The 57,671-nt window shown below is 52.3% G+C and carries 45 protein-coding genes and 1 pseudogene (1 of these 46 running past the window's edge); 25 read left to right on the forward strand and 21 right to left on the reverse strand.

All coding sequences use genetic code 11. The annotated features are described in order from the left end of the window. Positions 1-142: integrase core domain-containing protein (locus tag PsAD37_RS27470; protein ID WP_153039653.1), on the forward strand; the 142-nt coding region annotated here is incomplete at its 5' end. A gap of 129 nt (positions 143-271) precedes the next feature. On the opposite strand, the gene PsAD37_RS09695 is transcribed toward PsAD37_RS27470, so the two are convergent. Further along, positions 272-625, reverse strand: coding sequence for a RidA family protein (locus PsAD37_RS09695; RefSeq protein WP_063295977.1), 354 nt, complete (start codon positions 623-625; stop codon positions 272-274). A gap of 15 nt (positions 626-640) precedes the next feature. Beyond that, the gene (locus tag PsAD37_RS09700; protein WP_063295978.1) at positions 641-1,741 is read right to left on the reverse strand and encodes an FAD-binding oxidoreductase; all 1,101 of its coding nucleotides are present in this window, start codon (positions 1,739-1,741) and stop codon (positions 641-643) included. Positions 1,742-2,424: 683 nt separating this feature from the next. Here PsAD37_RS09700 and PsAD37_RS09705 point away from each other — a divergent pair. Continuing rightward, a complete protein-coding gene (locus tag PsAD37_RS09705) occupies positions 2,425-3,408 on the forward strand; it encodes a TRAP transporter substrate-binding protein (RefSeq protein ID WP_063295979.1) in 984 nt (327 codons plus the stop codon). Between the two features lie 78 nt (positions 3,409-3,486). Here the strand turns inward: PsAD37_RS09705 and PsAD37_RS09710 are convergent, their stop codons facing one another. The 3 genes from PsAD37_RS09710 to PsAD37_RS09720 all read right to left on the reverse strand — a co-directional run bounded on the left by PsAD37_RS09710 (position 3,487) and on the right by PsAD37_RS09720 (position 7,297). Further along, positions 3,487-4,275: a pentapeptide repeat-containing protein gene (locus tag PsAD37_RS09710; RefSeq protein ID WP_063295980.1), complete on the reverse strand. Its 789-nt coding sequence runs from the start codon at positions 4,273-4,275 to the stop codon at positions 3,487-3,489. A 482-nt stretch (positions 4,276-4,757) separates the two neighbouring features. After that, positions 4,758-5,903, reverse strand: a complete 1,146-nt coding sequence (locus PsAD37_RS09715; RefSeq protein WP_063295981.1) for a helix-turn-helix transcriptional regulator — start codon at positions 5,901-5,903, stop codon at positions 4,758-4,760. 245 nt (positions 5,904-6,148) lie between these two features. Then, the gene (locus PsAD37_RS09720) at positions 6,149-7,297 is read right to left on the reverse strand and encodes an NnrS family protein (protein WP_208991802.1); all 1,149 of its coding nucleotides are present in this window, start codon (positions 7,295-7,297) and stop codon (positions 6,149-6,151) included. Positions 7,298-7,702: 405 nt separating this feature from the next. On the opposite strand from PsAD37_RS09720, the gene PsAD37_RS09725 reads away from it, so the two are divergent. After that, on the forward strand, positions 7,703-8,413 hold the full coding sequence (locus PsAD37_RS09725) for a DUF930 domain-containing protein (RefSeq protein WP_084407716.1): 711 nt from the start codon (positions 7,703-7,705) through the stop codon (positions 8,411-8,413). On the opposite strand, the gene PsAD37_RS09730 is transcribed toward PsAD37_RS09725, so the two are convergent. Then, a complete protein-coding gene (locus tag PsAD37_RS09730; protein ID WP_063295983.1) occupies positions 8,389-8,940 on the reverse strand; it encodes a recombinase family protein in 552 nt (183 codons plus the stop codon). The two genes, PsAD37_RS09725 and PsAD37_RS09730, sit on opposite strands and share 25 nt — an antisense overlap. A 131-nt stretch (positions 8,941-9,071) precedes the next feature. On the opposite strand from PsAD37_RS09730, the gene PsAD37_RS09735 reads away from it, so the two are divergent. Then, positions 9,072-12,089, forward strand: a complete 3,018-nt coding sequence (locus PsAD37_RS09735; protein WP_063295984.1) for a Tn3 family transposase — start codon at positions 9,072-9,074, stop codon at positions 12,087-12,089. A 307-nt stretch (positions 12,090-12,396) separates the two neighbouring features. Here PsAD37_RS09735 and PsAD37_RS09740 read toward each other — a convergent pair whose 3' ends face one another. Together PsAD37_RS09740 and PsAD37_RS09745 are read right to left on the reverse strand one after the other, a co-directional pair. Beyond that, positions 12,397-13,425, reverse strand: coding sequence for a 2-oxoacid:ferredoxin oxidoreductase subunit beta (locus PsAD37_RS09740; protein WP_063295985.1), 1,029 nt, complete (start codon positions 13,423-13,425; stop codon positions 12,397-12,399). After that, entirely contained in the window at positions 13,422-15,317 is a 1,896-nt protein-coding gene (locus PsAD37_RS09745) for a 2-oxoacid:acceptor oxidoreductase subunit alpha (protein ID WP_063295986.1), read from the reverse strand. Before PsAD37_RS09745 ends, PsAD37_RS09740 begins: the two co-directional genes overlap by 4 nt. Before the next feature lie 405 nt (positions 15,318-15,722). Here PsAD37_RS09745 and PsAD37_RS09750 point away from each other — a divergent pair, with 405 nt between their 5' ends. Further along, positions 15,723-16,535: an SDR family oxidoreductase gene (locus tag PsAD37_RS09750; RefSeq protein WP_063295987.1), complete on the forward strand. Its 813-nt coding sequence runs from the start codon at positions 15,723-15,725 to the stop codon at positions 16,533-16,535. A gap of 201 nt (positions 16,536-16,736) precedes the next feature. Beyond that, entirely contained in the window at positions 16,737-19,640 is a 2,904-nt protein-coding gene (locus PsAD37_RS09755; RefSeq protein WP_063295988.1) for a DUF2339 domain-containing protein, read from the forward strand. A gap of 49 nt (positions 19,641-19,689) precedes the next feature. Here the strand turns inward: PsAD37_RS09755 and PsAD37_RS09760 are convergent, their stop codons facing one another. Next, complete coding sequence (locus PsAD37_RS09760; protein ID WP_063295989.1) at positions 19,690-20,682, reverse strand: threonine dehydratase; 993 nt, start codon at positions 20,680-20,682, stop codon at positions 19,690-19,692. A gap of 178 nt (positions 20,683-20,860) precedes the next feature. Between PsAD37_RS09760 and PsAD37_RS28705 the strand changes: the two genes are divergently transcribed. Both PsAD37_RS28705 and PsAD37_RS28710 read left to right on the forward strand, forming a co-directional pair. Next, a complete protein-coding gene (locus tag PsAD37_RS28705; protein WP_208991803.1) occupies positions 20,861-21,289 on the forward strand; it encodes a hypothetical protein in 429 nt (142 codons plus the stop codon). A gap of 36 nt (positions 21,290-21,325) precedes the next feature. Continuing rightward, positions 21,326-21,676 carry a helix-turn-helix domain-containing protein gene (locus tag PsAD37_RS28710; protein WP_208991804.1) on the forward strand — a complete coding sequence of 117 codons (351 nt, stop codon included), beginning with the start codon at positions 21,326-21,328 and terminating at the stop codon, positions 21,674-21,676. Here PsAD37_RS28710 and PsAD37_RS09770 read toward each other — a convergent pair. The 3 genes from PsAD37_RS09770 to PsAD37_RS09780 form a co-directional block, all read right to left on the reverse strand. Continuing rightward, on the reverse strand, positions 21,630-22,112 hold the full coding sequence (locus PsAD37_RS09770) for a GNAT family N-acetyltransferase (RefSeq protein ID WP_063295990.1): 483 nt from the start codon (positions 22,110-22,112) through the stop codon (positions 21,630-21,632). The two genes, PsAD37_RS28710 and PsAD37_RS09770, sit on opposite strands and share 47 nt — an antisense overlap. Before the next feature lie 21 nt (positions 22,113-22,133). Continuing rightward, entirely contained in the window at positions 22,134-22,910 is a 777-nt protein-coding gene (locus tag PsAD37_RS09775; protein WP_063295991.1) for an SDR family NAD(P)-dependent oxidoreductase, read from the reverse strand. Between the two features lie 180 nt (positions 22,911-23,090). Continuing rightward, entirely contained in the window at positions 23,091-24,431 is a 1,341-nt protein-coding gene (locus tag PsAD37_RS09780; RefSeq protein WP_063295992.1) for a YheC/YheD family protein, read from the reverse strand. Between the two features lie 535 nt (positions 24,432-24,966). On the opposite strand from PsAD37_RS09780, the gene repA reads away from it, so the two are divergent. The 7 genes from repA to PsAD37_RS09815 all read left to right on the forward strand — a co-directional run bounded on the left by repA (position 24,967) and on the right by PsAD37_RS09815 (position 31,909). Then, complete coding sequence (gene repA / locus PsAD37_RS09785) at positions 24,967-26,175, forward strand: plasmid partitioning protein RepA (protein WP_057462928.1); 1,209 nt, start codon at positions 24,967-24,969, stop codon at positions 26,173-26,175. Further along, the gene (gene repB, locus PsAD37_RS09790) at positions 26,172-27,221 is read left to right on the forward strand and encodes a plasmid partitioning protein RepB (RefSeq protein ID WP_063293478.1); all 1,050 of its coding nucleotides are present in this window, start codon (positions 26,172-26,174) and stop codon (positions 27,219-27,221) included. Before repA ends, repB begins: the two co-directional genes overlap by 4 nt. 282 nt (positions 27,222-27,503) lie before the next feature. Further along, a complete protein-coding gene (repC, locus tag PsAD37_RS09795) occupies positions 27,504-28,871 on the forward strand; it encodes a plasmid replication protein RepC (protein ID WP_063295993.1) in 1,368 nt (455 codons plus the stop codon). 50 nt (positions 28,872-28,921) lie between these two features. Further along, positions 28,922-29,449, forward strand: coding sequence for a GNAT family N-acetyltransferase (locus PsAD37_RS09800; RefSeq protein WP_063295994.1), 528 nt, complete (start codon positions 28,922-28,924; stop codon positions 29,447-29,449). A gap of 224 nt (positions 29,450-29,673) precedes the next feature. Further along, a complete protein-coding gene (locus PsAD37_RS09805; protein ID WP_063295995.1) occupies positions 29,674-30,063 on the forward strand; it encodes a cupin domain-containing protein in 390 nt (129 codons plus the stop codon). Between the two features lie 15 nt (positions 30,064-30,078). Continuing rightward, the gene (locus tag PsAD37_RS09810; RefSeq protein ID WP_063295996.1) at positions 30,079-31,158 is read left to right on the forward strand and encodes a bifunctional transcriptional activator/DNA repair enzyme AdaA; all 1,080 of its coding nucleotides are present in this window, start codon (positions 30,079-30,081) and stop codon (positions 31,156-31,158) included. Then, a complete protein-coding gene (locus PsAD37_RS09815; RefSeq protein ID WP_063295997.1) occupies positions 31,145-31,909 on the forward strand; it encodes an isocitrate lyase/phosphoenolpyruvate mutase family protein in 765 nt (254 codons plus the stop codon). Before PsAD37_RS09810 ends, PsAD37_RS09815 begins: the two co-directional genes overlap by 14 nt. Before the next feature lie 49 nt (positions 31,910-31,958). Here the strand turns inward: PsAD37_RS09815 and PsAD37_RS09820 are convergent, their stop codons facing one another. The 7 genes from PsAD37_RS09820 to PsAD37_RS09850 form a co-directional block, all read right to left on the reverse strand. Further along, on the reverse strand, positions 31,959-32,339 hold the full coding sequence (locus PsAD37_RS09820; protein ID WP_057462934.1) for an LTXXQ motif family protein: 381 nt from the start codon (positions 32,337-32,339) through the stop codon (positions 31,959-31,961). Positions 32,340-32,597: 258 nt separating this feature from the next. Further along, complete coding sequence (locus PsAD37_RS09825) at positions 32,598-32,936, reverse strand: hypothetical protein (RefSeq protein ID WP_063295998.1); 339 nt, start codon at positions 32,934-32,936, stop codon at positions 32,598-32,600. A 308-nt stretch (positions 32,937-33,244) separates the two neighbouring features. Then, on the reverse strand, positions 33,245-34,258 hold the full coding sequence (locus PsAD37_RS09830) for a glutathione S-transferase family protein (RefSeq protein WP_063295999.1): 1,014 nt from the start codon (positions 34,256-34,258) through the stop codon (positions 33,245-33,247). A 61-nt stretch (positions 34,259-34,319) separates the two neighbouring features. Next, a complete protein-coding gene (locus tag PsAD37_RS09835; protein WP_063296000.1) occupies positions 34,320-35,234 on the reverse strand; it encodes an alpha/beta fold hydrolase in 915 nt (304 codons plus the stop codon). A gap of 130 nt (positions 35,235-35,364) precedes the next feature. Beyond that, positions 35,365-40,089, reverse strand: coding sequence for an Ig-like domain-containing protein (locus PsAD37_RS09840; protein ID WP_063296001.1), 4,725 nt, complete (start codon positions 40,087-40,089; stop codon positions 35,365-35,367). Further along, a complete protein-coding gene (locus tag PsAD37_RS09845) occupies positions 40,086-40,970 on the reverse strand; it encodes a hypothetical protein (protein WP_063296002.1) in 885 nt (294 codons plus the stop codon). Before PsAD37_RS09845 ends, PsAD37_RS09840 begins: the two co-directional genes overlap by 4 nt. Before the next feature lie 364 nt (positions 40,971-41,334). Further along, the gene (locus PsAD37_RS09850; protein ID WP_063296003.1) at positions 41,335-42,591 is read right to left on the reverse strand and encodes an Hsp70 family protein; all 1,257 of its coding nucleotides are present in this window, start codon (positions 42,589-42,591) and stop codon (positions 41,335-41,337) included. Between the two features lie 321 nt (positions 42,592-42,912). Here PsAD37_RS09850 and gmd point away from each other — a divergent pair, with 321 nt between their 5' ends. The 3 genes from gmd to PsAD37_RS09865 all read left to right on the forward strand — a co-directional run bounded on the left by gmd (position 42,913) and on the right by PsAD37_RS09865 (position 45,426). Next, complete coding sequence (gene gmd, locus PsAD37_RS09855; protein WP_063296027.1) at positions 42,913-43,974, forward strand: GDP-mannose 4,6-dehydratase; 1,062 nt, start codon at positions 42,913-42,915, stop codon at positions 43,972-43,974. Beyond that, positions 43,967-44,935: a GDP-L-fucose synthase gene (locus PsAD37_RS09860; protein ID WP_063296004.1), complete on the forward strand. Its 969-nt coding sequence runs from the start codon at positions 43,967-43,969 to the stop codon at positions 44,933-44,935. Before gmd ends, PsAD37_RS09860 begins: the two co-directional genes overlap by 8 nt. Positions 44,936-45,081: 146 nt before the next feature. Continuing rightward, positions 45,082-45,426: a RidA family protein gene (locus tag PsAD37_RS09865; RefSeq protein WP_063287656.1), complete on the forward strand. Its 345-nt coding sequence runs from the start codon at positions 45,082-45,084 to the stop codon at positions 45,424-45,426. A gap of 776 nt (positions 45,427-46,202) precedes the next feature. Here the strand turns inward: PsAD37_RS09865 and PsAD37_RS09870 are convergent. After that, positions 46,203-47,726, reverse strand: coding sequence for an acyl CoA:acetate/3-ketoacid CoA transferase (locus PsAD37_RS09870; protein WP_063296005.1), 1,524 nt, complete (start codon positions 47,724-47,726; stop codon positions 46,203-46,205). A gap of 210 nt (positions 47,727-47,936) precedes the next feature. Here PsAD37_RS09870 and PsAD37_RS09875 point away from each other — a divergent pair, with 210 nt between their 5' ends. From PsAD37_RS09875 to PsAD37_RS09905, 7 genes and pseudogenes are all read left to right on the forward strand, one after another. Continuing rightward, on the forward strand, positions 47,937-48,617 hold the full coding sequence (locus tag PsAD37_RS09875) for a YrbL family protein (RefSeq protein ID WP_063296028.1): 681 nt from the start codon (positions 47,937-47,939) through the stop codon (positions 48,615-48,617). Between the two features lie 233 nt (positions 48,618-48,850). Further along, entirely contained in the window at positions 48,851-50,140 is a 1,290-nt protein-coding gene (locus PsAD37_RS09880) for an MFS transporter (RefSeq protein ID WP_063296006.1), read from the forward strand. 114 nt (positions 50,141-50,254) lie between these two features. Continuing rightward, positions 50,255-51,412: an iron-containing alcohol dehydrogenase gene (locus PsAD37_RS09885; RefSeq protein WP_063296007.1), complete on the forward strand. Its 1,158-nt coding sequence runs from the start codon at positions 50,255-50,257 to the stop codon at positions 51,410-51,412. 28 nt (positions 51,413-51,440) lie between these two features. After that, positions 51,441-51,899 carry a thioesterase family protein gene (locus PsAD37_RS09890; protein WP_063296008.1) on the forward strand — a complete coding sequence of 153 codons (459 nt, stop codon included), beginning with the start codon at positions 51,441-51,443 and terminating at the stop codon, positions 51,897-51,899. A 228-nt stretch (positions 51,900-52,127) separates the two neighbouring features. Then, positions 52,128-54,524: a methyl-accepting chemotaxis protein gene (locus tag PsAD37_RS09895; RefSeq protein ID WP_208991805.1), complete on the forward strand. Its 2,397-nt coding sequence runs from the start codon at positions 52,128-52,130 to the stop codon at positions 54,522-54,524. 208 nt (positions 54,525-54,732) lie between these two features. After that, positions 54,733-55,419 (forward strand): annotated as a pseudogene (locus PsAD37_RS09900) (ATP-binding cassette domain-containing protein); the annotation flags it as partial. Positions 55,420-55,477: 58 nt separating this feature from the next. After that, complete coding sequence (locus PsAD37_RS09905) at positions 55,478-56,491, forward strand: ABC transporter permease (protein ID WP_063296009.1); 1,014 nt, start codon at positions 55,478-55,480, stop codon at positions 56,489-56,491. A gap of 124 nt (positions 56,492-56,615) precedes the next feature. Here the strand turns inward: PsAD37_RS09905 and PsAD37_RS09910 are convergent, their stop codons facing one another. After that, positions 56,616-57,671 carry the 3' portion of a Gfo/Idh/MocA family protein gene (locus tag PsAD37_RS09910; protein ID WP_063296010.1) on the reverse strand. Its footprint extends 6 nt past the window's final position, so 1,056 of the gene's 1,062 nt are visible here — the last part of the coding sequence; the start codon falls outside the window, past its right edge; the stop codon is at positions 56,616-56,618.

Below are 57,671 nucleotides of genomic sequence, written 5' to 3' on the forward strand. Positions count from 1 at the left end.
TTACTCGTTGCGTGAAGCCCAAATAATCATCGAAAGGTGGAGGATACACTACAATACCAAACGCCCCCATAGTGCGCTGAACTTCCGCCCACCGGCTCCTGAAGTAATCATTCCAGTAGACCAAAGGCCAGTCATGCACTAACTTTCAAACCGGACCACTCAAGTGGGGCTGATCACACTTGGCCTCCGAAGCGGACTGACTTCGAACTACTGACTTTGAGCGAAAAGAGAGGAGAGTTTATTCCCCTCCCCGAGTTCTATGTCACTCTGATCAGGCAGCTACTGCGGCTGTGATGAGGATTTCTACTTTGAGGCTGTCGAGGGCGAGTTTGCATTCGCCGCAAGCGCGGGCTGGTGGGTTTTCAGGGTCGACCCATGCGTCCCAGACGGAGTTCATCTCATCAAAGTCAGCAACATCATTCAGCCAGATGGTGGCTTGCAGGATGCGGGACTTGTTGGAACCGGCGTCTTCCAGCAGTTTCTCAATGTTTGCCAGAATAGCGCGAGTCTGTTCGGCAGCGGTTTTGCCGTTGGTGTCGACCTGACCTGAAAGGTGCACGATGCCGTTGTAAACGACGATCTGGCTCATGCGCAGGCTTTTGCCCAGGCGGGTAATGTCAGACATGGGAATTCCTATGCTTTATGTAAATCGGTTTGGTGAAAGGGCTGCCACAATCTCTTCCGGCAACTCGCTCGGACGGTTGAGGCAGAGATCTGCGGTGAGGCGAGAAAGAGCTGGGCTGGTTTGAATGCCATACCCACCTTGGGCAGCAAGCCAGAAGAAGCCGTCTGCATCTGGAGTAAACCCTACGACGGGGCTGCGATCCTCTACAAAACTGCGAAGGCCTGCCCAGCTGTGCTCCACCCGTGTGACGGGGAAGTTGACGGCGTTTTCAAATCTGTAGAGGCCTTCGGCGAGCACCATGTCATCAACAAAGGCATCGTGCGGCTCTACAGGGTCGGCATCCACAGGAGAGACAAGCAGTTTGCCTGCTTCCGGTTTGGCGTAAAAGGGTTCTGCTGCGCCTTCAAACAAGGGCCAGTTGCTGCTGTCGACACCTTCCGGCAAAGGCAAGATTGCTGCGGTTCTGCGTTTGGGGGTGAGCCCAATTGTTTTAAGGCCTGCAAGTTCGGCAATTTTATCAGCCCAGGCTCCCGCGGCGTTGATCAGAACAGGGGCGCAAAACACGCCTTTGGGTGTGGTGACCTGCCAAAGCCCATCTTGCCGTTCAATCTGAGTGGCAGGTGCTGAGAGGATGATCTCTCCACCACGGGATTTGAAGAGGCGGGCGTAGCCCTGAAACAGGCGGTCCACGTCAATGTCCAATGCGTTGGGCTCGTAAAGCGCGGAGGAGACTTTTTCCGGATCAAGGATTGGAACCATGGCGAGGGCTTCTTCAGCGCTGCGTGTCTCCAATCCTTCTGCGTCTTTCTCGTAGGTTTCCAGCTGGTCTTCCTTGCCCTCTTCCGCCAACATCAAAAGCCCTCGGCGCGTGAGCACGGACCCCTCACAGATGCCTTGCGGGTTCATGAGTGTAGGTTCGGAAGCAGCGTTTAAGGCGCGGATGACGGCATTGCCGTAGTTGCGAATGAAGATTGCGGCAGAGCGGCCTGTGGAGTGGTGGCCGATCACATCTTCCATCTCCAGCACAATGGTTTTTGCGTTCTCTGCCAGTTGAGAGGCCGCACTGATGCCAGCGATGCCGCCGCCGATAATCAGAAAATCGCAGTGCTGTGCCATGTCAAACCTCGCAAATATAAAAATATCTAGCAAAGGGCGCGGCGATGCGAGGAAAAACCGATCTTACGCACTTTTATATTGTTCCCATAACAATGTTTGGAACGTAGATTTTCAGTTGGTTGAGATGGTTTCGGATATTGGTCAGCCAAATTTGAGAAGGCAAAGAACTGCCAAAAAATGCGAATCTCCCTAGACGCAGAGTTAGAGTTGTTCTGAAGTTTTGAATATTTGGTCGACCTATTAGAAGATTTTTGGTCTAAAGGTCGGACATTATCTGCGATCGGCTGTCAATGCGCTGCAATTAGTATACTTGAGTGTAAATTCCCGGCAAATATAGCATTGGATATAGCTTTAAAATAAAGAGAGTGGTTACTGCGAAGGCTGCTCGATATAAGTTGATGCTATTATTATTATTACTCAGAAAGTGCTATTAAATCGCGCTTTTCATAAAGATTATGTGACTTGTATCATCTATGGTTTGCTTTTCGGGGTGCATTCCGTGAGGCGTGACCAATTGTCAGTGCCAACACCTAGAATTGATATTTTGGTTGACCTTTTTGTGAAATTGGTCAGAAGTACTGGTAAGGGATGTCGCCGTAGGGAAGATCGGTCTCATTTCGATAAATCGGGAATTCCGTACCAGGCGCCGTCTGTCTGTGTACTTCAAGGGAGAATTTAGAAGAATGTTCCGCAAGTCTCATTTTATTGGTGCTGTGCTTACATCTGCTCTTATGGTGGGCGCAACCATTGCAGAAGCTAAGACCTTGAAGGTCAGCCATAACCTGCCGACTGACAACCCGGCACATATCTCTCTGGAGTTCATGGCAAAGCGCGTTAAAGAGCTTTCCGGCGGAGATGTCAAAATGCGCATCTTCGCAAATGCACAGCTTGGCACACAGCGTGAATCCATTGAACTGATGCAGAACGGTCTTTTGGACATGGCCCGCTCGAATGCAGCAGAAATGGAAGCTTTTGAACCATCTTACTCTGCGTTGACCCTCCCATACATCTTTGAGAGTGAGGACCATTATTACAAAGTTCTGACCTCAGATGTTGCTGAAGACATCTTCATGTCCTCCAAGGACAAAGGCTTTATTGGTCTGGCTTTCATGGTTGACGGCTCTCGCTCATTTTATGCAAACAAAGCCATCAACAGCCCAGCTGATCTGAAGGGTATGAAGATCCGCGTGCAGCCTTCCCCATCCGCGATCCAGATGGTTGAACTGCTCGGCGGTGCGCCAACCCCGATCTCCTTCGGCGAACTCTACTCCGCTCTGCAGCAGGGCGTGGTTGATGGCGCTGAAAATAACCCGCAGGCACTTGTTGACGTGCGCCACGGTGAAGTTGCAAAAGTCTATTCCCGTGACGAGCACACCATGATCCCAGGCGTTCTGATGATCTCTACCAAAGTGTGGGATGGTTTGGACGCGGATGATCAAAAAGCACTGAAAACAGCAGCTCGTGAAATGATGGATTTCCATCGCGACCTTTACAACAAGCAGACATTGGAAGTGATTGAAACTGCTAAGACACAACTTGGCGTGGAGTTTATCGAAGTTGAGAAAGGTCCATTCATCAGCGCAGTTCTGCCAATGCACGATGCGCTTGCAGAAAAGTCACCTAAGCTTGCTGACTTAATCGCACGCATCAAAGGCCTTGCAAAATAAGCAAAACACTCTCCGGGCATTGACTTTAAACCCCGTCCTCTTTGAGGCGGGGTTTTTGTATGGAGAAGACTGCTGGCTTCAGTCCGGATCAACCTTGATGCCGAGGCCGTGCAACAGAAGGTGTTGCTGACTAGCGGAAACAATCATACCCCGATATCCGCGCAGGCTTGTTAGGAAGAGCGCACCCAGATCAGCACCTCGCAAGTCCGCGTAGGTCAGATCCAGATCTTCCGTTTCCGCATCAGAGAGCGTGCTGCGCTTCAGGTCTGCGTTGGTCAGGTTCGTGTTGGATAGATTGCTGCTGGTCAGGTCGCAGTCGGTGAGAATGCATTCCTCAAGATCCAGATCAGACAGGGTTGCGTAACTCAGCTGACAGTCGGTGAACGTTGCTCGTGTTTTCAACGCGCGTTTGCCCGCAACCTTGCCAAAAACACAACCCGCAAGTGAGGCGCCCGTCAAACGGGAGTTTTGGAAGGTGATGCAGAACATTTGTGAATACGGAAAGATGGTGAGGCGAAGATCGCAGTTGTGAAACTCCACATTGCTCAGGTCTGCATGGCGAAAACACCCGCCTGCCCGTGTGTCGGCATAATAAAAGCTGCAGTTTTCAAACTTTGCCTCACGCAGATCGCAGCTTTTAAAGGTGCAGGCCGGAAACTGGGTGTCTTTCCAGCTGCTTTCACGAAAATCTACTGAATTGAAGTCACCTTCGGGCTCAAAACTGCAATTGAGAAACTGCGCATCCCGTAGGTCTTTGCCCTCAAGCCAGGACGCTTCCAGCTCTGCATCTTCAATTGGTATGCCAGTTTCCAAAAGAATCGAGAATTTTTCATAGGTGAGAGCGGTGGAAGTATCTGAGGAAGTCATGTGAGCACCGTGATGAACGAGGAGATAACCACTGTGCCATGTGCAGTGGGAGCGTTCAATCGGGCAGGTTCAATTAAGCAAGAAAAGACCGGCATCGCCTTTTGAAATATGGAAGGCTAAGCCGGCTAGGCAATAATTTACAACAATACAGGCGGCTCATTTCCCAAGCAAACGAACCACCAAACAGCAAACTTAAGGACCGAATTGCGGTTGAAGGTATGCCTTCTGTGCCAAGACTGCCTCCGAAAACCTGTGCTCCCGACGCCTCTTGTTTGCTGAGTTAAATTTACTCAGAATTTTTCGAGGTGACTTGATGCAATTGCACTAATTTTCTGCAGAAAAAGACAAAACTCTAAAATTAGCTGATAACGCTCTGATATATCTAATAAAAATATCAGATTATTTTCCTCTCCGATATGTCGGGTGCATGAAATTGAGGGGGTGGGTTTAGGCGACTGAGGGAAATCCCTGAAGGGATTGTATTAGGTCTGCCACGGATAACGCGAGAGTGTCGTCATCACCAGTCGCACGATCTCGGTTTGTGAGCCAACATCCAGCCGGCGAGACACGTTGGCGATGTGGTTTCGTGCGGTATTGTAAGAAATACCGAGTTGCTCAGCAGCGTCTCGTGTTGACGCTCCATTGGTCAGCGCCTTCACGACCTCGGTTTCTTTCGGGGTAAGATTCATCAGGTGGCTGATCATTTTGTCTGGCACTTCGGCAAAATCGGTCGGATCAAACACCATCAAAAGGCAGTATTTTGGTCTGGCCAAAAAATGCGAAAGATAGTCTGGAGCGTCCTTTTGAGTCTCAATAGGCTGGATGAAGACCAGTGTGTTCGGACCAAACTCATTACGGATGATAACCGGAGACGGCAGGGTGTGCGTGTAAATGGACTGTCTGACTGCGCTTTCCAATGCGCTGGCCTCATCTACTGCCTTGGCAGAGAGCCGCATGTAACGCCCAAGTTGCAAGTTGGTATGTTTGCTCAGCAGCTTTTCTGCACGCCCGTTCATCACCTGCACGCTGCTGTTTTCATCAACCACCAGAGCGCTGAAGGGCATCTGCTCCAACCAGAACTTGCCTAACGCCTTGGTGGGGGCAACCGCCTCACGCATGCGACGCTGCAAAGCCAGCTGAAAAGCATTGCGGAAATACGGCTGCAAAAACTTCACTTCCTCAAAAAGCTGGTCTTCGTCATTTTCTGAGACGGCATAGGGAAGTGAAATGTTGATGTAGGAGCACAGACCGTTTTGACGATCGATCATTAGTGTAATGGCGCGGTCGATGTTTTGGTTGGGCTCAATGAAATTGCCAACATAATCTGCGTGAATGTCTTCCTTACGGAAATGCCGATGCGGCCGGCAGGGCTCTTCAATATCAACCCGCTTTAAAACGGAGGGCAGTGGATTCAGCTGAGCTACGGGCGCAAAACTGTCATGGAACGCCTGCCCCACATTCAAAACCTTGCGGTAGTCATAGTGACGGTCTGCCAGGCTTTGCACATTGATGGCAAAGGGAAACTCTGAGTACTTTGTCTGCAGTTGCTTCAACGCATTTTCCAACGGCTCTTCATTCATGAAGGTCCGGAAGATGTCGCTGATACTTTGATCAAGGAGCGGTGTCATAATCAATGGTCTGCAATAGGGCTCGAAAGGAGTGGTACAGAGCGGCAATCAAAGATCTCTAATAAAGAAACCGCTTAAGTATTGAGCCGGCAGACGGGTTAAATCAAGTAAGTTGACCGTTTGGTCTAAAAAGAAATTGACGTTGCGATATATCAGCAACAGTGCATAGGTATATATGAGAATATTCTGAATAAAGATGTGTGCTTGAATACAGGAAAGGCCCGGAAAACCGGGCCTTTGTGATGTCAGAAGATTGTATTTGGCCGGGTGACAATGCCCCAGTATCTAATAGTAAAGAGGCCAAATGCACCGACCCAGCACAGGGCTGAAAGCCCCAGAACCATGAAATATCCCTGCGGATATAGAAGAATACCAAACACCCGCACCGCTGCACTCATGACAATGAGATAGTAGATTGCAATCTCAACCCATGTTGGCTGGAGTGGTCTGCCGGAGTGACCCAGCGCACTGCGTGTCATCATGGCCAGCATCATACCGGCGATGGAACCAACGGTGATCGCGTGGATGGCCAGTACCTGATCCCATGGTGCATCCAGCAGGGCCCCTGCCCGCAACAACAATGCAATTGGTAGCCAAGCGTAGGAGATCGGCAGGATCCAGAGGATCGGTTTGCCCCATGTGATCTGAGGACGCCACAGGCCCATCTTCACAATGTGCAGCCCGGCGAGCACCAGCAAGCCCACCGCACGCAGCGTTGCGGCTTCGTAGCTCATGCCAAAATAGATGTCGCTGACCAATAGCAGAACCATGCCAATACCAATTGCATCTTCAAGGCGCTGGTTGCGCACTGCGCGTTTCACGCCGAGGGCATTGTTGGTGAAGAGCGGAATAATACGGCCGCCAATGACGGTTACAAAGATCGCGAAGACATCAACAGCCCAGAGGAACACATCGGCAGAGTCATAATTGATGAGATCCAGCGCAATGGCGTGGAACAGACCGTTTGCCACCGCCAGCACCAGAAGCAAAGCCACCGCGAAGTAGTTGCGTTTGTTTTTCGCCTGATAAAGCGGAATTGCGATGCCAAGAGCGGCAAGAGGCAGGAAGAGAAGATCAAGAATTTGTCCCAGTGACCCAAGTGGTCCGCTGCCCACAAACAAGAGCACGCGTGCCGCTAGCCATAAGGCAAGCAATCCACCCAAAACCATGCCATTCGGAGTGCGTCGGCCCGTCCAGTTTTGAACGGCGGTGTAAAGAAAGCCGATGAGAATGGCGACCGCGAAGCCGAAGATCAGCTCATGAGAGTGCCATAACACGCCTTCGAGCGGGCCGTTGATCTCGACAAACCCGATGATGGAGGCAACCCAAAGCGGAACGCTGATGGCCGCATACGCTGCACCAACAATATAGAACGGACGAAAGCCGAGAGACAAAAATGCTTCCCAGGAGAAAGCTGTGCTCGCGCTGGGAGGCTTCGGCATAGTTTGTGTTTGCTGCATGTGTCAGGTCTCGGTCGGCGAAGGATCAGCCTTCGCTCATTTTCTTATCAAGGCACAGGAAACGCATTCGACCAGAAGTGATGGAGCGATGGTCGAACTTCTCCACTTATCACCCCTTATAAACATGAAGCTAATACTCATATTTGTGCAATGTCAAATAATTCTAAATTAGCCATACAAACCGGCCTGCAAGCAAGACGTAAGGTACTGATTTCAGAGAGAGGGCGGTCGTGTGCAAACAGTTGCGGGTAAGTTGAAATGTGAGAGGTTCTGCCGGATTTTTGCCTTGTTCTGCCACGAGTCTGGCAACTTCCAGGGGCGAGACACAGGATTGATTCATTGCACGTTTTGCAAGCAGACAGAAACAGCTATGTGATAGCGGGGTCAAACAAGACCTATACGCTGGTGTTTGCGTCTTCATTAATGGTGCACCTGTTCGCCTACTGGGTGCTGGCCATCTCTCATTTGCCTCGTAGCTTTCGTGGAAGCCCGGTGAAAAGCATTGGTGTCGAACTCATTGGCACCGCTCTGTTTGAACAACTCATCACGCCGCCAGTTCAACAAGAGCCACCAACGGCATCTCTCTCATCTGCTCCGCCGGAAGATGCAACCCCGCAACCTTTGCCGCCGCCAGTTGTGAGAGAGGAAATCATTCAAACGCCGCAACCTGTCATTGCGCAACACTTTCAGTTGGGCCGTTTACTGGACGCGCCTGAAAACAAAGAACTGAAAGAGTCGCTGGTTCTGTTTGATCCATCCGATCAGCGCGAGCAGCTGTGCAATTTGGAGGTGATGGAGCAAATCGAGTTATGGGATGAGAGCTTCAACCCGGAACGCGTGGTCGCCTTTGCCTACAAAGATCCTGTAGTGTTCGGCAACAGCGTCAGCGCAGATGGTGCAGCTTTCCGCAGCAAGCGTGATTGGTACCACCTCACCTACAAATGCACCTACAACCCCACCACAAACCTCGTCACCGCCTTGGAATTGGGATGTGCGGCTGAGAGGAACGAAAAAGTACCACAAGGCTATTTTTTCTCCAGACAGCGATAAATCGTTGCCGGGTGGACGCCGAAAGTCCGCGCAACAGCACTGATTGATTTGCCCTGATGAACGAGATCACGGGCAATCTCTTTTTGCTCCGGACGCAATTTTTGTGGCCTGCCAAATGCCACGCCGCGGGCCATGGCAGCGTCACGCCCCTCTTGCGTCCGACTTAAAATCAAGGTGCGTTCGAACTCGGCAATACCGGAAAAAACTGTCATGATCATCTTTCCTGCGGGCGTTGTCGTATCCGCCCACGGTTCTTCAAGTGATTGTAATCCTGCTTGCTTTTCATTGATGATCTCGGTAACGCGCAACAGTTCAGAGGTGGAGCGGGCAAGGCGGTCCAGTCGCGTGACAACCAGCACATCGTCTTTCCGCAACTGACTTAGCAGCTTCTCCAGTTCCGGTCGGTTTAGGGCGGCGCCGGAAATTTTTTCTTCAAACAACATCTCACACCCGGCCTGTTCCAGCCGTTGAGCCTGTTGATCCAGGGTTTGTCCCTCTGTAGAAACGCGTGCGTATCCCAGTTTCATGTGACCTCTTTTATGGGTGTGCGAAAGTCATTGCAAAACTGGCTGTTTTCGCACATATTTTTTGCAAAGGATTCTCTTTGATTTTCCTGTGAGCTCCGTGAGCCTCGCAAAACTTGTAAGATTTGCAAAACATGCCCACCCGCCACCTTAACGATGATCTGCGTAACACCTTGGGGCGCTTTACTGCCGATCCGACACCTGAACAGTTGGCCAGATACTTTCATCTCGACCGCAGCGACCTTGATATCATTCGAACGCTTCGTGGTGACCGTAATCGTCTCGGATGCGCAATCCTGCTCTGTAGTGCCAGATTTCTTGGCATTTTTCCCAGAAGCAAAGAGGACGTCCCGCAAGGTGTTATCGTTAGTTTGTGTGGGCAGCTGGATTGTACGCCTGACACAGACCTCTCCAGTTATTTCAACCGCAAAACTCAGACTTTTAAGCGGCATAGTTTTCTGGTGCGGGACAAATTTGGGTTCACCGAGTTTGGAAACAGCGGTTTTGCCTATTTCCGTTTGTGCCGCTGGCTTTATTCTCAGTACTGGAGCGGTGAAGATCAGCCTGGGCTTCTGGTTGAGCGGGCTGTTTCTTGGCTGGTTACAAACAAAATTCTGCTGCCCGGTATCTCCACTCTTGAAAGGCTGGTTGGCCACATCAGGGAACGAGCGCAGACCAGATTGTGGCACCGCCTGATTGCAGGGCTTACTAACGAGCAGCATCAGCGTATTGCAGCTTTGTTTCAAGAGAATGATCCGGCTGCCTTTGTCGCTTTGGATGCTTTGCGTACAGCTCCCAAAAAGCGGGCTTCTACGGAGTTCTTCCGCCATCTTGACAGACTTGATGCAGTCCGTGCCTTTGATATGCGACCAATCCCGCCCAAAGGTGTTCCAGCGGTCAGTCTTGAACGATTGGCTCGTGTTGCTCGTACCAGCAAGCCTTCTGCTATTGCCGCTTTGCAAGAGCCACGGCGCACCGCCACTGTTGCCGCTCTTTTTTACACTCTGGAGGCAACCGCGCAGGACGATGTTACTGAACTTGCCGAAGCCCTGCTGGCGGACCTGGTTCGTGATGCGGAAGCAGCCAACAACCGAACCAGATTGAGAAGTCTGCGTGATCTGGATGATGCAGCTCTTGTTTTGAGCGAAATGGCCCTTTTCGTCATAAGCGAAAATCGTTTGCCGCTGAACGACTGGCAAGAAGTGTTGTTCGAAAATTTGCCTCGCTCTCAGATTGAAGAGGCAATGGGGAAAGTCGCTGCGATTGCTCGACCTACCCCCTCCAGGCCTTATGATGAGTTGCGTTTGCGCTGGCGTCGAACTAGGCGTTTGTTTTTTAATATTACAACCCGCATTGAAACCGGATCTGCACCAGGTGGAAAAGATCTCGCCAAAGCTGTTTCTTATCTTAAATCCAAGCAGGATTGGTCGAGGGCAACCATGCGAGATGCCCCAACCAGAGCTATTCCAAAACCCTGGCGGCAATACGTACTGGATCAGAACGGCCAGGTAATTGACCCAAAGGCGTATGTGTTTGCTACTATTGACGCTTGGCGGAGCGCTCTTAAACGGCGCGATGTTTTTGCGAAGCCGGGTATTAGATATGGCGATCCTCGCCTTGGAATGCTTGAGGGATCCCGCTGGCAAGAAGCCAAAGCAATGGTTTGTCGTAGCCTGGGGCGCTCCTTTGACGCCACAACAGAGCTGAATAAGCTCTCCGACCTGCTTGATAAAGCCTATCGCCGCGTGGCTGATCGCGTCCCCAACAACCCCGATTTGCGCATTGAAAACTTGGAGGGGAAACCAAGGATTATTGTGACACCACTGGATCGATTGGAAGAGCCCGACAGCCTCAAAGAGCTTCGCCGGATGGTTCACGCCCTGGTGCCCAAAGCAGGTATTACCGATATCTTCCTTGAAGTCATGGCCCGTACCGGGTTTGCAAAAGCCTTTACTCACTTGAGCGAGCGTCAGGCCCGGGTAGAGGGTTTCGAAATCAGTCTGTGCGCCGCTTTGATTGCGCAGGGCTGCAATGTTGGTTTCGAACCCCTGATCCGCCCCGATATTCCAGCACTGCGTCGCAGCCGGCTGTCGTGGATCAGCCAGAACTTCATCCGTCCCGAAACCATAAGCGCTGCCAATGCACTTATCATTTCCGCTCACACTCGGTTGCCAATCACAGCGCACTGGGGCTCGGGAGAAGTTGCCTCTGCAGACGGCATGCGCTTTGTCGCCCCATCCAGTGCGATCCATGCTGGACCTAACCCCAAGTACTTCGGTCAGGTGCGGGGAATAACCTGGTACAATATGATCTCGGATCAATTCGGCGGTCTGGGAGCCACCGTAATTCCGGGAACCTTGCGCGACAGCCTTACAGTTCTTGCCCTTCAGCTCGAACAGGACAGTGAGCTGGAGCCACTGGAGGTCATGACAGATAGCGCGGCTTATTCCGATGCAATATTTGGGTTGTTTTGGTTGCTTGGCTACCAGTTCAGCCCGCGGCTGGCGGATATAGGTGGCGCCAAGCTGTGGCGTATCGATAAAAATGCCGATTACGGTCCCTTTGATGAGATTGCAGATGGCACTGTCAACCTTCAGCTTATCAGTGAAAACTGGGGGGATCTGATTAGATTGGCAGGATCGCTTAAGCTTGGTCACCTGAAAGCCGCCAGTGTTATGCGCATGCTGCAGATCAAGGATCGCCCGACCACTCTTGCCAAGGCCCTCTCTCAGCTTGGCCGGATCATCAAGACACTGCACATCCTGCGATATGTAGATGAACGGCCGTTTCGGCGGCGCATTCTGACCCAATTGAACCGTCAGGAACTGCGACATAAGCTTGGCCGTCGGATCCATCACGGTGAACGGGGAGAAATCAGAAAACCCATGCGCCAGGGCCAGGAAGAGCAGCTTGGGGTTTTGGGGCTGGCCCTCAACGCCGTGACCCATTGGAATGCAATCTATATGCAGGAGGCCCTGCAATGCATCAGCAATCAAGGTATGAATGTCGACTCTGTTGATATCGCCCGCCTGTCTCCAATTTTCTGGCGTCACATCAATTTCCTCGGACGATATGAATTCGCCCTGCCGGAAAACGTCCGAAGAGGGGAACTTAGGCCTTTAAATGATCCTAGTTCCGAATACGACTTTTGAAAAGCCCAATCAATCCTTGTGGTACTTTTTCGTTCCTCTCAGCCGCACATCCCTACCACTGAGCGACAGCTGCAAGATCTTTGGCCCTGAAGAAGACCCCGCCAATTCCCGTAACTTTCTCCATAGTAACTCCCCCCAATGATGACAGTGAGACCATACTCCTTAATTGCTTGGGACTTCGCAAGGCATAAGCTTCAAGGGCTGATCAGAGGATGATGGGGTTTGGAATGATCGTTTTAAGATAAACCGGCTCACCAGAACCCGAAGCAAGGCTTGTCAGGTTCTGGCGAGTGAGCAATGGTTGGAATTAAGCAGCGTCTTCGCCCACATCCCATGTTTCTGATGCGCGCAGGGTTGCAGAAAGGCGGCCGAGTTTTTCGTTCATGCTCAGGGGCTTTTCTGGCAGGCCGATGCGGCTGGCGGTGCCGAATTCGGTGGCTTGTTCGCGAAACAGGATGCCGAGGACGGTTGGTTCGCCGTCTTTCTCTCCCAGCTCAGCCAATGCAACGGCCAATGCGTGGTTGGTTTCGTCATGGACCAACAGGTCTGCTTCGGTCAGGCCGTCCTCTTCCAGTGAAACGATATCCAGTCCAAAGCCGCCGGGTTTTACGCGGATGCCTTTGTCTTTGTTGACGCCGAACACCATGGGCTGACCATGTTCCACCACGATAGTGTGGTCTGGCCCTTGCTTCTTATCCTTCAGGTGATCAAACACACCGTCGTTGAAGATCACGCAATTCTGCAGCACTTCCACGAAGGCGGTGCCGTCAAAGTCGCGTGCCTCTTGCAAAATGGGGCCAAGCACTTTGGCCTGTGTGTCAATGCTGCGAGCGATGAACTTGGAGCCTGCCCCAATGGCAAAGCGAGCCGGGTTGAGTGGCATTTCCACTGTACCGCCCGGAGAACTCGGCGTGCGCATGCCCTTTTGCGAGGTTGGCGAGTACTGGCCTTTGGTCAGGCCGTAAATCTGATTGTTAAACAGCACGATCTGCATATCGAGATTTCGGCGCAGAGCGTGGAGCAGATGGTTGCCGCCGATGGACAGGCCGTCACCATCACCCGTGAACACCCACACATCCAGCTCAGGATTAGCAAGCTTTGCACCCGACGCAATGGCAGGTGCGCGGCCATGGATCGTGTGGAAGCCATAGGTTGCCATGTAGTATGGCAGGCGGGAGGAGCAGCCGATGCCGGAAACGCACAGGGTGTCTTCCAGCTTGGCGCCTGTGTCTGCCAGCATCTTGTGCAGGCTTTTCAAAACTGCGTAATCACCGCAGCCCGGGCACCAGCGAACATCGAGAGAACTGGCGAAATCTTTTGGTTTCAGGTCAGTCATGATGAAGCTCCCAGCGCGTCCTCAATGATTTTGGCGATTTCGCGGACGAGGAATGGACGTCCCTTCACGCAGGAAACGCTCTCAACCGGAACATCCATCTGGCTGCGCAGCACTGTTGCCAGTTGGCCGTTGTTCATTTCTGGAATGATCACCCGATCAAACCCCGAGAGCAGCTCCTCCAGATTGGGCGGCAAAGGCCAGAGGTGGCGCAGGTGAATGTGGGAGACGGACTTGCCTTCCAGTTCTGCACGGCGGGCCGCCACGCGGATTGGCCCCCAGCTGGAGCCCCAGCCAAGCAAAGCCAGTTTGCCGGTGGCCTCTCCGGATTCCACATGCTGCGGCGGAATGCTCTTGGCAATTGCCTCCAGCTTCTGCGCCCGGATCTGGGTCATGAGCTGGTGGTTTTCGCCGTCATACGAGATGTTGCCACTGCCTGCCTGCTTCTCCAGTCCGCCAATGCGGTGCATCAGGTCAGCAGTGCCCGGGACAGCCCATGGGCGGGCCATGGTGTCGGGATCGTGATCATAGGGCAGGAAACCCTCTGGATCTGTGGCTTTCTTGACCGGGAATGGAGCATAGGCTGGATCACTGAAGTCCGGCAGTTTCCATGGGGCACTGGCATTGGCTATGTAGCCATCAGAAAGCACCATGAGCGGTGTCATGTGTCTGGTCGCGAGCTTGGCTGCTTCCACGCCCATGTCAAAGCATTCACCCGGATGGGCTGGTGCGATGACAGGCAGCGGTGCATCCCCGTTGCGGCCCCAGATGGCCTGAAACAGATCGGACTGCTCCGTCTTGGTTGGCAGGCCAGTGGAAGGACCGCCGCGCTGGACGTTGACAATTACCAGAGGCAGCTCTGTCATGATAGCAAGGCCGATGGCTTCCGTCTTCAACGCAATGCCGGGACCAGAAGAGCCCGTGACGCCCAGATGTCCGGCGTAGGATGCTCCGATGGCAGCGCAGATGGCGGCAATTTCATCTTCCGCCTGAAACGAAATCGCACCCAGCTCCTTCAACTTTGCCACTGTGTGCAGCAGCGGAGAGGCTGGCGTGATTGGGTAGGAGCCGTAAAACAGCTCAAGATCAGCAAGGGTGGCGCCAGCATAAAGGCCATAGGCCATGCCTTCATTGCCATTGATGGAGCGGTACTCGCCTTCCATCAATGGGGCTGGTTGAATGCGGTAGCGGGACACATCCGGCGGCAGATCGGTGACTTCTCCGTAAAGATGACCTGCCTGCAATGCCATGATGTTGGCTTTGGCCACATCGGGCTTTTTGTGGAACTTCTGCTCGATCCAATGCTCAACATCTGCAGTAGAGCGCTCGAACAGCCACAGGACCAGACCAAGGGTCCACATGTTCTTACTGCGCCGCGCATCCTTGGCGGACAGGCCCGTTTCCTTCAGTGCCTTTTCTGTGTTGCTGGTGATCTCCAGCGGCAGCACGCGGAAGCTGGAGAGCGACCCATCTTCTAGCGGATTGGCGGAAAAACCTGCTTTGGTGATGGCGCGCTCGGTAAAGGCATCCATATCGATGATCAACAGACCGTTCTGCTTCACACCTTCCAGATACTTGCGCAGGGCTGCCGGGTTCAGCGCCACCAACGCGTCGGTTTCATCACCAAACGTGTCCACTTCGGTGTGGCCGATGTTGAGGGAATAGGCTGAGACACCGTAGATCGTACCGCTTGGTGCGCGTATATCCGCCGGAAAATCCGGGAAGGTTGCAATGTCATTGCCAAATCTGGCAGCACTTTCAGCCAGCCGCGTGCCCGTCATCTGAATGCCGTCGCCCGAGTCTCCGGCAAAGCGGACGCGCACATAGTCGACCTCCGGTTGCTGGGAGACAGGAAGCTCACGCGTTGTTGTGCTGTGTTCCAGTCCGTTCTGCATAATCGGCTCCAAAATACTGGCAGCGGCAGTGGCAGAAATCTCGTCTGTTCTTTTGCCCCTCAGGACATTGCCAATCAGCTAAGCCAGAATACCCACTTCTCTGTGGCTTTTTGTAGCCTGTAATAGCAGGAATGGAGTTGCGACCCGTTAACGCAGCCCGCTGGTAATTGGTCGAACAGCCCTCAGCAGTTGTACCGATCTTGGTGGTTCCGGCCTCATGTTTTGCCCTGTATCCCGTCCATTCTCGTTCTGCACCCTGACAGATTTAAGTTTGGCGTCATCTGCGAGTCATTTGGCGCGATTTGGCTTTGAACCGATCCAACCGCATCCCTAGTTTGACAGAGACGAAGAATAACAAGCGAGTTTCCAAGGAAGATATCTCGCGTAAGGTTTCAGGAGTTTCTCATGTCCAACACTATTCTCATCACAGGCGCGTCCTCTGGCATTGGCAAGGTCACCGCACAGTCCTTTCACGACAAAGGCTGGAACGTGATTGCAACCATGCGCCAGCCCGAAAAAGAAGAGGAGCTGACGCAGCTTGATAATACTCTTGTGACCCGTCTGGATGTGACGGATGAAGCTTCCATTGAAACGGCTGTTGCTGAGGGCATCGCGCGCTTTGGCAAAATTGACGTGCTGCTCAACAACGCCGGGTATGGCGCTTATGGCCCGCTGGAGGCCTTTTCCATGGAGAAAGTACGCCGCCAGTTTGAAACCAACGTCATCGGCCTGATTGCCGTGACAAAAGGTGTCCTGCCCCACCTTCGCGCCAACAAATCCGGTACGATTGTGAACATTTCGTCCATCGGCGGCCAGATGACCTTCCCGCTCGGCGCGCTGTATCACGGCACGAAGTTTGCGGTTGAAGGCATTTCAGAGGCGCTTCACTTTGAACTGGAGGCTGCTGACATCAAGATGAAGATTGTTGAACCCGGAATGATCAGCACCGATTTCGCCGGTCGTTCTTTCGACTTCACCAATGACGAGAGCATGACGGAATACCAGGGTGTTGTGCAAGCGCTGTTTGGAGCCATGAACGGAGGCATGCAGCCTTCCGCACCAAGCGTTGTGGCAGACGTCATCTATACCGCTGTCACGGACGGCACCGATACCCTGCGCTATCGTGCGGGCGCGGACGCCGTCCAGTTTCTCGACAACCGCAAAGCATTGGATGATGCAACATTCATCGGCGGACTAAAGGAACAGCTTGGCCTTTAGGGGCTGATTGTACCATTCCCCCAACAGTACAATTTGAAAGCAGAGGATGCGGCGGTGTCCTCTGTTTTTTGTTTGAAGCTTCTGAGGCCAGCTGAGACTGCTGCAGGTCAGGCACAGGAAAAATTGTCGTGGCTCTTAACGGTCAATGCGTGTAGGTTTGCCGCAGTCTTTTTTCTTTAAGTCTTGCTTCCTCAGGTTTTCATGGAACTCATAATTATTGTTGCCGTCGCCCTTTTTCTTGGTGTGGCATTCGCATTTTACAACCGCCTCTCAGATATCGCGCTCAAACTCACGTTTTTGAATGCGCAGATGAAAGAGCTGCACAAGAGCATGGCTGAGTTGCAGGGTCAGCCTCCGAATGCGGCGACTGCTCGAACAGCTCCAACTGGTGCCGAAAAGCCAGCGACGCCTCGTGAATCCACTGTGCCATCTTATGCGAAGAAGCCATGGATGAGACCTGTGGATGCGCAAAATGAAGAGAACAAACCAGCAAAAACGCCTATTACAGACGGACTGACCTCCCAAGAAGAATTCAACGGCGACAGGAAACGGGAGGCAGCAAAACACGCTGCTTTAGCTTATCAGTGGGCTGCTGCCTATGACGAAACGAAGCCTGAAGAGCAGAACAGATCAACTGCCAGTGAAACGCTTGCTCAGAAAAATGCCAAGAAAGGCGCTTCAAATTCTGAGCGGAAGGCAGGCTCGCATCAATCTGCGCCACCTCAGCCAAAGGCTGATCCGATTGAAGCGTGGTTTACCGGGGTTGCCCGCAGTATCATCGACAATGTTCGCAAAAACTGGGTTGTTTGGCTGGGTGCGCTGTCGCTTGCTTTCGGCGGTATCTTCTTTGTTCAATACGGAATTGAGAACGGCGTCCTCTCACCAGCCATGCGCATCAGCTGTGCGCTGGCCTTTGGTGTCCTGCTGATTGCTGGCTCCGAGTTCTTCCGCTTCCGACAGAAAGAGGCGCATGTCGATCCGTTCGGCCCGCTAGTTGCGGCAGCCAGTGGTGGTCTTGCGTCTCTGTTTGGCGCCACAGTGGGTGCTTATTCGCTTTATGGGTTGATTGGCCCAACGACCACCTTCATCGGATTGGCGCTTGTGTCATGGCTCGCGATTGGCGGTGGCCTTCTTTATGGCCCAGTGCTCGCGACCATTGGTATTCTCGGTGCCTATTACTCCCCGCTGCTGGTGGGCGGGTCAGAACCGTCCGCCTTGCTCTATCTCTATTTTGCGATGGTGCTGGCAACAAGTTTTGCGGTTGAACGCTTGCAGCGCTGGATCTGGCTCTCCACACTCAGCGTCCTTTCCGTTTTCGTCTGGGTATTCCTGTTGCAGATCCAGATGCCGGAGCAACAACTGACACCGCTCATGCTGGCCGCAATTCTTGCGCTGACAATTACGGTGCCTGCCTTTGGTTTTCCGCCGAAGTCAGCGATCTCCTGTTGGCCTTTGGACAACGCGTTTTGGAACTACAAGAAGACCTATCCAGCTTTGCTAAGCTACGCCGTGACAGGTCTCGTGCTGCTGACCGGGTTGTTCTTTGCGGGTGAAGACATGGGTCTGGCACGGCCAATGACGCTGATGTTTGCCGGTTTGCTGGTCGCCTATGTGTTCTTTTTGAGTAAAGCGGAAAGCCTTGACCTGATTGGACCAGCACTGCTTGCAGGCTTTGCGTTGATGATGTGGATGCCGAAGGCGCTGGCCTGGCAATCTGTGCCAGACGATCAGCTGTTCTATCTTGCCACTTTGGCTGTTACGATCACAACGGTGACAGGAGGCAGTTTGCTGCGTGGCCAAACCTCCACGCGTGCGTGGTTCTGGAACTGGTCTGCCGTCGCCTTGCCAGGTCTTGGTGCGGGGATCTATTTTATCTACACGGCCCTGCACGCGCCAGAGCTGCTGAGCGCTATCGGAGCCTTTGGCTATCTGTTTGCGCTTGCTCTGCAAGTTTGCGTGGCGGTCTACCTCCGCAAGTCAGCACATAAGTTTGAGTTTGGAACTGAGGGCAGTGCTGCCCTTGCCTTCCTGCTATTCCTACCATTTGCCTACTACTTCTTTGGCGAGATCACGCTTCCGATGGTTCTCATGATCGGAGCCGTTGCGGTTCTTGAAATCTCAGATCTGTTCGGGCTTAGCAGAGCGCGAAAGGCATTCTTTGCTTACCTGAGTGGCATGGTCTTCTTCACCACGCAGCGTTACATCGACGGATTTGGCGAAGCGGGGTACGGAGACATTTCGCTGCTGTTCCTGCCTGTGCTCGCGCTCAGCGCGCTTGGCTGGTGGCGCGGCCAGCAGCGCGGGGATGAGAGCGAAGCAGTTGTGTTTGAAACGACTGTCTGGGCAGCTCTATCCCTGTTCTTCTGCGCCTTGCTTCAGGTGTTCTACCGCGATCAGGGCGACATGCCCATGTATGTGATGCATGGGTCCTATGCCTTTGTTCTGGCAGTTCAAGTTTCCGTTCAGCTGAAGCGGATGAGTTTCTCAAATTCCTTCGCCAAGTTGAGACGAGGGCTATTCCATTGGTACTGGGCCATTGCAGTGTTGAACTGTCTGGTTGCGATTTTGGCCAACCCACTGGCTCGGGACCATGTCTTCGGCTACTTCCCGATTGATAGCCTGTCCATCGCCTATCTGTATCCGGCTCTGGCATTGCTGCTGGCAACTGAGCGCTTCTGGACCCGTGAGGCTTACCTGCAAAACGCGACACGCGGTCTGGCGGGCGTCTTGCTGGTTATGTTTGTCGGGTTGGAAATCCGCGCCTTCTGGCAGGGGCCTGTGTTGACAGCGCCTGGTGTGGTTCTGGAGGAACTCTACAGCTACACCGTCGCGATGCTGATCTTCTCAGTTGGGCTGATCGCCTTTGCCTCAGTGAAGCAACGTAAACGGGTTGGGCAGGCAGGACTGGCGTTCATCATCATCACCTGCCTGAAAGTGTTCTTCATCGACATGTCGGGTCTGTATGGTCTTGCCCGCGCAACATCGTTCATTGGTCTTGGACTAACACTGGTTGGTATTGCCTGGGCAAACAAACGGTTCTTGTCGTTTGACACGCCAGTTGAAGAGGAAGAGCCGGAGCTCAAACCTCAGCAAGATCAGGCTTAACTCATCAAAAAGGCCGGAGAGAACAAACACGTCTCTGCGGCCTTTTTTGTTAGGCTGGTGCAAGTTCACCAGTTGCCTGTAAGTGGGTGTTCATCACACTCAGGAAGGTGGTCAGGTCAATATTGCCACCAGTCAGGATCACGCCTGCCCGTTTGCCCTGCAAATTATGTTTGTTCGCCATTAGGCCTGCTAGTGGTGCTGCCCCTGCCCCTTCTGCCAGATTGTGGGTGTCTTTGTAGTAGGCCGCCATCGCTTCAGCAATCTGCGCCTCGCTTACGCTGACCACATCTTCCGCGCCTTTCAGGATGATCTCAAGCGGCTGTGCCTGCGGATCGCGGCAGGCCATCCCATCTGCGAAGGTGTTGGCTGTATCTGTCTGGATTGCCTTGCCAGCTTTAAAGGACAGTGCAAAGGCAGCGGCGTTTTCAGCGGTCACGCCAATGATCTTGGTTTTCAGGCCGAGCAGATCGCGAACCGTGATGAGGCTGCAAATGCCGGAGCCCATGCCAATCGGGACATAAACCACATCCAGATCAGCAACCGCACGGTACAGCTCCAGCGCATAGGTGGAGACACCTTTGACGATGTTCTCGTGGAACGGAGGCACCATGTGATAGCCGTGCTTTTCCTGCAGTTGCTGTGCAACCACGCGGCTTTCATCAAAGTCCTTGCCTGCAATGATCACATTGGCCCCAAACGCGCGCATAGCAGCGTTCTTTTCCAGTGAGTTGCCTTCGGGCACAACAATATAAGAGGGAACACCATTTCGGCTCGCGCCAAGAGCAACGGATTGACCATGATTGCCACGCGTCGCCGTCACCAGCCCGGTGGGCTTTTGCGCAGACTTCATCAAAGCATCCACATAGGTGAACCCGCCACGAGCCTTGAACGAGCCTGTTGGTGTATGGTTTTCATGCTTCACGAAAACATCAACACCACTACGTTCCTTCAGCAATGGCCATGCATAACACGGGGTTTCAGGGACAAACTGCTTAACCGTGGTGTGGGCAGCTTCCAGATCCTCTAGTGAAAACAGCGGCATTCGATTTCCTTTTGGCAGTTAAAAACACTTTGCCATGAGCTTAAAACCTGACGCTGATGATGGCTTTCAAAATACTGACCTAAACGCCTTTGGCGAATGTCCCCTTGTTTGCCGTGGGTTAGTCGGCCTATAGATAGGGCGTCGGAAATCAGAAGAACCTTTTGAAGTAACTGAGGCTATGAGTTCAGCGCGGGACATTATCAACAAGTGGAAGCTGCAACTGTTGCCAAGCAGTGCCTATGCTGTTGCCTACACGGCGGCTCGGGCCTCAATCGGGTTTGCGTTTGAAAGCCAGCGCGGGGCGCATTCTTTTGACAGCGATCGCCGGGTTGATTTCTGGACCCGGCCCAACAGCCTCGCCTTTGTGCCGAGGGGATGCGATGTCACCTCGGAGAGCGAGCGCGGTGGAGAGTATCTGACTTTTACGGTACCAGCTGAACTCCTGCCTGATCGCGGAGAGCAGATGCGCTTCAACCATGCCATCTCGCCTGATGCGATCAAAGCTGCTTTTCATCTTCGCAAGGCACTTCTTTCAGCAAATCCTAAGGACACCTTAGCGATAGAAGCTCAGCTCTATGCTCTGCTGGATGTGGTGGAGCAAGTTTAGGTAGGCGTCTATGAAGATCCTCCATCCGCAGCGTCTATGACAGACACGCGGCTGAAACGGGTGGAAGAGTTTGTCGAAGATCACCTTGCCCGGCAGATGTCCATGTCTGATCTGGCAGCATGTGTGGACCTGTCAGCGGGCTTTTTCAACCGTGCGTTCAAAGGCGCCACTGGCAAAACGCCCCACGATTATGTGGTGGAGCGACGCGTGGCGCGGGCGCGCAAACTTCTTGGCGCACCACACAGCACTCTCAGCCAGGTTGCTTATGCCTGCGGGTTTTCTTCCCACGCACATATGAGCTCGACCTTCAAAAAACGCCTTGGTGTCACACCCACCCAGTTTATGATGAGGCAGGTTTATCCAGCGCCAGCACGTTCAACTGTTTGACGTGATACTCAAGCACGCGCCAGCCCATTTTCTCATAGAACGGGGTGTTGTCGTCTGAGGCGCACAGATACACACGTGAGTACCCGTTTTCAAACGCCAGTTGGGCCATACGTGCAACAAGGGCTGTGCCAATACCTTCGCGGCGATGAACTTCTTCGGTCCACACGGCGGCGACCCATGGTGTCAGTTGAGGACGGGCGGCAAAGTCGCTTTCAATCAGCAATGCGCTGCCAAGGTATGTTCCGTCGTGGTGGGCAACAAAGGCGGTGGGGACAGCTTCAGGACAAAGAGCTGCGCGGACTTTGACTTCGATCTCGTCTTGCAAAACGCCTTTGTCTCGCCACCAGGTCTGCCAGATGCGATGGGCAATGGTGGGAATGAAATCGGGGGTTTCGCTCATTTCAGAAAGGGTAAAAGTGCGTACTAAACTTTCCATAGGACTGGTGACCTGTAAAATCTAAATCGGTGTACCTCCTCCGGAAACGCTAATGATTTGTCCTGTTATTTTAGCAGAGCCCGGACCGGCGAGGAAGTTGATCGCTTCGGCTACTTCGTCGGGCTTGATGACGCCCAGATGAGCGTTCTGCTCGACTTTTGAGATGAGGCTTGCAGCAAAAGGATCTCTTTGAAGCTTATCATAAAGAGGGGTTCCACGTACAACACTTGGGCTGACACAATTGACACGGATGCAATGCTGTTTGGCTTCTACCGCTAGGGCACGGCAGAACATGGAGATGCCTGCTGTTGCAGACCCGACGGCTGTGCTGCCAAAGGTCGGGATTATGGAAACATCCGAGGTTAAACAAATAATTGAACCGCAGCGTTGCTTCGTCATGACCGGATAAACCGCATGAATTGGGTGCAGAATACTGCTCATGAGCGAGGTGATTGTGGGCATGAGCTCTTGCAGTTTCAGCTCATGCAATGGTCTGGGGATGACCCCTCCACCACCGGTACTAACCAGCACATCGATTCGCCCCATGGCCAGTTCCGCATGGGTAATGGCGGTTTCTGTATGGCCGGGGTCTGAAGCGTCGCATTGGACAAAATGCAGATAGGCACCGGGAAATTCTGCTGCAAGTTTGCTCAGTGCATTGCGGCCCTTGGTGACGTCCCGTGCGCAAATGGTGAGTTTTTGAAGACCGGATTGGAGGAGTGTTTTGGCAGAAGCAAATCCGATGCCGGATGTGCCTCCGACGATGACTGCTGAGGATTCATTTAGTTTCCGCGCCACAGTGACCTCCAGATGCGACTGAACTCTCGTCGTGATCTTGCTCGCGTAGATGCTCAAAGAGTTGTTTTAGTACAGATGCCGTATGTTTTTGCTCAACACGTGAGAGCCTGACAGGCCTAACAGCAATCAAAGTAACCGGAGCGCTAAGACCTTCCTGACATCTATATGTTTTGCCGCTTGTCACTCAGGCTCGTCGCCAAAGCCGGAAAGAAACGCACCATAATCGATGCTGGCCTCCAGCGTTGTCACTCTTGCTTCTGCGTGGCGCGGATCGAGAAAGATCATGCGTCCGGGCTTGGCGTTGATCTCGAGAAGCTTCGGACAACCTGTTTTGTCGACACCTATATCCAGTCCCAGTTCCCCGATTGGAGAGGTGTGATAGTCGTCCATACGATGGGCAATGGCAAAACCGCACTCCTCAACAGCCGCTTTTACCGCCTCGGCCTTCTTGCCAAACGCGTTGGTGAAGTAATCATCCGGATCAATCACATCCGCGCCCTGGCTGAAGTGAGAGGAGATACAACCGTGCGCGCAGACCCTTGGGCCGATCATTAAGCAGCGCCATGTGCCGCTCATGTCCTTTTGCATCTGAACGCGACAATCGACAGACCGGCCATCGAACGAAGAAAAGTCGAGACTTTGCTGCACCAGATACTGGTCCAGTGACGTATGACTGAAGGCGAACTCAAACGCGTCTTCCAGCTGCATGAAATCCGCATGCGGGCAGGATAGGTCGGTCAACCATTGCAAGCGGTAGCCTTTATCGCGCCTGGACAAGCGCATCAGCAGTTTGCCCCCTCGCCCGTCGACGGGTTTGAGATAAGCGGAGTGATGGCGGTCCAGGATCTTCTTTAAAAGCGGTGGTGCCGGTGCTCGGTGGGTTTCGGGCAGATACTTGCGCAGCTTTTGCCCGTACATCAGGTGCTCATGCACCTCCCATTTATCAAAGAAGCCGGGATTGTAGATGTGAGAGCCCAGTGCGCGCATCCGGTTCTTCACCGCTTCCACACGTAGTTTGTGCTCTTCGTCGCGGGTGTGAATGCGATTATAAATGGCGGTGGGCAGGGGCAGACCGGGCTGCCGGTGGCCAGGCATGGTCTCCCCGGTGATTGTGTTTGTCGCCCAGTTGTAATCTTCAGGCGAAAACAGAAAGGCGATGTAGCCGCAGGTTTGCGCGTATGTCAGCATGTCCTGCTGGTGGCGGCGCTCAGGATCAAACTTGCCTGCTCCCATGATGCCAATGGTCGGGCCGATGTGGATGGTGTCCCCGTCCCGCTTAACGTGAAGGCCGTCAATAAGTGCAAGGCCGAGTTCGTCAAACACATCTGCTGGCAGGCCAAGGGCTGACCTGCGCTCGGTGTTGATTGCCGTTTTGGCAGAAAATCGGTGACAGGCACCTATCTTGAAGGACAGGTGTTCACCGGCTGTGGCACCGATTTTTTGAAGGGCACCTTTGGAGAAGACCACTTCATTGCTTGAACTGGACACACGATAAAGATGAAGTTTGACAGCGGAAACCACAGGCCCCCCAAGATCAGTTGGAAGTCAGGACAAAACAGGACGAAACCGATTGGGCCGGACCATACAAGACAGGTTCTCGCCAAAGCCTTGCGGAAGTTGGGAAAGCTCTAATGGTTTAGGTTTTTGCGTGTACTTGGGTGCTTTACGACTCAGTGCGAATCTATGACTGATTCACGTGTACACTGCCGGTTGAGAGGAAGGTTCGAACTGTCAAATCGGTATTTCATCGATTTTTGCACATAAACCGTCATGTCCTGGTTTTTTTTGTTGGCTTGGCGAAAGTGACGTTTCTTAATAAGATTGTTCTGTCTTATTATGGAAATGTTGCTGTAAAATCGGTGGTTTACGCAATATCTGGTAATTCTCCGGTTTCACAGTACAAGCAAAGCGGAAAGAACCTTAACGATCTCTTAATATTGGTTAATACTCGTTAACTATAAAGATATTGACGCGCGTTTTGAAACGGAGAAGGATGCGCTGTGACGGATTATTTTCGCTCTGAACTTCAAAACCGTCATAGAGGTTAAGAGGCAATATGCTGCTCGCTGCTGAACATGATGAAACTTCTGCTGAGAAGATTGCACGCCATTCTGACTTGTTGTCACGGCAACTGCAATCCTTAAGGGAGAAGATGTATCCGCCTGAAGCTATGAAGAAGCTGAAGACGTTTTCTTCGCGCGAGGTTGCAGGCCTGCTCGGCGTTGCCGAATCCAGTTTGCGCCAGCTTTCACTCAACGGCGAAGCAGTTATCCCCGAAAGGCTGGATAACGGCAGACGCATTTATACCCTTCCTCAGATCAACGAATTACGTCGTTATCTGGCTGAAAAACGCCCTGCAGATGCCCTGCGTCTGGACCCGCGCCGCCGTCATGGCGAGAAGATGCAGGTTCTGGCCGTCGCCAACTTCAAAGGCGGCTCTGCAAAGACCACCACAACCGTCCATTTAGCGCACTATCTTGCGCTTCAGGGCCTGCGTGTGCTCGCCATCGACCTTGATCCGCAGGCCTCCTTGTCTGCCATGTTCGGGTATCAGCCAGAGTTCGATGTTGACGAGAACCAGACGCTTTATGCCGCGATCCGTTATGACGACGAGGAGCGCGTTCCACTCAGCCATGTTATCCGCAAAACTTACTTTGATGGGCTCGATCTTGTCCCCGGTAACCTGGAACTGATGGAATATGAGCACGAAACCCCGCAGGCAATTGCTCAGGGGCTTTCGCGCGGCGATGGCATGTTCTTCCGCCGCATGGCGACCGTCCTGAAGGAGGTGGAAGATGATTATGATGTTGTGCTTATCGATGCGCCGCCACAGCTGGGGTATCTCACCCTTGGCGCGCTCTATGCAGCAACCGGAATTGTCATCACCGTGCATCCGGCCATGCTGGACGTGTCATCCATGAACCAGTTCCTCTCCATGACCTCAGAACTGCTGGCGGTGATTGAAGAGGCTGGCGGCACCCTGAGCCACGATTTCGTGCGTTACCTGCTAACACGCCATACACCTCATGATGTGCCGCAGGTGAACGTTGCAGCGCTTCTGCGAGGTCTTTTTGGTGAGGATGTGTTGGCGGCGTCCATTGTGGAGACTACAGCGATTGCCAATGCGGGACTGGAAAAAAAGAGCCTTTACGAGGTTGAGCGCGGAAACATGACCCGCGATACCCTCAATCGTGCTCTTGAATCGGTCGATGCAGCCAATACGGAAGTGTTCCAACTGATCAAACAGGTATGGGGTCGTCCATGAACAAGGCAACTGATCGTTCCAAGAAGATGCGTGCCATGTTTGGCGGTGTTGATCCGGCTGAGTTGGCGAAATCGCCCGGCCCTGCCCCGTCCATGACGGCGACAACGAAGCAACGCGTCTCTCCGGGGGCGATCAAGTCTATGCGCAACACCTTCTCCAACGTGGAGAAGGAAAACGAAAAGCTGCGCCAGATGATCGAGGACGGCAGTGTCGCGCATGAGCTGAACACGGAAGACCTTGACCCATCCTTTGTGTCTGACCGTATGGTCGTGGCCAATGATGAGGATTTTGAGAAGCTCAAGGCCTCCATCTCTGCCAGCGGCCAGCAGGTGCCTATTCTGGTGCGCCCGCATCCGGACCTGCCGGATCGTTATCAGATCGCATTTGGTCACCGTCGTTGGCGCGCCTGTAAAGACCTTGGCATCTCGGTTCGCGGGATCATCAAAGAGCTTTCCGATGAAGCCCTTCTGATTGCTCAGGGTCAGGAAAACCATGAGCGGAAGAACCTGTCTTTCATCGAGACAGCGTTGTTTGCCTCTCGTCTGGCAAAGACATTCCCGCAGACGGTCATTTCCAAGGCGATTGGTAAGGACGCGACCACCGTATCCAAGCTGCTCAAGCTGATGAATGCGCTGCCAGAAGAATTTGTCCGCGAGATTGGCCCTGCGCCAAAGATCGGGCGTCCAAGATGGGAAGAGCTTGCTGGTCATTTCAATCACGGCCAGTTGCCTGATCCGTTCAAGGCCCGCGTTGATGCCGTGATGATCAGCGCCGATTTTGAGCTTTCTGCAAGTGACGAGCGCTTCAGCGCGATCCTGTCTGCCTGCAAGTCTGCCGAGACAACGGCAGCAATCACAACTGGTTCTATCGCCACAGCCGCTAAAAGCTGGATTGGCGACAAGCAGATCCTGATGAAGGATGGTCCGAATGCGCTGAGCTTTCAGGTGGATGCGAAAAAGCAGCCTGAACTTGCCGCGTTTTTGAAGCGCCGCCTGCCGGATCTGATGGATGAGTTTGAAGAAGAAATTCTGAAGGAGGATGCATGACGGTCTAGTTACGTCTCTTCCAAAGAAAAACGGTCCTGCTGACGGCAATCAACAAGACCGAAATTCCTTGGGTACAAACAAACGATAGCGCTCGATGTAACCCTTTTTTGCATCTTCAAATTACTTCGAGACGCGGTACGAATCAACCCTTCACCAAGGTGTTGAAGCGTCTTTCTGCATGCTAATCGCTAGTTTGTCCCGTTTATCCTCAGTTTGGGGAGGATGTTTTGCGTCCTGACCCATGAGAACACCTACTAAGTCTAGTAGGTGAACGGTGTAGCTATGCAATCTGTTGGTTCAGTGGCGTCGTTCAGAAAACTGACGCCGGCAATGGTTGCCAGTCAAAAACTGGCGATGGCCAATGACATTGTGAAGACGACAAAATCAGAGGTCGCAATGGCTTTGAAGAAGGCCGCGCCTGCTTTGGGAATTGATGGGACCACCTATCATATTCTCGATATTCTGATTGGCCTGACGGCTGCAGAGGACTGGTCGCAGGACCGCCGTCCGCTTGTCGCAATTTCCAATGAAAAACTCGCTGAGTATGTCAGCCGCTCCTCTCGTACTGTCGTGCGCTCGTTACGCAGGCTGGTGGAAGCTGGTGTTCTTGCTTACAAAGATAGCCCAACGGGACGTCGTTATATCTACCGCGCGGGTGAAGATCGTCAGATTGAGCGTGGCTATGGGCTGGATTTCTCTCCGGCACGTCAACGTCTGACTGAACTGAAGCAGATTGGTGCTGAGTTTGCAGCCCGTCTTGCCCAGGAAAAGGAAGCCAAGCGTACAATAAGCCGGCTTTCAAGAGCTATGGCAGACCTGTTCCGTCTTGCCAGCCTTGAGGAACTGGAAGTCTCAGAGATCGCATCCTCATTCAATGAGTTGATGGACCAGCCAATGGGTGTTGTTGACCGCGCTGAGGCACTGACCATGCTTCATGAACTTTTAGTGGCTCGCTTTGAAATGAACGAAACACCAACGGAAAAGGGTGATGCTGATGTTGCTGATCATGATGTTTTTTTTGATAGAAACTCAAAAATGTCATGCGCAGAAGACAACCATGTCACCCCATATAATAATACAACCTCTCAAGACTCTTGGATAAAAAGTAAGCAACAACGGAACGCGTCTAACGACGCATCCATAAATACAAGCAAATCAGGTTACACCCGATTTGAAATGGCTCCTGAAAAGGAACCAAAAAGCGAAACCCGTGCCACAAGCCAAAAGCTGAGCAAAGCTGAAAGTCTGAACTGGTCAGAACATGTTGATCCTCATGAAAGCGATCAGTTCTCCCCTCTCCTGTCTGAGGTTTCCTTTGGGTTGATCAGTTCAGCAACTGCAGAAACTCAAGCTGCAATTGGGCTCGATCTTTCCAGCTGGAGCAGTTTGATTGATGCGTCCGATGACATGCGTTTGCTGATTGGCCTCTCTCAAAAAGGCTGGTTTGATGCAAGAAAACGAGTTGGCGATTATACGGCTTCTGCGGTTTTGATCACCACGGTTGAGAAAGCCCTGCGCGATCCGGAAAGCATTGCGCGACCAGCTGGATATTTCCGCGCTTGTGTTGACCGGGCAATTGATGGAAAGCTGGCCTTGCACCGCACGTTGTTTGGTCTGGCCGCCTCCGGGTCCTCTGTTGCAGATAACTAGCGCTGGGTTGGGTGGTTTGCCCTTAGCAATTAGAATTGGATGTGAAACTCATGGCTCATGGATCAGCTACAACGCAAATGCCTCTGATCACGTTGTTTCAGGAGGACGACAAACAGGAGCTGCGTGATTTTCTGGCGGCAGCCTGGACACAGGCCCATGAGGATGAGTTGGGCACTGAGCTGACCAAGCAATTGGTTGCAAGACTGGAAAGCGAAGATCTGGGCGGCGTTGTTCCTGGAGAATACGGGTATCTATACCTTGCCAAGAGCGAGCAGAAGATCGTCGGGTCTTTGGCCTGTGCCCTTCGCGGCGAAGTGGTCTTTATCTGGGCGTGTTATCTGGCCAGCGACTTTCAGCGCAAAGGGTTGGGCCGGGCGCTGATGAAACAAGCTGTCTCTGAGTTCCCCCAGGATAAAGTCGCCGGAATCTATGTGCTTAAAGGGAATGAGGAAGCCAAGCAGTTTTACCAAAAGCTCGGCTTCATTGATTGCGGCGAGACCGAGTTTGAGGTGATCGCCGACACCTACACCCCAGCCCGCGTTATGCAAGTTCGCATTGCAAACCTGAATTTGGGTTGATCGAGAGCCCGACTGGTACTGCATAATTTCTGCATTCGGCGCTTTGCTCTATCCTGCTATTGATTAGCTTTGGTCAGGTGCTGAGGTAACATGAAAGCAGATGTCCTTAATAGACGCCCGAAAACCGTGCGCCTCTGTGATCGTTTTCAGCTATATATTTAATTGAGCGCTTAGCGTTGCTATAAATTTGAGAGAAGCATGATTTACGGGAGACAAACAATACTATGAGTAAAAGTAAAACGGAATTTTACGATACAGATACATCCGGAGTGCCAAAGCATTTAAGGCGAAATGATTGGGCCACAAAGGATTCATTTTGGTACGGGCGAGTAGAAGGTAATGACCTTGGTACACCACTAACAATACTGTTTTTTTCAACTGACAAGATTGGTGGTGGCCCGCCACTTCACGTTCATAAGTACGATGAAGTTTTTATAATTCGATCAGGCCGGGCACAGTTCACTGTTGGAGATGAAAAGTTCATTGCGGAGAAAGGGGATGTTGTTTTTGGACCTGCAAATATTCCGCATAAATTTGAGAATTTAGGACCCGGCATGCTTGAAACAACAGACCTCCATATGAGCGACCATTTTGAGCAAGTTAACCTCGAATAGGGTCCAGCAATTATTATGCTTTTTGAACTTCCAGATAACAAAGTGCTTTATCAGGCACTGATTGACCGAGATCCGGACTTTGATGGCCGGGCTTATGTTGGTGTGCGCTCAACTGGAGTGTTTTGTCGCCTCACCTGCCCTGCCCGCAAGCCAAAGTTTGAGAATTGTTGTTTCTTTGAGACCATTTCCGAATGCTTTGAAGCTGGGTTCCGCCCTTGCAAACGGTGCCATCCGGTGGGTACGTCCGCCGACAATGATGAAGTGGTGACGCGTCTGCTCTGTGAGTTTGAGGCCAAACCGCACCATAAATGGTCCGAGGCAGATATTGCGCAGCTTGGGTTGGATCCTTCGACCGTTCGTCGCAGCTTTAAGCGTCAGTTTGGGATTACGTTTTTGGAAATGGCGCGGCTTTCTCGGTTGCGGGATGGATTTGAGACGCTTTCCGACGGGGGCAAGGTGGTTGATGCGCAGCTGGCCTCAGGGTTTTCGTCTCCGGATGCTTTCCGGCAGGCATTTGCCCGTTTGCTGGGATGTAAACCGGCGGAACTGAAAGGCGATGGTCTCCTTAAGGCGGATTGGTTCGATACACCGCTTGGTACAATGATTGGCGTGAGTGATGATCGCGCACTACATCTGCTGGAGTTTGCGGACCGCAAAGCACTGCCTGCAGAACTTGCCCGTTTGCGTAAGCAAGTTAAGGGTGATCTGGGTCTTGGCCGGACTGCACCAACCGACCAGATCGCCTCAGAACTGCGAGAGTTCTTTGAGGGCAAACGACTGGATTTTGACGTGCCGCTGGTTATGCACGGAACCGAGTTTACAAAGGATGTCTGGCGCGAATTGCGCCGTATTCCGATCGGCGCAACCAAAAGCTACAGCCAGCTGGCCAAACAGATTGGGAAACCCAGTTCTACCCGCGCTGTTGCCCGTGCAAATGGAGCAAACCAGATTGCCATTGTCATTCCATGCCATCGTGTTGTTGGGATGGATGGTGGCCTTACCGGATATGGTGGCGGGCTTTGGCGCAAGCAGAAATTGATTGATGTTGAATTGAAAATAGCAAGATCGAAAGGCCTTATTGATGTCTCAGGCTGATAAAGCAAAACAGTTCGCCGCTTTGCATAAAAAAGGTGAACCAATCGTCCTTTACAACATTTGGGATGCGGGCACGGCTCAGGCCGCCACGAAGGCAGGTGCCAAGGCCGTTGCAACGGGAAGTGCATCCGTCGCTGCGGCTCATGGATATGGTGATGGCGAAGAGATCCCGCTTTCGCTGGTTGAGATCATCGCAAGCCGCATTGCGGAAAGCGTGGATGTCCCCTTCTCTCTCGATTTTGAAGGCGCCTATGCAGATAGTCCTGCGGATGTGAAGGAAAATGCAGCTCGGATTATAAAAACGGGTGCTGTTGGCGTCAATTTTGAGGATCAAAAGGTCCAGGGCTCCGGCCTTTACTCGGTCGATGAGCAATGTGCGCGGATTGCAGCCTTTCGGGACGCTGCAGATGAAGCAGGCATTCCGTTTTTCGTCAATGCGAGAACTGATCTGTTTTTGCAGGAACCAGATGCCAGCAAACATGCTGCCTTGGTGGAAGAAGTTGTGCTGCGTGGACAGCGCTATGCCGAGGCTGGTGCCAGTGGGTTCTTCATTCCGGGCTTAACTGATCCTGACCTGATCGCTCAGATTTGCGAGGCCGTGCCACTGCCTGTGAATGCTTACATGATGAAGGGCATGCCTGAAATCGCTAAGCTTGGAACGCTTGGCGTTTCGCGGGTGAGCTTTGGACCAGGGCCTTATCGGGAAGCAATGGTTGATCTGAAGCGGAAAGTTGAAACCATACTTGGTTGATATGAGAGGGGAGCATATGCTCCCCTTCCCTTTTTGTCGGCACGCTGTCTTATTTGCCTTCTTTGAATTTCTTTCTCATTTTATCGCGCATTTCCTGCTGCATCGCGCTGAACTTTTCCATCTGCTCTGCGCTGAGAACCTGAGCCATCTGCTCATTCATCTTTTCTCTGGACGCTTGCATTGGACCACGAACTTCGCGCAGTTGTGAGAGGGTTGGCTTCTTGCCACGCTCAATGCCAGCATCTTTCAGGATCGCGCGGCGCTCTTCCATGGATTGCTTCATGATTGGGCGGACTTTTTCTTTCTGCTCATCCGTCAGCTGCAGCTTTTCAGCCATCATTTCCAAACGTTGACCCTTGCCAGGATCCGCCTGTGCGATGAGAGGTGTTGCAAAGAGGAGAGACAGGGAGAGAGCGATTGCCTTGAACATGGGGGCTCCTTTTTTTTGTAAGTCGATAGCTCATGAAGACAGTGCGTGGACGCTGCGTTAAGTGCAAACCAATTAGTGTAAGAGAACGTCTCCGTTCTGATCCTTGTGACAGGTCGTTACACTTTCACTAACCCATTAAAATTATTGGGAAATATTCTATTCAGGTTATCTCGCATTTTCATAAAGATATGCCCGCCTCGGGTAGGAGGCGGGCACCGTTGCCAGCATTGGGATTTAAGGCAACTTTAAAGGTGAAGCTTAGTCAAAAAGATCCTGACGAGCTTCGGTTCTGCGAATGACGCGGCGCGCGGTTGCTCTGTCCTGACGGCGGTCCCATGCTTTGGGGGCGTCAGCGACCGGGGCCGGAGTGATAACTGTTGTGGTTGGGGCTGGTACAACAACTGCAGCAGGCGCCGCATTCATTCGGCAGATCTGGAGTGGATTGCGTCCGGAGTCATAAATGGCAACGCATCCGGTTAATGAGTTTGTCTGAATAATCGTCTTGGTGCCGTTGCTGTCGTAAAAAGTCAAAGCATCGGCGAAAGCTGCGCCAGAAAGAGTAACGAGAGCGGCGCTTGCAATAGCAATTCTTTTCATTCTGATCTCCGGTGGTTCGGTCGTCCAACATGTCTGTTTGGGGTAAAGACACTGTTTGATTGCGTTGAAGGGACTATCGGGGATCAGTTGAAAGAGAGCAATTTGAGTTTTGTAATCGGCTGTCGCTCATCTTGAACTCTGACAAACTCGGTTACAATTTGGGCAGATAAGCGTCGTTGATGGATACATTTTGATGCACACCATCGCAGTTTTCTGCCGATTTTGGGGAAAAGTAACGCACAAGCAGGTGAGTTTGGCAGGGCGTAGATGACTTGGCAGCTGCCAACAATTGCTGCCAAGTCAGATTTTTAAGAGGCGGGCTGCACCAGTGAGACGTCGAGGATCTCTGTCCCTCCAATGAGAAACTCGCTCAGTGTTTCACGATGCTCAGGCGTCAGCTTTGCCCACTCATCCCGCAGGCGGTCGAGGCATTTCTTCTGGTATTTGAAGATGTCTTGCGTAAAGAAACCTTCTGGCAGATCTGCAGTGAAGGACGCCTCCCCTTTGTCGATGGCTTTGGAGTTCGCTAACAGGAACGGTAGATAAGTATCGCCTGCCATCTTAAGAAGCTCTTTGACTGCAGGAGTAAGTTCGGTGATCCAATCACCTTCAAAGCCGGAGGCGTCATCTATGTGGTCGAGCCAGCGGAAGACGAAAGGGAACTCCTTTCGCAACATGGCAGACGGGGTTGGGTCGTCTTTGAGTTGGTAGAGCTGGCCGAAGAGAGCCACATCTGCCAATGAGGCCATATCGCCAAATAAGAAATGCTGCTTGGACAAAACCGCTTGTTCTAAAATAGAGAGCATACGCTTGGTGGATGCTTCAATGATAGGCGCTGTTTCCGGAGTGCATCCAACCTTTGGCATGCGGCTGATCTGACGCGCGCCAAACTGCTGGCCCATTGCCTTGATGGTTTTTTCATCCAGACCAAGACAAGCGTCGTAAAGCAACCAGTTCGGCACGATCTTTCGGTCTTCCTCATAAAACCACCGATAATGGAACATGGCTTTCACAAGCCACTCGTCTGCCATGTCCTCAATCAGGTAACACGCGAACCGTATCAGTGGATCGTTGGGAACAAGCGACCTCCCCTCCCCTTTTGCCTCGAGGTCCAGAAGCAGCGGAGTGGAATCGTTCACCCACGTCTCATCCGGATACTTGACGACAGGGATGACTGGAATCTTCACATGCTTGGTTGGGCTGTTTGGCCCCATAGGTGCGCAGAGCTTCCATGCGTGTGGAATGCGTTTCGCTCGGAACGCTGCACGCACCTTCATTGAGTATGGTGAGCCCAACGCGCCGTGTATTTCAAAATTCCCCATATTCCCCTCCCCTGACTTGGCAGGTTCCGATTTTCCTCAGGTCCGCTGCCAAACTTGGTGTTTACATGTCGTTCAAGATCGCTCCATCACCCTGCCACTGAATTTGCTCTCCCCTTTCCATTTGAACCATCATGTTCAAAATGGCGGCTGGATTTTCCATTGGCAAGAAGTGAGTGTGATCGGGAACGTAAATATCTTTTGCATTGGGCATGTTCTCTGCCAGTAGCTCCCAGGAGGGCGATGGTGAGAAATCATGCAAGGGTTCATCCGGTTGCCGACGACGTGCGCGTACAATTGTTGTTGGCACAGTCACAGCATCCAGAAGCGGATAAATGTGGTCTCCGTAACAAGTGCGATAAACCTCGGCTTCAGCATCTGGTGGACAAGCGAGTTGGTATCCTTCGCCCTGCTCTGAAGCGATTAATCCGTGATCGCAGTAATCCTGCAAAATTTCAGGCAACCAGCTGTTGTATGGTTTGCGGGTTTTGAACCGCTCGTACATTTCACTTACATCGGCCCATTGGTTTCGGCGCCGGGCAACCGGATGGTCCTGATCTGCGATTTGCTTGAAGAACGGAAGCAGCGGTTTTGGAAACACGACTGGATCCAACAGAAGAATGTTTTTGTAGAGTTCAGGAAACTTGGCAGCTGCCAAGATAGACAAATGACCTCCACAGGAATGGCCGACACCGAATACTTGATTGAGCCCGAGTTGCTCGACCACTGCGAATAAATCATCTCCCAGATCAGTCCAGAGTTTCGGTAAGGCGGCGTTGTCGCTTTGGCCATGACTGCGCATATCCCATGCTATGACATGGCGACCGGGAAAATGCTTGATGATGTAATCCCAGACGCGTCCATGAAATCCTGTGGCATGGAGAAGCAAGAATGTAGGACCTTCGCCCGCCCATTCATGAAGACAGATCTTATGATCTCCCGTATGGACGAACTTCTGAATGGGGGTATCTGAACGCATGGAATTTCCTCTGCAGCAATGTCAGAAGAAGTGTAGTCATACCGTATGGGAGAACAAGCTCTACCAGAGCAGAATAGTGATTATATTTCAAAATTCTCGACTTGGCAGCTGCCAAGTTTGGTAAGATTGCCTAGGTCATTGGGAATGCATTTTCGATTGGGAGCTCGATCTCCGGCATAAAGCCTTTCACTTCGACACTCATTGTTGCTCCATTTGTCGTTGTGTCTTGGACATGCACTGTGGTGACAGTTTCCCAATCTTCGTTATGATCTTTTCCATCCAAGTCGACTTGCACTGCGTATTGTCCTGCTTGATTTTCTATTATGCGAATGAACTGGTCGGGAAAGTGATAATGTTGATCCCATGATTTATCACTATAATCTTCGAGCAATTTGGATAGATCTATAACGTCTCGGTCTCTGCCTGCGGAGCTCTTCAACTGGAAGTCTGTGATGTGATCTGCTGCTCCGTTGAGTTGCTCAAAGAAGAAGATGTCAGAGCCTTCACCACCTGTAAGTTCGTCTGATCCGGCTCCGGCAGTCAGGTGGTCGTTGCCTTCAAAACCATTGATAACATCATCTTCATCGGTGCTTTTCAGAATGTCGTCGCCGGCTGTCCCGTCAATCTGGTTCCTTGGATCGGTTGACCCATCATCTGGATTGAGGTGAACTTGAATACTGGTAATGGACGGGTTGGAGTTCCCATCCTCGGAGTGAACAACGACTGAGAGGCTACGCGCCTGCAAGCTTTCAGATGTGGTTGTAAAGGTGATTGAGTTCAGCAAATTCTGATAGGTGGAAGCATCGGTTATTCCAGAGAACGTGAGTGTCATAACTCCGCTGCCGTTGTCTTCCAACTGGCTGTGGACGCCGTCGACATCCAAGAAATTGAGATGATCACCATTCTGCGCATTGAAGAGTTTGAGTGTCAGGCCCGAAATCTCATCCTGCACTCCGTCGATCTTGGCAGACTTGGCAATTGCCAAGTCGTCATCTCCAAGCTGAAAGGATGCCTCAAAGTGTTGCTGTTCCAGTGGCTCTGGCTGGACTATCGAAACCGTCAGATCCTCAATTCTCAATGTGTCTGCAGCGGTGAGATCCGCTGGTGCAACCAAACGGATCGTTGTCGCAGATGAGATGTAATCGCTTAGATCAAGGTTGATCGACTGGGACTGATTGTGACTGATCAGACTGGAAATCTCGCCAATCTGGTGGACGGACCCATCAGCCAACAGGGCTTCAATGTAGAATGACTTCGCCGGACCGTTCGTTGCGAACTCTGCTGCGTATGTGAGTTGGATCGCGGCACTTTGCGCGCCTGTCAGGTCAAACGTTTTGCTGATGCAGGCAAGATTGTCGTCTCCCTCTGAAGACGAACCGGATCGATCTGAGAGAACCAATTCGCCAGTATCGGCGTCAATGTAGATATCTGAGGAACCATCGCTGGCGGCTTTAGCTTCTCCGTCATCTCCACTTTCTACCCAAGGCGTGGATTGAATGTGGCCCATTAGCTCAGAAGAATACAAGGTTTCATCGAAAGTCCAGCTGACTTGGTAACTGCCAGGTTTTCGGGTGTGAAGGAAAATGGTGGGCGGTGCAGCGGGCGGACTCGTGCCTTCGGTGACTTCAATGCGGAACTGTTGCGCAGCCTCCGCGCCAGAACTATCTTTCGCGACTACAGTGATCTCATAGATGTTATCACCGTCCAGATCCATGGGCGCTTCGAAGGATACAGCTTCTTTCCAGCTTACCTGGCCGGTTTGCTCGTCAATGTTGAAACGGGCCTTGTCAGACCCTTCGAGAAAAAAATGGAGAGGGCCTCCATCTGCATCTGAAGCATTTGCCGTGAACACAGTATCGGGACCGTCATCTTCCACGTTCATGTGAAGCGGCGTGTCTTGGTCTACACCTGAAAAGATGGGTGCGTCGTTTTCCGGTGACAGCTCTATAGAGACGGTGACGGTATCGCTGCGCTCTCCATCCGCATCCTCAATGTAATAACTAAAGCTGTCCGAGCCATTGGCGTTGGGGTGACCCGTGTAGCTAAACGTATTGTCCAGGTTCTGAGAGAGGTGGCCCTTGGCAGGTGCCAAGACGATGTGAACAGTGAAGCCTTCACTGCTGAGAGCATCATTGCCTAACAGATCCAACACAAGCGGTGTATCTTCCGTACCAGAAAACTGATCAGGGGACGCCGATGACTTTCCGTCCAAGATGCTGAAGGTGAAGTCCAGAGGGATCGTGTCTCCGTCACCGTCAGAAGCCACTGCTGAAAACGACAATGAAACCTCGCTTGCAGATGTATGGTCAATCGGTGTGAAGAACTCGACCTCGTAGTTTCCTGATCCGGTGGGATCCAGTTTGATCGTGAAAACGAGCGTGCCATCCTGCGTCTTCGCGCTGAGTTGATTGCCAGTACCTTCAATGGAGTAATAGACCTGAGCGCCGTTGACAGTGAAGGGAGCAAGACTGCCGCTCATGCTGGAAGAGAAGGTGAGCGTCGTTGCAGACTGTGTGTCGGCGCCCCAATGAACGTTCAAATCACCACTTTGAACGATCGAGGCTTCATCGTTCATACGCGCTTCGAAGACAGCATTTCCTGAAAGGCTAAGTGCTTCAGGCGCGGAACTGAGGACGGGCGTGCTGTCTGCAATCGTGATTTGAAGCTGACCATTAACGGTGTCGCCATCTGCATCACTTGCAACATAATGCAGTTGAAACTGCTCAATACCCCGAGCGTGGTTCAACGGCGCATGCTGACCGACAGAATACACGCCACTGCTGGAATTCAGCGTCGCGGTGAAAATTGCCGTCGTGTTTTGGAAAAGCGTCAGTTTTTCGCCAGTCAAATCCCAACTGAAGCCAGAAGGGAGAGCGGACTGTGTCCATGAAACCTGCCCTCCATCTACACCAGTTGAGATGGGGAGTACACCGGTTAAGTCATGAGTATCCTCAGCAAGTGCATGTGCTGACCCTGTTGAAGCGAATGCGTCGTCACTTAAACGGAGGTGGACCGGTTCTCCGACTTCCGGATTGTCGTCTTTAATCGACACCTGAAAGTGACCCGCGGCGGTATCGCCATCTCCATCCGTAATCACATAGGGAAGACTGATTGTTTGCTGGTCTACGCCATTTTGGTGTTGCAAGGGATTGTGCTGTTGAACGGCGTAAGCGCCTTTGCTCTCTGTAAACTGAGCGCTGAGAATGAGCGTATCGCCTTGCAGAACGCTGAGCTGTTGCCCCTCAATAATGTAGATCAGCCCTTCGGGATCATCAGGTAATTGCCAGCTGATCGCGGCAGTGTCTGCTCCTGCTGAATGAGGCAGGTACTCAGAGGAATAGCTCAGTTCGGTTTGGGTACTCAACTGGCTTTCGTCAAAGCTGATCTGGTTGAGCGGAAATGCTTTTGGCGCATCATCCAGCGAAGAGACCAGAAGCTTGCCTTCTGTCGTCTGGCCTTGCGTGTTGGTTGCACTGAAACTGAGATTGAAGACGGCGTCTGCATCAGCTCCATGATTGATCGCGCTGTGTTGCGTGACGCTATAGGTGCCCGTTGTTGAGTTGAGCGTGACTGACAAAACAACTTTGTTGCCTTGCAAGATCAGGAGCGTTTGTCCTTCCTGATGAAAGCTGAATCCTTCCACCGGAGATGCTGTGTTCCAGGATAAGAAGACAGGGCCTTGCGATGCATTGATCGGCAAGTCTCCTGAGGCTGTGGCTTCAGCGGGATCGCCTTCTGACACTGTAGCCGTCAGATTCCATTCGGCCGGCATCGGATCATCTTCAACGCGGATGTCCAGATGAGAAACAAGAGTGTCACCATCTGCATCTTTTGCAATGAAACGGAAGCTCATTAAAAGGTCCGTCGCACTGCCCGTGTGATCCAACGGCGCAAACTGCTCATAGCTGTAGGCGCCGTTTTGTGTATTCGGGTCCAGCGTGACCTTTAAAACAAGTGTTCCATCACCTTTCAAACCCTTCAAAATGTGTTGGCCTTGCGGTCCAAACTCAGATTGAAAAAGAACCCGCGCACCGCCACAGGTAATATCGAGCGGATCACCTGAGCGGCCGAGTGGGCGTCCGGTTGCATCAAGTGTAAAGAGCAGTGCGCGGGAGTTGGTTCCATCCACGCCGAAATCAAGAGCGAGGCTATCGCTGACTGAAATACTGGTGGATGTGCGAAAGGATGCTTCCTGAACAGAATGGACAGGAAGATTACTTGCCCGGGTAACTGTGCTGTTTGGTTGAACGTATAGATCAGAGATAGACAACTGCGGAACGACGATGTTCTCTGATTGTGTGTTAAGAGCGCTTACAAGTGGAACAGCCTGATAGTTATCCTGCGTGTTTTCAGAGAGCTGATCAGACTGCGTAAGACTGTTCAGCTTTTCAAGCGCTGGTTCGTGGTGAACTGGCTGCAAACTTGTTTTGGATATGGGCTGCCAATTGGTTTCTTCTGAGGACTTGTCAGCATCCTCCGTTTCTTTCTGGGCAGGGGAGGGGAGGTCAACTTGAAAGCTGCCAAGTCTTGGGGCCGTTTCGACTTCAACGGCCTTCAGAAACTGGCTCTGTGTTGTGAGCGGACCAGATGGCATCAAAATGAAGAATTCATTGGCAGGTCCACCAAAGAACTGTTCAATGACAACAATCTGCCCATTCCCATCCAAAATATGAAGCTCGTCTCCATCACGGATAAGTTTTGCTGTGCCGATGGTTTTGGAGAGGTCAACAAGCTGGCCTTGCTCCCGCACCATCAAGATTGGTGTTCGGGAGGGCGCAAGCGGCTCGGCAAGCAGAATTGGTGGTGGTGCGGACTGAGAAGGCGCAGTCGCGGGCGTTGCGGTCAGGTTCGTCATGGCTGCGTCTCCTCTTTCTTCCGGTGTACTCTGTGCTTATTTGACGTGCTGCGTGCCAGATACTTCCTGCGGGCGAGCTTCTTCTTTTCAAGCAGCCGGGGGGAAAGCCCCAGATGCAGCAGTATGTCTGACTGTCTGGTTCTCGCCTGAAAATGCAGGCGTACGAGGTCAGCTTCAGAGACCGCCAGTTCCAGGTCTGCTTTTTGCAGATCATTGAGGGCACTCAGAAACTCCGCAAACAATGCCGGATCAACCAGATTGGCCGCGCGGGCCTGATGATAGGCACGTGCCCTCCGAGCTGCATGAAATTGCAGCTGTTTGTGCTGGTCAACGGCACGCTGAAAACGCTTCTCAGTTCTGCGATTGTCTCTGGTGAGCGTGGACCCGCTGAAGAGAGACGGACCGAGGGAGGACTGCAGATTTGATGCTCCTTCTCCAGTCAGCTCAACGTACTTTGCACGCGCAGTAATGAGTTGGCTTTTCGCTGAAATGCTCAATTTATTCAGTGTGTTAAGGGTGTACTCGGATGCTTTCCCTACAAGCTCAAGGGTCTCAGGAGAGTGGACGCCTTTTGTGTCTGTTAGCGTTGCGACAAATGCCTTCAACTCACTCTCAGATTTGTTGTAAATCTCAAGAGTTCGGGTGTTCAGGTGAAGGGCCAGATAGGCCTCAAGAACACTCAGGCACAGGTCGTTCTTCTCTTGCTCTGATGCCTTGATCCAACTCCCGCCAGTTTCAGCTGAGGTGAAGAGGAAGCTATCTTCTACTGCATCGCGAAGCGTGGTTGCACCGCTGGATGTGACCATGAAGGACGCAACCATCATGCTGGCAAATTGGTAAAACCAACCTTGTTTGAAACACCAATTTTGCCACTGTTTCATGATGCCCCCCTCAAGGCGCCCAATCCACCCTCCGGCAGCACCTCTCCTCTTAAGAATTCATTAACATTTGCACCTAGGGAACCTGAATTGGTTGAAAGTGACAATTCCGAAATCAGGGTAGAGAGAAAATATAGATTTAAATATGGGGTGTTGTTTTTGAGGGGGAACACCTTTTGCAAGGCAAAGGATTTTGTTCTTACGCCGCAGTGGGGGAGGGGCTATTCGTTCATGCTGAGACGAGGCAAGAAAAAAGAGGCCCGGTGGCCTCTTGGTGCATTTTGGGAAGGAGTACGCACGTTCGTCAGCAGCTAAAACAATCTGAGCAAAGCGCAGGCCTACTCAGCATGGTTCTGGTTCGATAACCCTATGCAAACTTGCGGCGGGCATCTGCTGCAAGGCCAAGGCCAACAGCGCCGAAGACGTTGCCTTCAACCACAGACGCGTTTGGCATCAAGGACTTGAAGTGTTCGCGCAGCATCGGGATGCGGGTTGTACCGCCAGTGAGGAACATGCTGTTGATCTGATCTGCGGTTACGCCAGCCTTGTTCAACGCTTCCTGAATGGTGGCTTCGATTTTGCCAACGGATGGGCCAATGGCGGCATGGAAATCAGCGTTGGTTGCATCAACCAGAACGTCTTCTTCCTCCAGCTCAATCTTCAGGCTCGCAATCTCTGCAGAGGACAGGTCGATCTTGGTCTGCTCCACGCGGGTGGCCAGCATGTGGCCGTCTTTTGCGCGGATCACTTCGCGCAGACGTTCCACCAGATCAGGCTGCGCTGCTTCGCGGCGCACTTCCCCCAATTCTCGCAGGATATTGGGCGAGTAAAGCTGGTTGATGAACTGCCAGGTTGCCAGATCAAAATAGTATTTTGAGGGCAGGGCGCGTTTGCCATCTTTGGTCAGCGTTTTATAGCCCAGATGCGGCATAACCTGCGCAAGTGAGAGCAACCGGTCAAAGTCGGTTCCGCCGATATGAATACCGGTATTGGCGAGGATATCACTGGTGCGATCTGCTGCGTTTTTGCGCTCTGGTGAAACGCGAATGACGGAAAAGTCTGCGGTACCGCCGCCAATATCCAGTACCAGAATAAGCTCTTCGCGCGTTACTGTTTGCTCATAAGCCAGCGCCGCTGCAATCGGCTCATACTGAAAGGCAATGTGCTCAAACCCTTCCTGACGGGCGATCCCCTCCAGCGTCTTTTCCGCAGCACGGTCAGCTGTTTCATCGCCATCAATGAAATGCACTGGGCGACCCAAAACCACGCTGGAGACATTGTCCTGCATGTGTGCGTCCAGCTTGCGTTTCAGCTGGCGCAGGTAAAGCGCGATAATATCTCTGAAAGCCATACGGCCGCCCATGACAGCCGTTTTTTCCTGAATGAGGGATGTGCCCAAAACGCTTTTAAGCGCCTGCATAAGGCGGCCTTCATCACCCCTGATGTACTCTTCCTTCGCCTTGCGTCCATAAACGATCTGCTCGTCTTCAAAATTAAAGAAGATAGCTGACGGCATTTCGCTGTGCCCGTCTTCAAGCATCACAAGTTCAGGGCTTGCGCCGGAAAAGATGCCCACGGTTGAGTTGGAGGTTCCAAAATCAATGCCTGCGAATGCGGTGTTCATTTTAAGACCTCTTATCATGCCTCAAGTCAGGCAAAGCTGGACGGCTGCCAGGCAATTGGCGGCACCAATGGGTTTTTAGGTTCGGGATACCTCCCAAGGCGTTTGGGAGGGCGAGCTTGATACACGCTGCTTCGCGGTATTGCTAGTGAATTTTGACGGGACTTGGATATCTTTGTGGGTGAACATCAAAACCCGTTTAAAAACATATGGCTGCATAAACACCCAAAGAATACAGGGGTGTGTTTTCAGAATTGCGACAACAACCAATCTGCTTCTAGGTTCATGCTCTGTTTCCCTCAAATTTTTGAGCGTGCCATGGCCTTGCAGAAAACCGCTTTGATAACAGGTGTTACCGGACAGGACGGAGCGTATCTCAGTCGCTTTTTGCTGGATAAGGGATATGTGGTGCACGGCGTCAAACGCCGCTCTTCCAGCTTCAATACAGGCCGGATAGAGGGGATCTATCAGGATCCTCATGAGGATGATGCACGTTTCATCCTGCATTATGGCGACCTGACGGATGCCACCAACCTCATCCGCATCATGCAGGAGGTGCAGCCCGATGAGGTGTATAATCTTGGGGCGCAATCGCATGTGAAGGTGAGTTTTGAAACGCCCGAATACACCGCCAACAGCGATGCTTTGGGGGCTTTGCGATTGCTGGAGGCGATCCGCATCCTTGGCCTGGAGCAGAAAACGCGGTTTTATCAGGCTTCAACCTCGGAACTCTACGGTTTAGTGCAGCAAGTACCACAAAGCGAGACGACGCCATTCTACCCGCGCTCCCCTTATGCCGCGGCCAAGCTTTATGCCTACTGGATTGCGGTCAACTACCGGGAAGCCTACGGAATCCATGCAAGCAATGGCATTTTGTTCAATCATGAAAGCCCGCTGCGTGGTGAGACGTTTGTAACTCGTAAGATCACCCGTGCCGCCGCCGCAATCAGTCTGGGGCTGCAAGACAAACTCTACTTGGGTAACATCGATGCGACCCGGGATTGGGGACATGCGCGGGATTTTGTTGAAGGCATGTGGTCCATGCTGCAGCAGGATGTGCCAGATGATTATGTGCTGGCAACCGGCACCATGACATCAGTGCGCAAGTTTGCAGAACTGGCGTTTTCAAAATGCGGTATCACACTGGAATGGCAGGGGAGTGGAGTTGATGAGAAGGGGATCTGCTCTGCAAGTGGCCGGACCCTTGTTGAGATCGATCCACGCTACTTCCGCCCAGCAGAGGTGAACGAGCTCCTTGGTGATGCGAGCAAAGCGCGGGATAAACTCGGCTGGGAGGCGAAAACATCCCTCGAAACACTGATTGAGGAGATGGTGCAGGCAGACTTGCTGGAGGTGAAAGACGGTAGGATGCTCGAAGATGCCTGATCTCCAACCTGTTTGCTTTGACCTGACTGGAAAAACGGTTTTCGTAGCCGGGCACAAGGGCATGGTTGGCCAAGCCCTTATAAGACGGTTGGAGCGCGAGAAGTGCACTCTTTTGACTGCGGACCGGAGGCAAGTAGACCTCACCATGCAAGCAGAAACCCTAGCATTTTTGCAGGAAGCGAAGCCTGAGGTCGTGATTGTTGCTGCTGCCAAGGTGGGGGGCATTTGGGCAAACAATGAGTATCCTGCCGAGTTTCTTTATGAAAATTTGGCGATTGAAACCAACCTCATTCGTGGTGCCTTCGCAGCTGGCGTGCAAAAGCTCCTGTTTTTGGGATCATCCTGTATCTATCCAAAACACGCCCCGCAGCCGATAGAGGAGGGGGCATTGCTCTCTGGCCCTCTGGAGCCCACCAATGAATGGTATGCAATTGCCAAGATCGCAGGCTTAAAATTGTGTCAGGCCTTCAGGCGGCAATATGATTGTGATTTCATTTCTGCCATGCCAACCAACTTGTATGGGCCCGGTGACAACTTTGATCTGACAAGCAGCCACGTTTTGCCTGCCCTTATGCGCAAGGTGCACGAGGCGAAGATAAGCGGAGCTGAATCCTTTGAGATTTGGGGAACGGGTGCTCCGCGCAGAGAGTTTCTGCACTGCGATGATTGCGCGGATGCTCTGGTGCGTTTGCTCAAGACATACTCTGCAGAAGAGCACATCAATGTTGGCTTTGGTGCGGACATTTCAATTCTGGAACTTGCGCAACGGCTCTCCAAGGTTTTGGGTTATCAAGGTGCCATTACACAGGACACCTCCAAACCAGATGGAACTGCGAGAAAGCTAATGAGCTCAGCACGTCTGAAGCGGTTGGGGTGGGAACCATCCATCTCGCTGGATAAAGGAATTCGCCAAACCTATCAGTGGTTTTTGGAAAACGGGGTGCAGAAAGAGCTGGTTTAACGCAGCTTTCTCGAAAACACTTGGACACCCGCAAATGTCACAGTGAAATTAAGAGCAGTTTCAGTCATGGTATCTCGCTGAGATTGGGCGTTGGAGCGGATGTTGATCTCTGCATCCTTCTGCCCCTAAACCAAAAGGATAGCACCATGATTGAACGCATGCACACCAAGCAGCGTATGAGCAAGATCGTCAAGCACAACGGCACCGTTTATCTGTGTGGTCAGGTTGGCGTGCGCGGTGAAAGCATCAAAGAACAGACCGCAGAATGCCTGCGCCGTGTTGATGAACTGCTTGTTGAAGCAGGGTCCAGCCGCGAGCAGATCCTGCAAGCCATCGTCTGGCTCTCTGACATGCGCGATTTTGCTGAGATGAACGAAGTCTGGGATGCATGGGTGCCAGAAGGGCATGCTCCTGCACGCGCATGCGGTGAAGCCCGCCTTGCTTCTCAGGAACTGTTGGTGGAAGTCATCGTAACAGCGGCTTACGATTAAGACAGACAGGTGTTTGGAGCTGTTTTTGCTTGGTTTTATTCAACCAAGGGGCACAGTTCCATTCCTATGACTTCGCGAGTGCGCGCCTTGCTCATGTGCAGGGTGCGCTCTTAGGAGTGAAGCTGAGAGGCGCTTGTCCTCGCCATTTGCGACCATGGCAAATGTTAAAGTGAGCACGGCTTAGTGGATGACCACCACTACGTGATTTGCAGGCAAGCAGTCGTGCTCTTTGCGTAAAAGCGGGCAGCTATCAGGCAAAACTTATTCCCCTTTCCAAAATCTCTCGTACTCTGAATTTATGCCTACGTAACGGGCTACTGGCGGACCGTCCGTCAGTTTGTCGTAGGCTGGGTGGGGCTTCTGAGAGAAGTAACGTATCTTTCAGTGGTCCGGTGGAACCGATTTTCAAACGTGACCGCATGGTTTGAGAGGAAGGACCCAAGTCTGAAGGGCATCACGCGGTGGCAGACATGAGTGTTTTGAGAGGGAAACTTCTCGTTTCAATCATATTTGCCAGGGATCGAGGAACTGCCTGGACAGGGAAACCTGTCTGAGTAAGCCACTGTCCTTCCAGGAAACTGGCTATCGTGTCTGTCAGGATAAGAGGCGATGTTGTCCATATCAAAATGCCCGGGCAAGGCGACAGCCAATGCCGAAGACGCACTACCAATAAAATGCGCAGGCACTGCCTGCTCGCCTTGCTCCTCCAGTCTCTCGGGAATTTAAGCTCCACCACTGCCGGCAAAGCCGTGCGGTGCTCTTTGTGTTTGCGGCAATCATAATGCGTTGAAAATGTGCTCTGGCATTTTTCGCTGTATATCCACTTTGCAGGCAAACCCCATATGCGCCAGCACATCCCGCTTGGGTTTGATGCCGGGGGCAACCTCAGTCAGCACCAGCCCGTTGGGGCCCAGCTGAAAAACGGCACGCTCGGTCACATAAAGCACTTCCTGCCCGTTGGCTTTGGCATTCAGGGCATTGAAGGTGATGTGGTCGGTTTGCTCTACAAACTTTGTGTGGGTGCCATTGCGCGTCACTTTGAGTTTGTCTTTGCGGTACTCAACCTGTGAGCCCACGCCCGTCAGTAAACCGCAAAACACGAGCTTTCTGGCATTTTGTGAGATGTCGATGAAGCTGCCCGCCCCAACGATTTTGCCATTCACTTTGGAGAGGTTCACATTCCCATGCCGATCCACTTCACTCATGCCCAGAAAAGCAATGTCCAGTCCGCCGCCGCTATAAAAGTCAAACTGATCCAGTGAAGAAAGCAGTGCTTCAGACCCCAGAGCCGCGCCATACAGAGAATCTCCCAAAAACTGGCCGTTGTGATGCCCATGTTCGCAGGAGAGCCAGATCCTCTCCGCCAGCTGCTTGCGCTGCTCGGTAAAGCGAAGACCTGCAGGAACGCCAAAGCCGATATTCACGGCCGCGTTCTCGATCAGCTCCTCCGCCGCCCGGCGAGCAATCACCTTGCGGGCAACTTCGCTGGGTTCGTTTTGAACTCTGGCATGGGAGGGTTTTATATCCCCGCTGAGAGCCGGGCTGTAAGGCGTGTCATAGGCAATAGTCTGGCCGGGGGCCTCAACAATTGCATCCAGAAAAACGCCCGGAACCGCAACAGAGCGGGCAGGTAGGCTCCCGGTTTGCACCACGTTTCTCACCTGCGCAAAACAATGACCGCCACTGTTATGCGCAGCTGTCGTCAAGCTGAGACAATCAAGGGTGACAGCTTCTTCATCAAGGCTGAGATTGCCTTTCGTGTCTGCCGCAGACCCACAGATCAAGGCAAGGTCGATTTTGAACGGGCGGTACCGAAGATACTCCTGACTGTGCAGGTGAACCAATTCCACAAGCTCATGCTTGCAAGACTTGCTGCATTTGCCACCACCATGCCTGGGATCAACAAATGTCCCCAGTCCGGTGCGGGTGAAGAGACCGGGACGACCCGCACCAATCTCGCGGATCAACTGCTGAATAACCCCAGCCGGAAGGCAATAGGCTTCCAGCTTGTCTTGAGAGATCAGTTTTTGGAGGGAAGGAGTGAGAACGAAGTGAGACGTGATAATGCCGCGCAGCATTCCCTTGTGAGCAAACCGGTTCAGCCCCCGCTTGTCACCATCTCCGATGGAGAGCGAGTTGATGATGAATAGGTTTTTGGGGTGCCCTGTCGAAAGAAACCGCTGCTCAATGGCCTCCAGCAAAGCTTCCGGCGTTGCAAGGCCCCGTCCACAGCCGCCAATGACGATGGTGTCGCCATCTTCCACAAAAGCCGCAATTTCACGCGCACTGCAGATCTGCATCCTGCTGGTTCCCGGAGTTCGTGTCCGTTTTGTCTTTGAGCCAATTATCCCTCAAACCCTGAAAAGTCCGGTTAAGGCGCATGCAGATGAGATAAAGATCTTTAGAAGCAATACTTTAAGCATGTGTGGCAAGAAAGATGCTTCTCAAACCATTATAATTTGTTATGTAAGTGGCTCAAATTTACAAAAAAGACTGGCTTAAAGTTGACTGTGTTTCAGGACGATCAGGTGTTTCAGGTAGGAGAATTCATTCGTGGGGGCGGATTCCGCGACACCTATGAATGTGCGTCTGATCCAACGAAGCTCCTGAAGTTTGACCGGTACGAGGCTGGTGAGCGCAAAGTCAAAAGCCGCGGATTTTTGAAAGATCTGTTTCGGTCAGTGCGTGCGAAACTAGGTTACAAGAAGCAACGTTTAAGCGGCAATCAGGATGAGTTGCTGGGGTGGCAGCACATTCAAGACGTTGGGCTTGCTGGGCACCCCTCCTTTACGCATGTATTTGGAATGGTCGATACGAACCAAGGCCCAGCCTTGATGATCGAGAAGATTGATAACTTTGTTGACAATGAGATTCGCAGCGTTCGTGATTATTTGAAACATCATGATCGTATCCAGGACAGCGAACTTATTCGCGCGTTGATTGACTACTTTAAGATCTTACGTTCACACCACGTATCCTGTTTTGCTGATAGGCCTGAGAATATGGGTATTGTTGTCGATCAGGATGGCAAGAAATACATCAAGTGTTTCGACGTAAAAACCTACTTAGACCATCAACTTTTGCCGATTAACCAGATCGAATATTTTAAGAAAAGAAGAATAGAAAGACGTTTAGATCGCCACTTCGATAATCTGAGCGGAAAACAAACAAATGGCGGACGTAAAATATAGGCCAAGCTGAGTGGCTTGTTTTGCTAAACTGGCCACTGATTGAGAAAAGCCCACCTCATTTCTCACCTGCAGTTCGTTTGCTTTTTGCATTTCAACCAATTTTCTTCACCTATACGCGCCTTGTATCTGGGTTGGCTTCGGTTAAGCTGACGGGATTGCAAATTTGGTGAGCGCGATATTTTGAGCGCTGATTTTTCTGGTGTTATCAATCAATTGAAATTGGGGCGGGCTTCGTGGCGCAGAGTGAGGCAGTAAATACTTCCGTGTTGGCATTGTTTAAGCTGAGCGTGTTTCGTCGATTCTTTGGTGTTCTTGTTCCGGCAGCATTTGCAGACTGGATCGACTTTATCGCGATCATGGTGCTTGTGAGCTACAGTTGGGACATGGGAGCGACTGAAGTTGCCAGTGTCATCATGGCTGCGACCTTGCCTCGTGTGATCTTCGGCCTGCCAGCCGGTGTTCTGGTTGACCGGATTGGTGCTGGCCCTGTGCTGATCGCCGGTTTGCTTATCCGAGCCGGGTTGATGGTTGGCATGTTCTTCTTTGCAACCAGTCTTTCGCTTCTTATTGTTTTTGTGTTTTTGAAAGCCACAGTGTCAGCCGCTTTTATGCCTGCGCAGCAACTGGCGTTAAAGAAGATCGTGCCGTCAAACATGCTGACACAGGCGGTTAGCGTGGACCATTTCGTCATTCAATCGACCAAGATCTTTGCACCGGTTTTTGGAGGGGCTTTGCTCGCCGTGTGGAGCCCACATAATGTCTTTCTACTTGGTGGCGCTAGCTTTGCCGTGGCCTCTTTGATTTGCCTGAGCTTGTTAGGAGTGCTGAAAAAGGATGCTAAAGATGCCTCTGAGGAAAGTACCGAGAAAAGCAGTGTGGTTAATGATGCCAAGGTCGGACTGGCTTATCTTTGGAAAACACCGCGTCTCCTCTTAGGCATGGCGCTCATCTGCCTCTTTATATTCAGCGTCTTTCTTTATGAGGCTGTCCTGTTGCTCCTCATCAAGGAAACCGGTCAGCCAGAGAGTGCGGCTGGACCTATCCTGGGTTCGATTGGTGTTGGCGGGCTTATCGGAACTTATCTGACGGCCAAGATCGGCGATCGTGTCAACTTGCACCTTCTGATGGTGATTGGCTCTTTCTTCGGGGGCGCTCTCACCATAGTCGTGGGCTGGGTTCCGTTTAGTTCAGTGCCTTTTGGGATGCAGGAACAGATGGCTCTCTGGTTCGTTGCCGGCGCCTTCACCAGCTTTATCACGGTGCCATTTGGGGCGATCATTGTAAAGCAGACGCCTGAGCATTTGCTGGGGCGTATCACTTCCGTTGGGGAGATGCTGCAATCGGGGCTCACGTTGATTGCGATTCCGATCGGCGCCTTTTTGGCAGAGCAGTGGTTCATATCCATGCCCTTCTTTGCGGGCGGTGCTATTATGTGTGGTGGAGCGTTGATTGGGCTGTTTGCCGTACTTAACCTCGGCAAAGCGCCTGACGTGGAACCTGTGATTTCAGAGGAAGTTGTCTAAGCGTTCCATCAAGCAGTTACGACTTTAATTGCGCTCGACCTTGCTTGTTGGCTGAGGCATTCTCGCTGTATTGTTCAAATCTACCACCTGAGCTGAGCAATGAGGGGGAATGAAATGACAGGCTTTGTATTTAACACGGCAGCCAGCGTTGTATGTGAGCCCGGTGCGGTTCAAAAGCTGGATGAGCTTACGTTGAAGACTATCGGTAAGCGTGTTTTTCTGGTGAGTGACAAAGGACTGGTGAAGGCAGGTCTTGTTGAACCTGTGATTGCTCAGCTGGAAGCTGCTGGAACCAACGTCACCCTATTTGATGATGTTGTTGCTGACCCGGCAGAAGCCATCGTCTTGCAAGCTACAGACTTGGCCAAAGAGGCTGATGTGGATGGTGTTATCGGTCTGGGCGGCGGGTCCTCGCTGGATGTCGCCAAGCTTGTCGCATTGCTCGTTGGGGGAGGAGAGCAGCTCACTGACATCTACGGTGTTGGAATGGCTAAAGGGAAAAGATTGCCCCTGATCCTTATCCCGACAACGGCTGGCACAGGGTCTGAAGTGACGCCGATCTCCATCATCACGACGGGTGAGGCTGAGAAGAAGGGCGTTGTATCTCCGTTTTTATTGCCTGATGTGGCACTGCTGGATGCAGACCTCACAGTTGGGCTGCCTCCGCATGTCACGGCAGCAACTGGCATTGATGCGATGGTGCATGCAATTGAGGCCTACACGTCGACATCTGCAAACAACAACCCAGTGTCCAAAGTGCTGGCACAAGAAGCCTTGCGTTTGCTGGGTGCGAATATCGAGAAAGCCGTGAACACGCCGCAGGATAAAGAGGCGCGTTCCAATATGTTGCTCGGCTCTATGTTGGCAGGGCAGGCGTTTGCCAACTCTCCGGTAGCAGCTGTGCATGCGCTGGCTTATCCGATTGGTGGAATCTTTCATGTGCCTCATGGAGTTTCCAATGCGTTGGTTCTGCCGCATGTGATGCGGTTCAACCTGCCAACCTGTGCGCTGGCCTATGCTGAGCTTGCCCCTCTGATGTTCCCGGAACTTTCAGAGATTCCAGCGGATAATCGAGGCGGCGTGTTTGCAGACCGGTTGGCGGAGCTTTCCAAAGTTCTGGGTGTTGAAACAACGCTTCGCGAAGTGGGCATTGGTGAGAAGGACGTTGTGAAACTAGCCAGTGAAGCGATGAAGCAAACGCGGTTGCTGGTGAATAATCCACGTGAGGTGGATGAAGACAGTGCCTTGAAGATTTACCAGCAGGCTCTTTGAGAACGGATTGAAGCGGAGACCATAGACTATGAGCAAACCCAAAAAACCGGCTGCGTATACCCGTGCACATTACGCGTTCTTCAGTGATGTTCAGACCCGTTGGGAAGACAACGATGTTTATGGGCACATCAATAATGCGGTCTACTACAGTTATTTTGATAGTGCTGTGAACGCCTACCTCATCGAAAACGATGCTCTCAACATTCATGAGGGAGATGAAATCGGGGTGGTTGTGGAATCCGGTTGCCAGTATTTCTCTGAGATTGCCTACCCGGAAAAGATTGATATCGGGCTGAGTGTTGGGCACCTGGGCAATAGTTCAGTGCGATACGAACTGGCTTTGTTTGCGCAAGGCGCTGAGACTGCTGCGGCACAAGGATTTTTTACGCATGTGTACGTAGATCGCGCGACTCGCAGGCCTCAAGCGCTCTCTGGCAACCTGCGTACTGCACTTGAAGCGCTGCTATCTCAGGTTGCTGATTCTTAATTGGTAAAAATGTAATCATTTATTGTACTTATAATAAAGACATGACGAACGCATAAGATGATAAAACTTTCAGAAAGTACTCAGTTAACGTCATAGATACCCACGGGTTAACCACTGGTTGATATTTACAAGCATAAGATGCCGCCAAGTCATGGGCAATGACTTCTATTCGGGAGAAATCGGGTCATGAGGCGGGTCCTCCAGCTATTTGCTAATTTGCAGCTGTCGATGAAAATCGGTGGTGGCTTCATTATTGTACTCTTGCTTTCCGCTGCAGCTGGTGGGATCGGAATCTTTTCTATCTCTCAGCTCACCAAGCAAACAGAGATGACAAATGCAACCATGCGTTTAATGCAGGGCCTGCATGATACGACCTCAGCGCGTGAAACCTATCTGCGCAGCTTGAGCAAGTATGATGCAACCGCTGCTGCTGATGAGCTGAACTTGTTGGGCGCAGATCTGGAAGCTCTTCATGAGCAAGTTGTTGTTGATGGAAAAGATGGTACCGCCTTCGAAGAGACCCACGAAAATGTGCGGGCTCTGAAAGGCCTGTTCAGCCGCGTTCGCATGTCGACCGATATTCAGGAATCTCAGATTGCTAAGATGATGTCTGCTGTAGCTAAACTTCAGGTGATTGGCAAAAAGGTTCAGACTGACATCTCGAAGATTGCGGCTTCAGCCACTGAACAGGACAAGCTGGCCAAAGAGCAGCTGAAAGAAGCTGACAAAGCAGGCCGCCTTGTTGCGACTATTCAGAGTCAGGCGCTGAATATGCGTTACTTCTTCGTGAAGGCGACAACAAGCTCTGAAGAAGGCGCTCTGCGCAAAACGTTGCTCAGCGCTGCAAAGGCACGTCGCGAGATCAAGAAACTGCAGAAGATCCAGTTGTCTCATCTGGATGCCAAGGTTCTTCAAAGCCTTGCGGGTGTTGCGGACACGCTGGTTGATAAGTTAAAGGCTCTGCGCGATTCCACTGATTTCTCCGAGATGTATTCGCTGCGTCAGGACATTACTGCAAGTATTGATGTGCTCGGCGAAACGGCTCAGCTGGTCATCGGCTTTACCTATCGCTCCATTGATGACGCGAACAGGAAGCAGGCTGAAGCTGTTGACCGTAAGGAGCAGGTTGATGCTGCACTGGCCTCAGTTTCCAACGTCACACGTCAGACACTGGCTGTGAGCTCGTCTTCTCTTTCCTTCCTGCGTGCAGGTTCTGGTGTGAAGTCTGAGGAAGTCTCCAAGGAGATTGATCAGCTTGGCGCAGCAGGCCGCGAGTTTAAAACGGGTGTGAAAGACATCGAGGGTGGTGTGAAGGCATCTAAAGATGCCATCAAAGAAATCGCTGCGATCCGTTCTGGTTTTGGCTCAATGGCAAATGGTAAGAAAGAACTTGCCAGCCTTGTTACAAAGCTCACTGAGCAGTCTGAAACGGTTCAGGGCCAGATCATTGACATTGCTGCACTTGAAGCTGAACATGCGAGCGCGGCTGGTGATCTTGCAACCAATCTGATTGCGACGACCGTTGCTGTTGGTCTTGCACTTGGTGCGTTGATTGCACTGGGTCTGTCTCTTGCCATCACTCGTCCTACCAAACGTCTGACCGGCATCATGGAGCGTCTGGCAGATGGCGATACTGATGTTGAGATCGCCGGTGTAAAGCGTAAAGACGAAATTGGCGACATGAGCCGTACAGTTCAGGTCTTCCGCGACAATGCTCTTGAACGTGCGCGTTTACGCGAAGAACAGACACATGTTGCTGAAAAGGATGCTGAAAAGCAGCGCGAAATTGAGCAGTTGATCTCTGACTTCAGAAACACAGCTGCGAACTTGCTGACCTCTGTGAATGACAGCATGGGTGAGATGGGTGAGACTGCCAGCGTGATGGCAGATCTTGCTCGTGGAACTTCTGATCAGACAGAACGGGCAGCGGCCTCTTCAACTGATGCTGCAAACAACGTGCAGATGGTTTCTGCCGCAGCTGAAGAGCTGAGCAGTTCCATTGAGGAAATTGCACGTCAGGTGAGCGCGACAACCTCCGTTGTTGCCAAAGCAACTGAGAGTGCGCACGTTTCCAACGACCGCATCAATGAGCTGGCCGATGCCACAGTCAAGATTGGTGAGGTTGTCGGGCTGATTCAGGCAATCGCCGAGCAGACCAACTTGCTGGCTTTGAATGCGACCATTGAAGCAGCGCGTGCTGGAGAAGCCGGTAAGGGATTCGCAGTCGTTGCGGCTGAGGTGAAGGAACTTGCCAACCAGACGTCCAAGGCCACAGAGGAAATTAGTTCCCAGGTCTCTGCGATTCAGAACTCCACGACAGATGCTGTAACCTCCATCGAGGGCATCTCGCATACAATGGATGAGGTTACCGCATTTACCTCTGCAATTGCGACGGCTGTTGAGCAGCAGGGGGCCGCGACAACTGAGATCAGCCGCAACGTGCAGGAAGCTGCTGTGGGAACATCCAGCGTAAACGAGAATATGACGCTGGTCTCTGATGCTGTGAGTGAAACCAACACTGCGTCCTCACGTGTGCTGACAGCCTCTACAGAGGTGACTGAAAGTACGCGTGCGCTTGGCAGAGAAGTTGATGACTTCCTGACCGCGGTTGCGAAAGTCGGCTAACACACTTCAAAATTTTGAAAATTGAGAGGCAGCTTAGATATTCTAAGCTGCCTTTTGTTGTAAGCAAAATAAACCTCCACCACCGGTGGAGGACTGGAAGAGTTCTACATTTTCAGTAAGAGACCTCCCTGCTTAGGCCATTGGCGTGGCCTTTTTACATTTGAGCAGGGAGGTTTTTTATGGATACCGATCACCTTTGGACTGATCAGGCGTGTTCGAGAACGTGAACTTCGATCTGCGTGCAGGTGAAATTCTCGGCGTTGCAGGTCTGGTGGGCTCAGGTCGCACCAACGTGGCAGAGACCATCTACGGCGTGACCCCGGCAACGGGGGGCAGCATCAGCGTGTTCGGCGAGACGGTTGAGATCAAAACGCCAGCAGAGGCCATGGGTCACGGTATGGCGTTGCTGACCGAGGACCGCAAGGACACCGGTCTGTTCATGATGCTCGACATTCAGGAGAACATGCAGATCGCGCTTCTCAGTCAGGATCATGTGAAAGCCGGGTTTGTGGCCGAAAGCGCTGTCTCCAAGCTGTGCACGGAAATGAGCGAAGCCCTTCGCGTTAAAACACCGGGCATGAACGAGCGCATCGAGAACCTGTCTGGGGGCAACCAGCAGAAGGTTCTGATCGGTCGCTGGCTGCTGACCAAACCTCGCATCCTCATTCTGGATGAGCCAACCCGCGGCATCGACGTGGGCGCCAAGGCTGAAATCCATAAGCTCATTACCAAACTGGCCGGTGAGGGCGTTGCTGTTCTCATGATCTCCTCCGAGATGCCGGAGGTGCTGGGCATGAGTGACCGCGTGATGGTGATGCATGAGGGACATGTCACCGGAATTCTGGATCGAGCTGAAGCAGATCAGGTCAGCGTTATGCGCCTTGCTTCCAACTAAGATTTTTCATGCGCGGCAGCTTTAAGCGCCCGACGCAGAGATTGAAAGGACTTGCCAGATGGCAAATGCAACTGATGTAGCTGAGACAAATGCTCCAGCTCGAAAACTGCCGGTAGAGGCTAACATCTTCCTCGTATTGATCGGCATTGCAGTCTTTTTTGAAATTCTGGGCTGGATTGTGAAGGGCGACACCTTCCTGTTTAACCCACAGCGCCTGCTGATTATGGTTCTGCAGGTTTCCATCATCGGCCTTCTGGCCATTGGCGTGACGCAGGTGATCATCACCGGCGGTATTGACCTGTCCTCAGGCTCAGTGCTTGCGCTTTCGGCCATGGTGGCCGCCAGTTTTGCGCAAACCTCTGACTATACCCGGGCCGTCTTTCCAATGTTCACGGACATGCCGTTCCTCGTACCAGTATTGGCTGGTATCGCCGTCGGGGCCTTAGCCGGGTTCATAAACGGGTCGTTGATAGCCTACACGGCCATCCCTCCGTTTATCGCAACTCTGGGCATGATGGTAACAGCGCGCGGTCTGGCACGTTACTACACCAAGGGTCAGCCGATCAGCTTGCTTTCTGAAGAGTACATGTGGCTGGGTTCCGGCACCATTCCGGTGATCATCTTCCTGATGGCCGCGTTTATCTTCCACATTGCCCTGCGTTTCACCCGTTACGGCAAATTCACCTATGCAACAGGTGCAAATGTTCAGGCGGCAAAAGTCTCCGGCATCAACGTTGGTCGTCACCTGATCAAAGTGTACACCCTTGCTGGTTTGCTGGCTGGTCTAGGCGGTGTGGTTGCCGCAGCCCGAGCTGGCAGTGGACAGGGAGGTATGGGCCTTGCATATGAGCTTGACGCCATCGCTGCAGCTGTTATTGGCGGAACAAGTCTTGCAGGCGGCGTTGGTCGCATCACAGGCACCGTCATCGGAACCATTATTCTGGGTACAATGATGAGTGGTTTCACGTTCCTTGGTATTGATGCTTACATCCAGGACATCGTGAAAGGTGGTATCATTGTAGCTGCAGTGGTTGCGGATCAGTATCGCCAGCGCAAGCGGGCCAAGGTCTGATCAAACCGCGAAAGAATTTAGGCTAAAACCTCCCACGGATGATGCCTAATACCCGAGCAGGAGAGCCCTCGTCCGGCCTCCTGCTCATTTTTTATCTGCAGAGTTTTGGGCAGTGAGCCACCTGTCAGATATAGGCCTTCGACAGCTCCGCCTCACGCACATCAACCTTTGATCCAGTGCGGGAAGAGCTCTCAATCGCCTCAATGAGCGCATGCACCATCAGCGCATCATGACCGGTTACTTTCGGGTCGCGGTGTTCAATGATGCTGAGGGCGAAATCGTCAATAAGATCCCGGTGCCAGTCAGATGGAAACGCCATTGGGTTAGCCCCGCCGCCCGTTCCATCCTTCGTCCCGCTGCGTTCACCAAACACATCGATAGACCCGTCGCGATACGTCACCGTCAGCTTGCTGCCCTCCAGATGGGCAGAGGCCTTTGAACCATCCAGTACCAGCGTTTCTTTTGCATCGGGAAAGGTAGCTGTGGTCGCCATGATGGACCCCACAGCCCCGCTGTGAAACTCAATACCAGCCGTGGCGAAGTCTTCAGCCTCCATCTTATGTGCCGTGGTGGTTGCACACATCGCCTGCACGGATTTTGCCGGGCCGGTCAGGCTCAGCATCAGATCCAGCACATGAATGGCTTGCGTGATCAACACGCCTCCACCGTCCCGCGCATATGTTCCACGGCCTGACTGATCATAATAGGCCTGATCCCGCCACCACGGGATGTTCGCCCGTACCAGATGGATATCGCCCAAAGCCCCCTCTGAAAGCAACGTCCTCAGCTGCTTTGCACCTTCGCGGAAGCGGTGTTGAAACACGACACCGTATTTGACGCCAGCATAGTCGCAGAGCTCAACCAGTTCAGCCGCAGCATCATAGGTCCGTTCCAGCGGTTTTTCTGTCAGGATGTGTTTGCCTGCACCGGAGAAAAGCTCAACCAGTTCGTGGCGTTGATCGGGCGGGGTCAGCAGAAGGACCGCGTCAATCTCCGGATCACCGGCAATCTGCTCGGGGCTGTCAAAGCATGGCCAGCCGTATTGCTGAGAGACAGCCTCTGCCCTGGCTTTTGTTCGGGTATAAAGACCTGCGACTTCAATGTGATTTCTCAGCAGGTCAAGCGCTTCCAGATGTGGTTTTGCGGCCATTCCCAAACCAACGACGGCCAGACTGATCGA

The organism is Pseudovibrio sp. Ad37, from assembly GCF_001623075.1.
GTDB lineage: Bacteria > Pseudomonadota > Alphaproteobacteria > Rhizobiales > Stappiaceae > Pseudovibrio.

Bases quoted from the DNA above. Each gene is read 5' to 3' on its own strand.
- PsAD37_RS09695 (WP_063295977.1), bottom strand. From the start codon at position 625: ATGTCTGACATTACCCGCCTGGGCAAAAGCCTGCGCATGAGCCAGATC.
- PsAD37_RS09700 (WP_063295978.1), bottom strand. From the start codon at position 1,741: ATGGCACAGCACTGCGATTTTCTGATTATCGGCGGCGGCATCGCTGGC.
- PsAD37_RS09705 (WP_063295979.1), top strand. From the start codon at position 2,425: ATGTTCCGCAAGTCTCATTTTATTGGTGCTGTGCTTACATCTGCTCTT.
- PsAD37_RS09710 (WP_063295980.1), bottom strand. From the start codon at position 4,275: ATGACTTCCTCAGATACTTCCACCGCTCTCACCTATGAAAAATTCTCG.
- PsAD37_RS09715 (WP_063295981.1), bottom strand. From the start codon at position 5,903: ATGACACCGCTCCTTGATCAAAGTATCAGCGACATCTTCCGGACCTTC.
- PsAD37_RS09730 (WP_063295983.1), bottom strand. From the start codon at position 8,940: ATGAAACTGGGATACGCACGCGTTTCTACAGAGGGACAAACCCTGGAT.
- PsAD37_RS09735 (WP_063295984.1), top strand. From the start codon at position 9,072: ATGCCCACCCGCCACCTTAACGATGATCTGCGTAACACCTTGGGGCGC.
- PsAD37_RS09740 (WP_063295985.1), bottom strand. From the start codon at position 13,425: ATGACTGACCTGAAACCAAAAGATTTCGCCAGTTCTCTCGATGTTCGC.
- PsAD37_RS09745 (WP_063295986.1), bottom strand. From the start codon at position 15,317: ATGCAGAACGGACTGGAACACAGCACAACAACGCGTGAGCTTCCTGTC.
- PsAD37_RS09750 (WP_063295987.1), top strand. From the start codon at position 15,723: ATGTCCAACACTATTCTCATCACAGGCGCGTCCTCTGGCATTGGCAAG.
- PsAD37_RS09755 (WP_063295988.1), top strand. From the start codon at position 16,737: ATGGAACTCATAATTATTGTTGCCGTCGCCCTTTTTCTTGGTGTGGCA.
- PsAD37_RS09760 (WP_063295989.1), bottom strand. From the start codon at position 20,682: ATGCCGCTGTTTTCACTAGAGGATCTGGAAGCTGCCCACACCACGGTT.
- PsAD37_RS28705 (WP_208991803.1), top strand. From the start codon at position 20,861: ATGAGTTCAGCGCGGGACATTATCAACAAGTGGAAGCTGCAACTGTTG.
- PsAD37_RS28710 (WP_208991804.1), top strand. From the start codon at position 21,326: ATGACAGACACGCGGCTGAAACGGGTGGAAGAGTTTGTCGAAGATCAC.
- PsAD37_RS09770 (WP_063295990.1), bottom strand. From the start codon at position 22,112: ATGGAAAGTTTAGTACGCACTTTTACCCTTTCTGAAATGAGCGAAACC.
- repA (WP_057462928.1), top strand. From the start codon at position 24,967: ATGCTGCTCGCTGCTGAACATGATGAAACTTCTGCTGAGAAGATTGCA.
- repB (WP_063293478.1), top strand. From the start codon at position 26,172: ATGAACAAGGCAACTGATCGTTCCAAGAAGATGCGTGCCATGTTTGGC.
- repC (WP_063295993.1), top strand. From the start codon at position 27,504: ATGCAATCTGTTGGTTCAGTGGCGTCGTTCAGAAAACTGACGCCGGCA.
- PsAD37_RS09800 (WP_063295994.1), top strand. From the start codon at position 28,922: ATGGCTCATGGATCAGCTACAACGCAAATGCCTCTGATCACGTTGTTT.
- PsAD37_RS09805 (WP_063295995.1), top strand. From the start codon at position 29,674: ATGAGTAAAAGTAAAACGGAATTTTACGATACAGATACATCCGGAGTG.
- PsAD37_RS09810 (WP_063295996.1), top strand. From the start codon at position 30,079: ATGCTTTTTGAACTTCCAGATAACAAAGTGCTTTATCAGGCACTGATT.
- PsAD37_RS09815 (WP_063295997.1), top strand. From the start codon at position 31,145: ATGTCTCAGGCTGATAAAGCAAAACAGTTCGCCGCTTTGCATAAAAAA.
- PsAD37_RS09820 (WP_057462934.1), bottom strand. From the start codon at position 32,339: ATGTTCAAGGCAATCGCTCTCTCCCTGTCTCTCCTCTTTGCAACACCT.
- PsAD37_RS09825 (WP_063295998.1), bottom strand. From the start codon at position 32,936: ATGAAAAGAATTGCTATTGCAAGCGCCGCTCTCGTTACTCTTTCTGGC.
- PsAD37_RS09830 (WP_063295999.1), bottom strand. From the start codon at position 34,258: ATGGGGAATTTTGAAATACACGGCGCGTTGGGCTCACCATACTCAATG.
- PsAD37_RS09835 (WP_063296000.1), bottom strand. From the start codon at position 35,234: ATGCGTTCAGATACCCCCATTCAGAAGTTCGTCCATACGGGAGATCAT.
- PsAD37_RS09840 (WP_063296001.1), bottom strand. From the start codon at position 40,089: ATGACGAACCTGACCGCAACGCCCGCGACTGCGCCTTCTCAGTCCGCA.
- PsAD37_RS09845 (WP_063296002.1), bottom strand. From the start codon at position 40,970: ATGAAACAGTGGCAAAATTGGTGTTTCAAACAAGGTTGGTTTTACCAA.
- PsAD37_RS09850 (WP_063296003.1), bottom strand. From the start codon at position 42,591: ATGAACACCGCATTCGCAGGCATTGATTTTGGAACCTCCAACTCAACC.
- PsAD37_RS09860 (WP_063296004.1), top strand. From the start codon at position 43,967: ATGCCTGATCTCCAACCTGTTTGCTTTGACCTGACTGGAAAAACGGTT.
- PsAD37_RS09865 (WP_063287656.1), top strand. From the start codon at position 45,082: ATGATTGAACGCATGCACACCAAGCAGCGTATGAGCAAGATCGTCAAG.
- PsAD37_RS09870 (WP_063296005.1), bottom strand. From the start codon at position 47,726: ATGCAGATCTGCAGTGCGCGTGAAATTGCGGCTTTTGTGGAAGATGGC.
- PsAD37_RS09885 (WP_063296007.1), top strand. From the start codon at position 50,255: ATGACAGGCTTTGTATTTAACACGGCAGCCAGCGTTGTATGTGAGCCC.
- PsAD37_RS09890 (WP_063296008.1), top strand. From the start codon at position 51,441: ATGAGCAAACCCAAAAAACCGGCTGCGTATACCCGTGCACATTACGCG.
- PsAD37_RS09895 (WP_208991805.1), top strand. From the start codon at position 52,128: ATGAAAATCGGTGGTGGCTTCATTATTGTACTCTTGCTTTCCGCTGCA.
- PsAD37_RS09905 (WP_063296009.1), top strand. From the start codon at position 55,478: ATGGCAAATGCAACTGATGTAGCTGAGACAAATGCTCCAGCTCGAAAA.